The 50,258-nt window shown below is 59.9% G+C and carries 43 protein-coding genes and 6 pseudogenes; 19 read left to right on the forward strand and 30 right to left on the reverse strand.

Going from position 1 to position 50,258, the window contains the following annotated elements:
* A partial coding sequence (locus tag O7A70_RS30255) for a transposase domain-containing protein (RefSeq protein ID WP_143748234.1) occupies window positions 1-114 on the forward strand: 114 nt, incomplete at its 5' end.
* 610 nt (window positions 115-724) lie between these two features.
* Here O7A70_RS30255 and O7A70_RS30260 read toward each other — a convergent pair.
* From O7A70_RS30260 to O7A70_RS34300, 11 genes and pseudogenes are all read right to left on the reverse strand, one after another.
* Entirely contained in the window at window positions 725-1,321 is a 597-nt protein-coding gene (locus tag O7A70_RS30260; protein WP_337143613.1) for a tetratricopeptide repeat protein, read from the reverse strand.
* Window positions 1,322-1,393: 72 nt separating this feature from the next.
* Complete coding sequence (locus O7A70_RS30265; protein ID WP_337143614.1) at window positions 1,394-5,974, reverse strand: RHS repeat-associated core domain-containing protein; 4,581 nt, start codon at window positions 5,972-5,974, stop codon at window positions 1,394-1,396.
* Window positions 5,975-6,071: 97 nt separating this feature from the next.
* Window positions 6,072-6,338, reverse strand: a complete 267-nt coding sequence (locus O7A70_RS30270; protein ID WP_337143615.1) for an RHS repeat domain-containing protein — start codon at window positions 6,336-6,338, stop codon at window positions 6,072-6,074.
* Window positions 6,339-6,730: 392 nt separating this feature from the next.
* Complete coding sequence (locus O7A70_RS30275) at window positions 6,731-7,849, reverse strand: hypothetical protein (protein ID WP_337143616.1); 1,119 nt, start codon at window positions 7,847-7,849, stop codon at window positions 6,731-6,733.
* A 55-nt stretch (window positions 7,850-7,904) separates the two neighbouring features.
* Complete coding sequence (locus O7A70_RS30280) at window positions 7,905-8,771, reverse strand: hypothetical protein (RefSeq protein ID WP_337143617.1); 867 nt, start codon at window positions 8,769-8,771, stop codon at window positions 7,905-7,907.
* Window positions 8,772-9,227: 456 nt separating this feature from the next.
* Window positions 9,228-9,527, reverse strand: coding sequence for a group II intron maturase-specific domain-containing protein (locus O7A70_RS30285; RefSeq protein ID WP_337143618.1), 300 nt, complete (start codon window positions 9,525-9,527; stop codon window positions 9,228-9,230).
* A gap of 15 nt (window positions 9,528-9,542) precedes the next feature.
* On the reverse strand, window positions 9,543-9,899 hold the full coding sequence (locus O7A70_RS30290) for a hypothetical protein (protein ID WP_337143619.1): 357 nt from the start codon (window positions 9,897-9,899) through the stop codon (window positions 9,543-9,545).
* A 143-nt stretch (window positions 9,900-10,042) separates the two neighbouring features.
* Window positions 10,043-10,561, reverse strand: a complete 519-nt coding sequence (locus O7A70_RS30295; RefSeq protein ID WP_337143620.1) for an RES family NAD+ phosphorylase — start codon at window positions 10,559-10,561, stop codon at window positions 10,043-10,045.
* Complete coding sequence (locus tag O7A70_RS30300) at window positions 10,558-10,965, reverse strand: antitoxin Xre/MbcA/ParS toxin-binding domain-containing protein (protein WP_337143655.1); 408 nt, start codon at window positions 10,963-10,965, stop codon at window positions 10,558-10,560. Before O7A70_RS30300 ends, O7A70_RS30295 begins: the two co-directional genes overlap by 4 nt.
* Before the next feature lie 84 nt (window positions 10,966-11,049).
* Window positions 11,050-11,322, reverse strand: a pseudogene (gene repC / locus O7A70_RS30305) (replication initiation protein RepC); the annotation flags it as partial.
* A 268-nt stretch (window positions 11,323-11,590) separates the two neighbouring features.
* Window positions 11,591-11,912 (reverse strand): annotated as a pseudogene (locus O7A70_RS34300) (recombinase family protein).
* 176 nt (window positions 11,913-12,088) lie between these two features.
* Here O7A70_RS34300 and O7A70_RS30320 point away from each other — a divergent pair.
* Window positions 12,089-13,281: pseudogene (locus O7A70_RS30320) on the forward strand (DUF1173 domain-containing protein).
* Between the two features lie 384 nt (window positions 13,282-13,665).
* Here O7A70_RS30320 and O7A70_RS34305 read toward each other — a convergent pair.
* The 11 genes and pseudogenes from O7A70_RS34305 to ssuD form a co-directional block, all read right to left on the reverse strand.
* Window positions 13,666-14,153: pseudogene (locus O7A70_RS34305) on the reverse strand (pantoate--beta-alanine ligase).
* A complete protein-coding gene (gene msuE, locus O7A70_RS30335; protein WP_442921231.1) occupies window positions 14,053-14,685 on the reverse strand; it encodes an FMN reductase in 633 nt (210 codons plus the stop codon). Before msuE ends, O7A70_RS34305 begins: the two are co-directional and overlap by 101 nt.
* A 64-nt stretch (window positions 14,686-14,749) precedes the next feature.
* Window positions 14,750-15,997, reverse strand: coding sequence for an SfnB family sulfur acquisition oxidoreductase (locus O7A70_RS30340; protein ID WP_337143624.1), 1,248 nt, complete (start codon window positions 15,995-15,997; stop codon window positions 14,750-14,752).
* Window positions 15,998-16,021: 24 nt separating this feature from the next.
* On the reverse strand, window positions 16,022-16,813 hold the full coding sequence (locus O7A70_RS30345) for an ABC transporter ATP-binding protein (protein WP_337143625.1): 792 nt from the start codon (window positions 16,811-16,813) through the stop codon (window positions 16,022-16,024).
* Between the two features lie 61 nt (window positions 16,814-16,874).
* Window positions 16,875-18,212, reverse strand: a complete 1,338-nt coding sequence (locus tag O7A70_RS30350) for an ABC transporter substrate-binding protein (RefSeq protein ID WP_337143626.1) — start codon at window positions 18,210-18,212, stop codon at window positions 16,875-16,877.
* A 79-nt stretch (window positions 18,213-18,291) separates the two neighbouring features.
* Window positions 18,292-19,323 (reverse strand): branched-chain amino acid ABC transporter permease, encoded by a 1,032-nt coding sequence (locus tag O7A70_RS30355; RefSeq protein ID WP_337143627.1) that lies wholly within the window; start codon window positions 19,321-19,323, stop codon window positions 18,292-18,294.
* A 3-nt stretch (window positions 19,324-19,326) separates the two neighbouring features.
* Window positions 19,327-20,226, reverse strand: coding sequence for a branched-chain amino acid ABC transporter permease (locus tag O7A70_RS30360; RefSeq protein ID WP_442921232.1), 900 nt, complete (start codon window positions 20,224-20,226; stop codon window positions 19,327-19,329).
* On the reverse strand, window positions 20,223-21,167 hold the full coding sequence (locus tag O7A70_RS30365) for an ABC transporter ATP-binding protein (protein WP_337143628.1): 945 nt from the start codon (window positions 21,165-21,167) through the stop codon (window positions 20,223-20,225). The genes O7A70_RS30360 and O7A70_RS30365 overlap by 4 nt, the downstream gene beginning before the upstream one ends.
* A gap of 121 nt (window positions 21,168-21,288) precedes the next feature.
* On the reverse strand, window positions 21,289-22,389 hold the full coding sequence (gene sfnG / locus O7A70_RS30370; protein WP_337143629.1) for a dimethylsulfone monooxygenase SfnG: 1,101 nt from the start codon (window positions 22,387-22,389) through the stop codon (window positions 21,289-21,291).
* Between the two features lie 163 nt (window positions 22,390-22,552).
* Window positions 22,553-24,013, reverse strand: coding sequence for an FAD/NAD(P)-binding protein (locus tag O7A70_RS30375; protein WP_337143630.1), 1,461 nt, complete (start codon window positions 24,011-24,013; stop codon window positions 22,553-22,555).
* The gene (ssuD, locus tag O7A70_RS30380) at window positions 24,010-25,182 is read right to left on the reverse strand and encodes an FMNH2-dependent alkanesulfonate monooxygenase (protein WP_337143631.1); all 1,173 of its coding nucleotides are present in this window, start codon (window positions 25,180-25,182) and stop codon (window positions 24,010-24,012) included. Before ssuD ends, O7A70_RS30375 begins: the two co-directional genes overlap by 4 nt.
* Window positions 25,183-25,803: 621 nt before the next feature.
* Here ssuD and O7A70_RS30385 point away from each other — a divergent pair.
* Window positions 25,804-26,007: a hypothetical protein gene (locus O7A70_RS30385; protein ID WP_337143632.1), complete on the forward strand. Its 204-nt coding sequence runs from the start codon at window positions 25,804-25,806 to the stop codon at window positions 26,005-26,007.
* A 160-nt stretch (window positions 26,008-26,167) separates the two neighbouring features.
* Here the strand turns inward: O7A70_RS30385 and O7A70_RS30390 are convergent.
* Window positions 26,168-26,352: pseudogene (locus O7A70_RS30390) on the reverse strand (IS110 family transposase); the annotation flags it as partial.
* A gap of 243 nt (window positions 26,353-26,595) precedes the next feature.
* Here O7A70_RS30390 and O7A70_RS30395 point away from each other — a divergent pair.
* On the forward strand, window positions 26,596-27,378 hold the full coding sequence (locus tag O7A70_RS30395; RefSeq protein ID WP_337143633.1) for a Crp/Fnr family transcriptional regulator: 783 nt from the start codon (window positions 26,596-26,598) through the stop codon (window positions 27,376-27,378).
* 87 nt (window positions 27,379-27,465) lie between these two features.
* Window positions 27,466-27,711 (forward strand): hypothetical protein, encoded by a 246-nt coding sequence (locus O7A70_RS30400; RefSeq protein WP_337143634.1) that lies wholly within the window; start codon window positions 27,466-27,468, stop codon window positions 27,709-27,711.
* Window positions 27,712-28,156: 445 nt separating this feature from the next.
* Here the strand turns inward: O7A70_RS30400 and O7A70_RS30405 are convergent, their stop codons facing one another.
* Window positions 28,157-28,582 carry a phasin gene (locus O7A70_RS30405; protein WP_337143635.1) on the reverse strand — a complete coding sequence of 142 codons (426 nt, stop codon included), beginning with the start codon at window positions 28,580-28,582 and terminating at the stop codon, window positions 28,157-28,159.
* 453 nt (window positions 28,583-29,035) lie between these two features.
* Here O7A70_RS30405 and O7A70_RS30410 point away from each other — a divergent pair, with 453 nt between their 5' ends.
* The 5 genes from O7A70_RS30410 to O7A70_RS30430 all read left to right on the forward strand — a co-directional run bounded on the left by O7A70_RS30410 (window position 29,036) and on the right by O7A70_RS30430 (window position 31,895).
* A complete protein-coding gene (locus O7A70_RS30410; protein ID WP_337143636.1) occupies window positions 29,036-29,389 on the forward strand; it encodes a hypothetical protein in 354 nt (117 codons plus the stop codon).
* A gap of 268 nt (window positions 29,390-29,657) precedes the next feature.
* Entirely contained in the window at window positions 29,658-30,152 is a 495-nt protein-coding gene (locus O7A70_RS30415) for a hypothetical protein (RefSeq protein ID WP_337143637.1), read from the forward strand.
* Window positions 30,149-30,799, forward strand: a complete 651-nt coding sequence (locus O7A70_RS30420; RefSeq protein WP_337143638.1) for a DUF4037 domain-containing protein — start codon at window positions 30,149-30,151, stop codon at window positions 30,797-30,799. Before O7A70_RS30415 ends, O7A70_RS30420 begins: the two co-directional genes overlap by 4 nt.
* A gap of 173 nt (window positions 30,800-30,972) precedes the next feature.
* A complete protein-coding gene (locus O7A70_RS30425) occupies window positions 30,973-31,413 on the forward strand; it encodes a hypothetical protein (RefSeq protein WP_337143639.1) in 441 nt (146 codons plus the stop codon).
* A gap of 11 nt (window positions 31,414-31,424) precedes the next feature.
* Window positions 31,425-31,895, forward strand: coding sequence for a MucR family transcriptional regulator (locus O7A70_RS30430; RefSeq protein ID WP_337143640.1), 471 nt, complete (start codon window positions 31,425-31,427; stop codon window positions 31,893-31,895).
* 231 nt (window positions 31,896-32,126) lie between these two features.
* Here the strand turns inward: O7A70_RS30430 and O7A70_RS30435 are convergent, their stop codons facing one another.
* Window positions 32,127-32,339: a cold-shock protein gene (locus tag O7A70_RS30435; protein ID WP_337143641.1), complete on the reverse strand. Its 213-nt coding sequence runs from the start codon at window positions 32,337-32,339 to the stop codon at window positions 32,127-32,129.
* Between the two features lie 324 nt (window positions 32,340-32,663).
* Here O7A70_RS30435 and groES point away from each other — a divergent pair, with 324 nt between their 5' ends.
* Both groES and groL read left to right on the forward strand, forming a co-directional pair.
* Complete coding sequence (groES, locus tag O7A70_RS30440; RefSeq protein ID WP_337143642.1) at window positions 32,664-32,960, forward strand: co-chaperone GroES; 297 nt, start codon at window positions 32,664-32,666, stop codon at window positions 32,958-32,960.
* Between the two features lie 65 nt (window positions 32,961-33,025).
* Window positions 33,026-34,681, forward strand: coding sequence for a chaperonin GroEL (groL, locus tag O7A70_RS30445; RefSeq protein WP_337143643.1), 1,656 nt, complete (start codon window positions 33,026-33,028; stop codon window positions 34,679-34,681).
* A gap of 105 nt (window positions 34,682-34,786) precedes the next feature.
* On the opposite strand, the gene O7A70_RS30450 is transcribed toward groL, so the two are convergent.
* On the reverse strand, window positions 34,787-36,520 hold the full coding sequence (locus tag O7A70_RS30450; RefSeq protein ID WP_337143644.1) for a UvrD-helicase domain-containing protein: 1,734 nt from the start codon (window positions 36,518-36,520) through the stop codon (window positions 34,787-34,789).
* Window positions 36,513-38,597 carry an ATP-dependent nuclease gene (locus O7A70_RS30455; protein ID WP_337143645.1) on the reverse strand — a complete coding sequence of 695 codons (2,085 nt, stop codon included), beginning with the start codon at window positions 38,595-38,597 and terminating at the stop codon, window positions 36,513-36,515. Before O7A70_RS30455 ends, O7A70_RS30450 begins: the two co-directional genes overlap by 8 nt.
* 171 nt (window positions 38,598-38,768) lie before the next feature.
* On the opposite strand from O7A70_RS30455, the gene O7A70_RS30460 reads away from it, so the two are divergent.
* From O7A70_RS30460 to O7A70_RS30490, 7 genes and pseudogenes are all read left to right on the forward strand, one after another.
* Window positions 38,769-39,569, forward strand: coding sequence for a competence protein CoiA (locus O7A70_RS30460; RefSeq protein WP_337143646.1), 801 nt, complete (start codon window positions 38,769-38,771; stop codon window positions 39,567-39,569).
* 97 nt (window positions 39,570-39,666) lie between these two features.
* Window positions 39,667-40,134 (forward strand): MucR family transcriptional regulator, encoded by a 468-nt coding sequence (locus O7A70_RS30465; RefSeq protein ID WP_337143647.1) that lies wholly within the window; start codon window positions 39,667-39,669, stop codon window positions 40,132-40,134.
* A gap of 346 nt (window positions 40,135-40,480) precedes the next feature.
* Window positions 40,481-40,747: pseudogene (locus O7A70_RS30470) on the forward strand (IS3 family transposase); the annotation flags it as partial.
* Window positions 40,748-41,327: 580 nt separating this feature from the next.
* A complete protein-coding gene (locus O7A70_RS30475) occupies window positions 41,328-41,483 on the forward strand; it encodes a hypothetical protein (protein ID WP_337143648.1) in 156 nt (51 codons plus the stop codon).
* 119 nt (window positions 41,484-41,602) lie between these two features.
* Window positions 41,603-42,685, forward strand: a complete 1,083-nt coding sequence (locus tag O7A70_RS30480; RefSeq protein WP_337143649.1) for an HlyD family secretion protein — start codon at window positions 41,603-41,605, stop codon at window positions 42,683-42,685.
* Between the two features lie 29 nt (window positions 42,686-42,714).
* Complete coding sequence (locus O7A70_RS30485; protein ID WP_337143650.1) at window positions 42,715-44,868, forward strand: peptidase domain-containing ABC transporter; 2,154 nt, start codon at window positions 42,715-42,717, stop codon at window positions 44,866-44,868.
* 338 nt (window positions 44,869-45,206) lie between these two features.
* Window positions 45,207-45,485 (forward strand): DNA -binding domain-containing protein, encoded by a 279-nt coding sequence (locus O7A70_RS30490; protein ID WP_337143651.1) that lies wholly within the window; start codon window positions 45,207-45,209, stop codon window positions 45,483-45,485.
* A 451-nt stretch (window positions 45,486-45,936) separates the two neighbouring features.
* On the opposite strand, the gene O7A70_RS30495 is transcribed toward O7A70_RS30490, so the two are convergent.
* From O7A70_RS30495 to O7A70_RS30505, 3 genes are all read right to left on the reverse strand, one after another.
* Window positions 45,937-46,371 (reverse strand): pseudoazurin, encoded by a 435-nt coding sequence (locus O7A70_RS30495; protein WP_337143652.1) that lies wholly within the window; start codon window positions 46,369-46,371, stop codon window positions 45,937-45,939.
* The gene (locus O7A70_RS30500; protein ID WP_337143653.1) at window positions 46,368-46,535 is read right to left on the reverse strand and encodes a hypothetical protein; all 168 of its coding nucleotides are present in this window, start codon (window positions 46,533-46,535) and stop codon (window positions 46,368-46,370) included. Before O7A70_RS30500 ends, O7A70_RS30495 begins: the two co-directional genes overlap by 4 nt.
* An 888-nt stretch (window positions 46,536-47,423) precedes the next feature.
* Window positions 47,424-49,607 (reverse strand): S46 family peptidase, encoded by a 2,184-nt coding sequence (locus tag O7A70_RS30505; protein ID WP_337143654.1) that lies wholly within the window; start codon window positions 49,605-49,607, stop codon window positions 47,424-47,426.
* Window positions 49,608-50,258 lie beyond the last annotated feature (651 nt).

The raw sequence follows: 50,258 nt of genomic DNA on the forward strand, positions 1-50,258 counted from the left end.
TACGCCTACCTCGCCGACGTCATCACCCGCATCGTCGCAGGCCATCCGCAAAGCCAGCTCGACGACCTGCTGCCCTGGGCCTATGCCCCCGCGCCACTCAAGGCCGTGGCCTGAGAACAGCGGTTACGATGAAGCGATCGAAGTTCCCGATTGCGGAACCATCCTGCGCGGCCAATCACCCGGACCGCGGACTTTATTGCCAACGCGCGTTGGAACCGGCTGTCCAGGAACTGGTTGAGAGCGCCGCGACGGCCGGATGGACCAATGACGAGATAGCCTATGCACTCCTCGAAATCGCGCGCAGCTCAAGGGCGACGCAGCTGGTGAGGCGACCTATAGCGTCAAAATGGAAGATTTCAGCACCGGCGCCGGCGACGGAACGCGAGATCAGCCTTCCGAGTCCATCATAGCCCTGACTTTAGCAGGTCCACGCGGCGTTCGGCAACGAACCACGATCTGGTCCATGGTGCCGAAGGTGGGCGCGTCGGGATCGATGCGGCGTCGGGTAACAAAACAAGCTTCCGCCCAAATGTCGCAGGTTCGCAGGTCCTCGGACGTGCAGTGTAGGGCGAGCCACCTCCACGTTTCAGTACTTTCAGCACATGAAATCTCCGCCCCGGTTGGCTTGACGACCGACGGCTCCGCTCGTCCCCAGCGGCAAACCGGTCAGGACGATTTCTTGAGCAACTTACGCGAGACTCGATGCTGGCGGCGTGGCCAACCTCTATCTTATTCGGTCACTGCCTGGATCACTGACTGCGAGAGAGAATCCGGTTTTGACCGACCGCGCTAATAGCCAAAAACCGGGCAGTATTCGAGAGATGCCCAGACGACCCGTTATCATAAGCCCGGCAAGATGACGCTTTGCGTAGATATTCCCTAATGCATCTGCTGTCTCAAATAACAACCGTGCCTGCTCGATACTCTCGGCATCGCCCCGCTCGACGTACAATGATCCCAATCTGTCGAGCGCCGGGGGGAACTCTTTTAAAATCTCACTCCGAAATACATCCTCAGCTTTCTCTTTGTTATTCCTCAGCAAATATAACATTCCCAAACGGAATGCACCCTCTACCGACCCCGAAAGGCTGGCCTTGGAAAACCAGTCTTCAGCTTTTTCTAAATCAATGGCTGTGCCAGTACCCCTTTCAAACATATCCCCTAAGTAAATCATGCTCATGGCTGAATTACGTTTCGCGAGGTCCTCAAGCTCCCCCATTGCCTTAGCCGGATCACTCTGGATGAGGGCGTATGCCCGTCTCAGAGCGTCCAGGTCTGGTTCGCTTCGGAACTCATCGTCAGCATATGAGCCAGACTTCATCGTACACTCCCAACGTCACGCCTTACTGCATAGGTTCAATCGGTGGCAGGCTAAATTCTTCTTGATGCAAAATCAATCGTCGTCTGGTCGCTTATAGATTGATGCTGCTGGTGGGGGCGAAGGCGGCTGAAGATTCACCGGACGCGTGGGCTTTCCAGTCAAGACACACCAAACGACCGTGCAAGCCCATATGCATTGCTTAATAGCGCCGTCGCCGTTCGGATCCACAAAGTTCTGCGGATCACTATGCACGTATGAGTATAGTTGGATATCGCTTGTAGTCCATTGGCGTAAGCTGGCACCCAGAAGCTCAGTTTGAGCGAAATTGGCAGGCAGGGGAAACGCTTTTCGTTCGATCACGCCAGTGCCAAATTCACCAAGCGGGTCGCGCGAAAGCCAACGTCCAATAGTGGGATCATAGGCGCGAAAGAGGGTCAGATTCAATCTGCTTTCAATGTTGGTGAACATCCGCGCGTAACCGAAATCAGGCAATGGGCTTGTAACCTGCAGCGGATTTCCATACGGGTCGTAGTTGTAGGCAGGCGCACTGCCTAGACCGGCAAAAACGCGCCGCACCGAGCCAATCTGGTCACGACCATAGTAATAGGTCTGGGCGGGCGCGCCTGGCAGGTATTCGCCCTCTTCGTAATATTCTCTAATCGGCGAATTGCCGGCATTTCGCGCCTGGCAAACATTTTGCGCGCACCAAACATACGACGTGGTGGATGGACCGCCGCCGCCCGCGGGGGTGCTAGTGATTTTGGTCCGCCTATCCAGTCCATCGTACGTAAAGGCGGTCGCCTTTCCCACCTCACCCGGATAGCTAATGCCGATCAGGCGGTTTTCTGCGTCCCAGCTATATGTTCGTTGTCCGTCCGAAAGCAGATTGCCATTGGCGTCAAACGTGGAGGTCTGGCCCGACAAATTGGTCAACTGGTTCAGATTGTTGTAGCTTGCCGTTTGCGTCAGAGCGGCCGGATATACAGTGGCAGCGTCGCTCGTCTCAGTGATCGAGGAGATCTGGTTCTCGGGTGTCGTCGTATATTGGTACGTCGAATATTGGGATGCTGACATGCCGATATTGTTGATGGCAGCAAGTCGACGATCATCAGAGTTGGGCAGGTAAGACCAAGTGGTTGACAAGGTCGAGTTAGCGAGTTGACGGCTCGTGGCCTGCATGGTTTGGCCAAGATAGCTCAGCGTGAATGCCCCGAGATCGTTTGTGTGGCTAGTGATGCGGCTTATCGCATCATACCCAAAGGTCTCGGTGCCGGCGCCAGCTACACTGCGCGACGTTAGCCGCCCCACCTCGTCGTAGATGTAGGCAATGGCGCCACTCGGAATCGGACTGCTTTCCTGCTGAACCTGCAGAGCCCCTTGGACGAAAGGTGGGAAGTAACTATACTGAGTCGTTCCGGTACCGTCCGTCATCGACGCTAACCGCGGGAAATACGTATCGTAGGCGAAACTGACGTTAGGCGTCGCGTGCACTACGTTCATATAGCTGACGCCAATCAGCCTGTCGTCCTTGGCGTAGCTGTATTGTTTGGTCTGTCCCAGAGCGTCGAGGACAGATTTCAGCCGGCTAGTCGTGTTCTCGTAAGTGTAGGTAACGGTGCTGCTGTCCGCGTATGTCTTCAGCGACAGCCGACCCTGCAAGTCATAGGTCCACGCTGTAGTGTTGTTCTTGGGGTCCGTCAGGCTGGAGAGCAGGTCGAGCCCGTCATAGCCAAATAGTGTTTGAGCCCCCAGTGGGTCGGTCGCCTTTGTCTGGCGCCGATTGGCATCGTAGGCATAGCTCCATGTCCTACCTAGCCGGTCCTTGTAGGCGATCAAGTCAAGCTTATCGTAAGTGTAAAGATCTACCGTGCCGTCGGGATAGGTGACCTTTGTTAGCCGGTCGGCAGCATCATAGTCGTAGGTGGCGGCCCACCCTTCGGAATCGGTATAGGTACGGACGCGATTGAAACCATCGTAGGTGTAAGTTGCCGCGGTGGCATTGTTGGCATTGGTGATTGAGATCAGATTTGCCGACGCGTCGTAGTGGTAGGTCGTCGTATGACCCAATGGGTCTATTGACGAGGTCATCTCGCCGGCGGCGTTGTAGGTGTAGCGCCAAGTCTGACCTGCGGTGTCGGTGTAGAACACCGGACGATGCTGATTATTGTATGTGTACTGAGCGATCGCCGTCTGGACGCCTGCCTGGGTCTTCTGGCTGATGGCGGCCAGGTCGACCTGGTTGGCGTATGCGTAAGATGTGGTGCGACCAATCGGATCAGTGACTTGGCTCAGGTTGAAGAAACCACCTTCGTCGTAGGAAAACTTGCTGAGCTGCGTCGTGCCGTCATCGAGGACACGGCCGATCGCCGTTGGGCGACTGAAGGTTCCCCCATAGATGCTGCTTGTCTGTCCGGGGTAGTTGTACCAGATGCGGTTCTCGAGCGGGTATTTGACGCTCTCGATTGCAGTGCCCTTGATCGAGGTATTCGGCATGTGCACAAAATGCGTTATCCGGGCTTTGGTGTAGTCGCACCCGCCCGTTGGTGTGCACCCGGCGGCAACATAAGCGTCCTTGTCCCAATGGAAGCTATTCCGGTAGGTCAGATAATTGTTCGTCACCGCCATACCTTGCGGCACCGAAGCTGCCGTGACGGTATTGGGAATCGCGGAAGGTTCCACCCATTCTTCGCGTTCATGATATCCAAGCGGGTCTGTCACCTCGACAAAACGAGGCGGACTGCTGGTCCCGGGCGCCGTATAGGCAAAGGTCGTCGTGCCGTAAGGGGTCGTCAAAGAGTTGACGAGTGAATTGGCGTCATAGGTGAAGCTTGAAGTCAGGCCGATTATGTCGGTGATCGAGCTCAGGCGCCCATTGCCGTCATACGAGAGGGTCGCGGTGCGGCCGAACGGATCTGTGATGCTGGTGATCAGCAGGGGCGTGCCCGGCCGGCCGTAAGTGAACGTGGTGAGGCGTCCGACGGCATCAGTAAGCGAAATCAGTCGCTGCTGGCCATCGTAGTTCAGTGTTACCGCATTACCTTGCGGATCGACAACCTGGCTCAGGAAGATCCTGCGGGGGTATGCTGCAGCGCCATCGGACTGCGCGTAAATCTCGGCGCTACCGTCTCTCAGCTGACGCCGGTAAGTAATGGGCGTGCCGGACACACGCACCAGGATGGAGCCATCATCATCCTGCGCAGCAAACGATCCGGCGTTTGAATCGTATCCCAGGTAGTAGAAGGCGCCACCACCCTGCATATATCGAGATACGTTGGCGCCAGGGTTGGTCGGGTCGTCAGTGACATAAGCCAGCCAACTGATCGTCCACTTCGGACTCACATTAAAGAAGCTGAAGACGGATGGCTGGCTGCCCTCGCGCTGGTTGTAACTGATGCTAACTGTGGCCGAGGGACCGATCGGAGGCGTATAGCCTACAGGTGTGTCCGACAGCGTTACTGCGACGCTCGATTCCTCGATATTATAACCACACAGCGGACATGGCGGGTTCGGCGGCGGCGGCGGCGGCCCGACCCGTGGGGCTGGCGGAGGAGCTGGAGGAGGAGCTGGCGGAGGCGTAGGCCCGGGGCCAGGGTTCGCATTGTGACCGCCCGCACCCCCTTGGCGCGTGCCGTTCGTAGGGCCTTTACCCCAGATTGCGGATGCCTCTTCCGTATCCACCGCCCTCCAGCGGCTGTCTGCCGAGAGAGCGGAAGGAATGAGAAAGTAACCGCTGGCTTCGGCATCAAGTGCCGCTTGCGTGACCCAAAGATCAGAGCCGGAAAAGACCGAGTCCCTGATATGAAACCGCCCGTTGGCTTGGCCAACGATCGCTGCGAAATGACCAACCTTCCAATGCATGATGGAGGGAACGGGCACCTCCTGCCCCGGCTTGCGCAGGATCAGCCGATGAGCGAAACCCGTCTTGGTTGCGAGCCCGGCCACCTCTGTCAGGTTCGTCCCGCTAGGACCGGCCATGTACCATTGGAGCCCGTCGGCTTTTTGGAAACTGACGTTTGTGGCCAACAGCAGTTGCTGGAGGGCCAGCGGGCCACAAATGAACAAGTGCCGGGGGTCTTTCGCGGCCAGATCTAGCTCTTCGCGCGCGTTCTGGAATGCCTCCGTAGCCGAACCCGTAATTGGGCGCGGGCCGACCTCATTAAACAGCGCCGAGAGTTTGTCGTTCTGGCCCAGGTTTGCATAGAGTTGCGCAAGCTCGGCCACCGCACGGTCAACCAAGGCCCTGGCCTGCGGAGCCGTTGCCGACTTTCCCGACTCCCATGCCTGGCGCCAAGCTTCGATCGCGCGAGAGAAAAAACCATCATGCAGATAGGAGAGACCCAAATTGGTCCACAGTGCCGGTGCCCACCCGGAATGTGGGTTTTGGGACAGAAACGCCTCGAGGCTGCTGCGGTCGCCAGATTGGGTGCGCTGCTGATAAACTTCGAGGGCCTGCTTCAGGGCCTCGTCCTCCGCGGGACCGGTTGGCCCCATGGCGACGAGCGGCTCCTCGAAATGGGCGGTTGCGATGACGGCGGTGATCGGTTCGGAATTGGCAATGATCGCGGCCTGCGCTGGCGGGAACGGCCGGGGAAGAAACAGCACCAACGCTGCAAGCACGACAGCGGCTGGCGTCGACCACCTGAACGTCTTCATCGTTCCGTCTCCCGGAAATTCCCGCATGAACTGCCCTGTTCAGGCGCGCGATGCTCGGAGCTGATCACGGTTGCGCAAACCAGATCTGCGCCGACGACTACGGGGTCCATTTGAAGCAGCCCCAGGCGGCCGATCCCCAAACCGCAGTTTGCGTCGAATTGACCTGCGATGCTCGGTTGCCGTTCGCATCGTAGGTATAGGCGATGCAGAGCCCATTGTCGTAGAGGGCCGTGGTGACACGACCGAGGAGGTCATATCCATACTGGACGGTGCCGTTGGCGAGTGTCGGACTTGCCAGTCCAGCGACCGTGACTGCTGCCACCAACAACAGCAGCTTTCCGTTCTGGCTCTGTGGGATAAACATCGTGTTCCTCCGCCTTGCATTTAAGACGATGCCGCCTCACCAATGTGAGAGCGGAGCGCGTTGTATCACACCACCACCGCCAGGGACGGCTTGGACAACGACGCCAATACTGATCTTGGATGATTGGAAGGAGGCAATCTCCAGTACCACACTGGAGGACAATTTTGCCGATTGAAGTCCTGTCACCTCTGTTACTACCCCAGGTGACATCTTTGACGATTGAAGTCCCGTTACCTCTGTGACTACCCCAGGCGACATCTTTGACGACTGAACCGCTGCGCCCTCCGTCACCACTCCGGGCGAGAGTTTTGAGCTTTGAAAATCCGAACCAGCTATCGCGGCCGTCATCATCGATGCCAAGCCTGCCATCGCAAGCGCGAAGGAACGACCGATCATGGCTTTGTCATTTCCCCAACATTGAACCCAGCGGCCGTGAAGTCGGACACCGCCCAAGGGTTGCTCGTGGCCGGATTGATCGTCTGCATATAATTGGAGATGTTCGAGAAGGCTGGCAGTGGCGCGTAGTCGTCTGACGTATAGTCCGTCCCACCGATACGGGTTACAAAGTCAAAATGTTGCGGACCGCTGGTTCCAGCGAGCGCCCGGGCGCTCATCACCAGCGCAAGCACGTTATACGATCCCGCCGGGATCGAACTCTTGATCGTGCACTCGTGCGTCGTGTTGCTCGTTCCAGAGTACCCGTAGTTGGTGTCGTTGTTGACCGTGGCGTTCCAGATCGCGGAACAGACGTTCGTCCCTGAAAATCCAACGGTATTGCCGTTGGCTACTGTGTTGGCAGTGAACCGAGACATTGCCCGCGTATCCGTCGTCGCGATGATAACCTCGGACCAATCGCCGGCATAATTATTGCCACCGGCTGCGACCCTTGGCGAACCGAACTCGGCCTTGTTAAGGGTCGTGGCCCCATCGCCATTGGTCACGTTGCCAGTATAGTCACAGACTTGGATACCGTTGTTAAAAAGCGCAACTTCGCCAGAAGTCGAATAGTTAACGAAAAAATCAAATTGCCAGACACCCAAACCTGCTGCCGCCGGGCATGTTACCAGATCGGTGAATGCTCCTGACGCCGAACGCGACGATATCTTGACCTGTCCTAGAGCTCCTGTCCCTCGAACCACGAGTGCGGCGTTTCCATTGCTATCAAGCACCCGGAGCATTTGGTTGTTGGCTGACGTGTCAGCCACGCAGGCGCCGCCGTTGATGTAAAGAGTGCAGAATTGGGCGTGAACCCAAAGGGCCGAACTCGGCGTGAAGACAGGCGACCCGAACCGATTAACGGGTGGGTCTGATGCCTCACCCAGCACCTGGTAAGCCGATCTGGCCCATGCCGATCGAAATCGCCCGCTAGTGGTGTCGACGCCGCATGAGCCACCGACGGCACACACAAAATCAACATCCTCGCCGCCGGAAAACAAAAGTGTAGCTCCAGCCGTCTTCGGCAGCAGACTGAGACAAAGGACCAAGACCGTGTTGAATACCCACCGTCTCATGATGTTCTCCTACATTTGGTCCAGATTGAGAGTTGTAAGGGCACGCCCGACGCACCTACGCGCCGTCGCCGGTTATGATAAAGTCGGCCGCTGTGCCACCAACGTTAGTGTCAACAAAGAGCCCGAGAATTGCGTACTGCGAGTAGGTTTTAGTGAAGTTGTGGGCGGAATGCTGAGTGGCACCGGCGCCGGCAGTTATTGTGATCTGTCCACTTCCGCCCTGCTCCAGCGCAATGGCACAGCCGGCAGGCAGGCTGTTGAGCGTCGTGAGAGCGATAGCAGAGTTGCTGGTGAACAAGATCGTGGTCCCGCAATCGGTCGCCGCGAGCGTGTAGGACGTGCCGGTCTTGGTCGTGACAGTACCGACCACGGGTCCAAAGATCTGTGTACCGGACCAGTTGTTGCCCCCGTCGAGGAAGGGCAGCACGTGGCCCGACGTGCCGGTACTTGGACCATTCGACGCTGCTGTCAGCCGACCCTTTGCATCAACGGTAATGTTCGACAGCGAATAGGTGCCCGGCGCCACCGTCGTTGGCCCCAGATTAAGCACGTTGCTGGTCAGCAGCATGTCTGTGCCGAGCGATGTCCAAGTGTCCGGATTCGAGCCACCGCCGCCGGACGTGAACAAGTCGCCCGCGTTGCCCGCAATTGCTGGGAGATTGAAATTATAGTCCGTCGAGGCGCTCGGATTCTGCATCGTGATGATGCCACCGCCCGGGCCGCTGAACTGCCGCGTCGGACTTGGCACCTCGATAAATTCGCCGGTATTTAGGCAGGTTCTCAAAGCCTCATAATCAGCCATTACTTGCGTTGCGTCGCTGACCTGGCCGTTAGTGAAGGAATATGGCAGCGCTGGGCATTGCGCCTCGGCCGGATCCACTTCGATGGCAAGAAAACATACAACGCCGGCAAACAATATCATTACGGCATTCCATCGCATGGCGCCGGTCCTTATAAATTCAGGGGTGAAAGAACCTATTCTTAGGCGTATCAGAACGTATTTGTTCCGGCAATTACATTTTTTACTTTAGCAAATACGCATATGCAGTTTGAAGACTTATAAATTAAAACTGGCTGCGTAATCGAAGGGGCCACATGTAGAGTGAAGTATCTCCTCTTCCTGGCGCACTGCTTCAGCGCCACACTCACGGAAATGTGACCGACGGCCTTGGAGCCTGACCCGAAACTCGGTTAGGTGTGCGATGTGGGCTGCGCTTCGGCGCTGCATGAGGCGGATGGAGTCGATGAATGTCCATGCCTCAGCGCTGGCGATGGTCGACTCGAAGTCAATGATATACGCTTGCGGCCCTTGATCTGTAGAGTCGAGGAAGGGCGCGGTTGCGTTCCAGTGCGGAAGTGCTCCGTTTCCCCCCGCTCATCAAACCGGACGTGCGGAGCTACCCATCCGGCTTTCCGACTGGCTTCGTTGTAGGGCCCACGGGGCGGCGCTCCCTGCCCGCGACGATGACACAGCACGCCAAGTTTCTCGGAGATGTTCCTCTCGGGAGGCCTGGTTCGTGCCACGTCCTTGCAGCTTTTGCCGTTTGCGCAGGAAGTTGCAGACGCGGTCATGGACATGTCGGTCAACGGCTTCGTAGGCCAGCGCTCGGGTGCTGTGGCGGAAGTACGTCGACCAACCGAGCAGAACCCGGTTGAGCTCGCACCTCCGGCCACGCACTTTTGTTTCCCGGCCTCAGGAGGTCGCTGACTTTCGTCTTGACCGTTGCAAGCTCTTCTTGGACGGGCTTGCGCCCAGATACCGCCGCCCACCGTCGGGGAGGTAGTGTGGTCCCAACGAGTAGCCAAGGAAGTCGAAGCGCTCGTGTCGGGCACCCTTCACCGAGGTCTTGGCCTTGTTGAGTGTCAGCCCGAGTTTCGTCATCACCATCCGTGTCCACGCCAGCGCCTCGGCTGCACGACCGCGGCTGAGGATGACGAAGTCATCCGCATAGGAGATGACATGAGCACGGAACGCTTCGTCGCGTCCGGTGAGCCGCCACTGTTTCACGAAGCGGTTCGCATTGATGCCGCCACTAACTTCGCCAGCCAACAGACCACGGGCAGACGTGCGCGGGATGGGCGCGAACGAAAATGGGTGGACCCGACGCCACCGTCAATGTGGTGAACTCGGCTGCGGGCCTCTATGCGCGCGCGGGAAACCAGCATGGAGTTGACCGGTGGCGTTCGCTCTGGTTAGCGCCAGGACAGTTGATTGCGCGGCAGCCGGCCGCTGGGATCGATCACCTTGACCTGGCGAGGCGGATCCTCGCCCCAGGACCACAGCACCAAGTTCTGATCGGCCGCGTCAGCCCCCGGTGCGAAGCTCGGCACAAGGATTCCGGCCGCCCCCAGCTTGATGAGCCGTTCGTGAATAGTCCAGGACGGCGGGCGCTTGCCGTCGGCCAGAAAATCCATCCAGGCGCAAGCCATGTCGTCGAGGCGAATGCCGGCCGCCTCTTGGCCCTCCGCGTTCCTCAAATCAACGATGTCCTCGCAGTCGACGTCGTAGGAACAGAGCACGCAGGGATCGATCCGGTGGGCAAAACCCTGATTGGCCTCCTTCACCGCCGTCACGATGCTGAGTGCGAGGTAGAGGGTCGGAATACCCTTCGGATTAAAGCGCGCGCCGCGAATGGCTGCACCATCGCCTGAGATCGGCTTGAAGGCCCAGCGCGGATCATGCGCGCGGTAGCACGTCCCTTCAAACCTCAAGCAAAGCCACCGACGGCGAGATGGTCGAGATAGTCACGAACCGCGCCGGCCTTGCCTTCCTTGACCAGCGCTTCGGCCGTCCTGCTGCCAAAGGCCGGGATCGGCTGGGCCCGGTACCAGGCCATGGCCTGCTCCTTGCCGCCGGCCCATTCCGTCACCCGGCCGATGATTTCAAGCATTTCCTTGATGCGGGTCTGGGTCTTCGGCGTGCGGTTCCGCGCCGCCTTGTAAAGCGACTCCCGGGCCAGCCCGACCGTTTCAGCCAATTGGGTCTTGGACATCCCGAAGCTATCCGCTACCCGCTCGGTCGAGATCGCGCCGGATTTGTCCATGAACGTCAGGATCAACGTTTCATCACCCGGTCTTGCAGGGCCGCGGCCTGCCTTCTCTGATTTTTTTAACATCGCTCCCATTGCCTCACCCTTTGCCTCACTTGTAAGGCACGATATAGGACAATTGCCAGCGTTTGCAAGGCTGGGATGCAACATTCAGCCTGCCCTCGCCTCACTGGACCGCCCTTGCTCCCTCAACAGGCTCATCAAAACCGGCCCGACCGAAAACTCCCCTGCCCTCGCTTTTTCGGTCAGCGCCCGCAAATATCCGCCCGCCGAGTTGATGTGCTGTGAACGTTGCAGGATGCAGGCGACCACCACGGCAGCCGTCTCCTGGCCCATTGTGTGGCAGGCAGCCTCATAGGCCCTGCTAGACCCCAGGTAGCCGCGGGCCGTGGAGGAAATCGGCAACTGGCGATTTGAGGCTATGAAGGCGTGCCCTGCCTGCGCCGTGCTTTTCCAGCAGGATATCCACTTTATTCGTGCAATGCGGCACGATCGCCCACGATCGGTTCCATCTCGTATGGCGTCGCGTTGAAAGTACGCTAAACAACGCGAAAGGAGAACAATCGGGATTTTGGCTTAAGCTTGACGGCTGTCGCCCAATCTTCTGATCTCCCGACAGATTGTTGAGCGTCCGAGCCCAAGTTGCAGTGCGGCGGGTGATGTTTTTGCCTCGACCAGCTTGATAGCCGACTCAACCTTTTTGAGGTCGACCGGTTGTCGCCCATGCCGCTTGCCCTGGCCCGAGCCGCTGCGGCGCCCCTTTTGTACGCTGGGAGGTCAGGCGCGGCTCGAAATGAGCGATGGCGCCGAACACATGGAATACGAGTTCGCCGGCGGCTGAGGAGGTGTCAATCTTCTCCTCGGCTGAGAAGCGCAATCTGCCGCTCCCGGAGCATAGTCACCATTACCAGGAGTTCCGCCAGTGATCGGCCGAGCCGGTCGAGGCGCACGATGGCAAGCGTGTTGCCAGGGCGGGCATAGGCGAGAAGATCGGCGTGGCCCCGCCAATCCATCCTCGTTCCCGAGTTGACGTCGGTGAACACCCGTATTGCTCCGGCCTAGGAGATGAGTCAGGCCACCCTTGCCGGCGCATCCATCTGCCATCGAGAACAATCGCGGTTGCCACGATGCCGAAATCATGAATCAATACGGGTCCAGGGATGCGGCGGCACCTGGAGCGACGGAGGCGATGCGACGATTCAGAATTGCTGACCAGGTCATAGAAGAAGCGGCGTCTGACCTGCAGGTCGTCCTTGCAGATGCCTACCGGCGCAAGAACCGGCCACTTTGCCTATGCCAAGAGGCCGGCGTGGCGATGTATATTGCCGAAGTCGGCGAGCAATACATCGTCAAGCGTATGCCGTCGTCGGGTGGGGCCATGATCCGTCCTGCTCGTCCTACGAGCCGCCCGACGAGCTGTCTGGCCTCGGCATGCTGATGGGCAGCGCAATCCAAGTCGATCCCGAGAGTGGACTGGCATCGTTGAAGCTGGATTTCAGCTTGTCAAAGGTCGCTCGCCGGGCAAGACCTGTCGCGGGAGCGGGCAGTTCCGACAGCGTGACCGGCGACGCAAAGAAATTGTCCTTGCGCAGTCTGCTTCACTACCTTTGGCACGAAGCTGAGTTGACAGCCTGGACCTCGCGGTGGACCGGGAAGCGTCATTGGTGGAACATCCGATGGCACCTGATCGAAGCCGCCAAACAGATGACTGCGAAGGGCGGGATGTTGAGCGACGTCCTGTTCGTGCCGGAGCCGTTCCGGTCCGCCGACAAGGCCGGGATCGAGCAGCGACGTGCTGCGGCGCTCGCGCCTGCTCAGCCGCCGAAGACCGGTCCGAGGCAGCTGATGATCCTCGTTGGCGAGGTCAAGGAAATTGAGCCGGCGCGCAGCGGTCATAAGCTGATCATCAAGCACATGCCAGGGTTCGTATTTTTGGTCGATGATGGACTTTACCGCCGGCTTCAGTCTCGCTTCGAGACCGAACTCTTGCTTTGGAGCACCGATGGGGCGTCACACCTGATCGCGATCGCAACGTTCGCACTCACGCCGACCGGGCTCCCCGTGATTGAGGAACTGGCGCTGATGGTGGTGGCGGAAAACTGGGTGCCCTACGAGTCGGCTTACGAAAAGAAGCTGGTCGATGGACTGGCCAGGGTGCAGACGCGCAGCGTAAAGGGCCTGCGCTACAATTTGCCGGCAGATCGGCCGGCAGCTGCCGCCCTGACACAGGGGCAGCCGCGATCGACCGCGCTCTACATCGTCCCGCCAATTGCCGATTCATCCTACCTGGATGCGCTTGAGGAGTTGATCGCATCGCGACCCGAAATCGATGCGTGGTTGTGGAGGGTGGCGGATGGAGACATGCCGCCCCTGCCCACATGATTTTAGGGCTGGAGGCTTTGGCCGAAACAAAAGCCAATGAGCGAAAGCCCACTCGGCCGGGGCCAAGTGGGCTTGTCTGGCGGAACGCAGCACCTATCCGGCCGTGAAGGTCGCATAGCCATGGTAAAGATTAGATTAGCGAGGTCGAATTTTCGAACGAGCTTCGCTGGTTTCTCAGGATCGGTTTACCTTCCGTTCCATACATTACATTTGTTCATGTGTTTAGGTTCGGGCGCAGCTTTGCAGTTGCGGAAGCTGTTCCGCCCGCGGCGAGGTTTTGGAGCCTCACGATGACCATCTCCTGGCATGCTGCAGGAGTCGATCTCCCCCAGGCCTTCCTTAGGATCGTCGGCAGTTCCCGTGTTCCTACCACGTCCTCTCGATTCAGGCAGCAGCTTGATGCAACACTTCAGGACGCGGCAGCGCCACCTGGAGATTGTCGATTAGCCGCGTTTCGCCAAGCCAGGCAGCGACGAGCAGCCGCGCTGGTCGATCGAATGTGAGTATTGAGGCAAGGTCACTGTCCGCGCGCAGCATGGGATACTCGACCTTGGAGAAGCCGGCGGCGAGGATTGCCTCTCGGCCGACAGTCAGCGCACGCTGTACAGATTCTCCTGAACTCAGCCGCTCAGCAGTTTGGCCCAGGGTTTCCGCCAGCCGAGGCGCCCGTTGCGCTCAGCCATAGGCAGGCGCGCGTTGCGCGACGACATTGCCAGGCCATCAGCTTCTCGGACCGTCGGGCCAGCGATGATCTTGATTGGGATATCGAGGTCACGGATAAGCTGACGCACGACGTGAAGTTGCTGAAAATCCTTTTCGCCGAAAGGATCGGCCCCCGTCAGCGGAAGAAGTTTCGTGATCACCGTCGCCACGGTTGGCCAGCACGAAGCCGACTTCATCGACCGCCTGCGCCGCTCGCTTCAGGATCGCCTCGGAGCGCAGCACGCCGTCGGTGAAATCCTTGTCGGTGGCGTAGACGGCGGTGGGCAGCGCAAAGGCCTCGAAGAAGCCGAACAGCGGCCGCAGCTGGTGCTCGACGATCAGGGCGTGGCGCTCGCCGCCGCCGGTCGCGGTCAACAGGACGGGCTTGCCTCGCAACGCGCCTGGATCGATCAGGTCCAAGAAATGCTTGAACAGCCCGGTGTAGCTGCCCTTGTAGGTCGGCGAACCCACCACCAGCACATCAGCGGCAAGGATTTCCTCCAGGATTGCGCGCGCCTGGTTATCGAGGTCGCGGGCCCATTTCGCCGCGCCCAGCGATGGACCGAGGTCTTCCACATCGTAGGTGCTCGCCGACAGGCCGTGACGGGCAGCAATGTCCCTGACGACGAAATCGACGAAGGCGCGCGTCTTCGACGGCCGGGTGATGTTGCCGGAAAAGCCGACGACTGTTGGATTTGACATGGCAGTGGGCCTCTTGGATGGACGAAGTCTTGATGTGGCGAGCCGCCCGCGCGCCGGTGGGAATTCAGCTCCAGGCGTGCAGCGGCGGATTTTCGCCGTTGAGGAAATATTTGCCGAGGATCGAATATTTCCAGCGCACCGGATCGTGCAGCGTGTGGGTGCGGGCATTGCGCCAGTGCCGGTCTAGATTGTGCTCGGCGAGCGTCGAGCGCGTGCCGGCCAGTTCGAACAGTTTGTTGGTCGCGGCGATGGCGATCTCGGTCGAAAGGATCTTTGCTTCCGCCGTGACAACCTGGGCGTGCGCAACGGTCTCGGCGGTCGGCTCGGCGACTGCACGGTCTATGGCCAGACCGGCCTTTTCGAGCAGCGCCTGCGCCGCGTGCAGGCGCAGCGTCAGGTCACCGATCGCCTGGATGGTGTAGGGATCGTCCCAGGCGTTGTCGACGCCGCTGTCGACCCAAGCGCGGCTCCTGGTCTTGACGAAGTGCACCGTCTCGTCGATGGCCGCCTGGGCGATGCCGGTATCCACCGCCACCTGGATGATCTGGAAGATGGCGCCGTCGGCGGTCGGCTTGTCATAGCCCTTGTAGCCCGGCACCAAATGCGTCTTCGGCACCTTGACGTTGTCGATGATGACGGTGCCGGAGAGTGTCGTGCGCTGGCCGAAGCTCGACCAGTCGTCGATGACGGTCAGGCCCGGTGCGCCACGGTCGGCGATCGCGTACCACGCACGGCCCTGATCATCGAGCGCGACGATCGGCACCAGATGGGCAAGCAGGGCGCCTGAGGAATAGAATTTACGGCCGTTGACGACGACGTGGTCGCCGGCATCGGTGAAGCGGGTCTCGAAATCGGCGGCGCGCTTGGAGCCGAATTCGGAAAAGGCGTTACCGAACCGCGTGCCTTTCAGCGCTTCACCGAACAGCAGCTTCTGCTGTTCGGCATCCGAAACGGTGCGGATGGCGGCGATTACACCGAGATGGTTCTGCGCGACCTGGCCGATCGAGGAATCGGCCGCCGAGATGATCTCGATCACCTTGGCCAGCGTCGCGTAGGACAGTTCCGGTCCGCCATATGCCTTGGGCACGTTGATCGACCACAGGCCGCTTTGCGAAAAGGTGTCGAGTTCGGCGACCGGCCAGATCCGCTCGCGGTCGCGCCTGGAGGAACCCTTGACGAATTCGGCGGCGAGCGCGTGGGCAATGGCAATCGCTTCCGCGGCATCCCTGATGATGTATGCCGGGGCTGACGGTCTTGCGACCGGCGGCACGGCGGCGGAAGCATGGTCTGTCTTGACGGTTGAGACGGTCATTTCAAAGCTCCTTCAATCTTCGGTTCAGGCAACGGCATGGAGATAAGATGGCTTGGCGGCGGGCGGCGGCTGCTGGCCGAGATAGAACGCCCTGATATCCTCGCGCTGGCGAAGATCGGCAGCCGCGCCGGACAGGACGGAGACGCCGTTCTCGAGTACAGCGGCATGGTCGGCATAGCGAAGTGCTACCGCCGAGTTCTGCTCGGCCACCAGAATGGACAGGCCGGTCTCGCGATTGAGTTTCCTCAGCGTCTGAAAGATGTCCTGCACGATGAGCGGGGCCAGCCCCATCGACGGTTCGTCGAGAACCAGCAAGCGCGGCCGCGACATCAGCGCCCGGCCTATTGCCGTCATCTGCTGTTCGCCGCCGGAGGTCAGGCCGGACAATGTCCGGCGTTTTTCTCTCAGCCGGGGAAAATAGGAATAGACGCGTTCGAGGTCTGCGTTGATCTCGGCACGGCGGCCGCCGCGGCCGATGCCACCGGTGACCAGGTTTTCCTCGACAGTGAGGCTCTTGAAGCAGTGACGGCCTTCCAGCACGGGAACCAGCCCGGCGCGTACGAGATCGCCGGGTTTGCGGCGCGAGACATCGCCGCCGTCATAGCGGATGGTGCCGGCGCTGACCTGGCCGCGCTCTGCCGGCAGCAGATTGGAGACGGCTTTCAACGTGGTGGTCTTGCCGGCGCCGTTGGCACCGAGCAGCGCCAGCATCTCACCACGCCTGATCGCGAAGCTGACGCCATTTAGCGCCGTGATGGCGTTGACATAGGTGGCATGGACCGTGTCCACGGCAAGGATGACGTCATTGTCCGACATGGGCTTTTCTCTGGTGGAAGCCCGGGTGCCGCGGAGACCTGTCCTTGGCGCCCGGCATTGATCAGTTGGTGGTCACGGCGTTGGCATCGTCGGCGGTGCGCAGCTTGATGCCTTTCTCGGCGGCATAGGCCTCGGCCGACTTCTCGATGATCGGCCGCAGCAGCGCCCAATCCGGCGCGATCCAGTCGGACACGACGTTCCACTTCTTGCCGTCCCATTGCTGGAAGGTCACGTAGCCCTCGCCCTCGTGGTTGTCCCAGCTGACATTGATCGAGTGGAACAGGTCCTTGGCGCCGAGCGCCTCGACCTTGGCGGGATCGAGCTTGAGGTGTTCGAAGCCCCAGCGGACCTCGTCTCCGGTCAAAGTGCGATGGCCGAACTTCTCCTGCGCGACGCGGATCGCCTCGACATTCAGGATGCCGTTGACGATGCCGAGATTGTGGTAGACCGAGCCGATGCGCGACTTGTCTTCCAGGTTGCCCTTGCCGGCGCCGTAGACGGTCTTCACGATCTCCTGCACCACCGGATAGGTGTTGCCCGAGGCCTGGGTGGTGATGGCGGTGTAACCCTTGGCGGCATCGCCGGCGGGGATGACGTCCTCTTCCGAATTCGACCAGACATTGCCGACGATGTGGTCGACGGGATAGCCGACCTTGACCGCCGTCTTCAGCGCCACCGGGTTCATCACGCCCCAGCCACGCAGGACGACGAAATCAGGCTTGGCGCGGCGGATGGTCAGCCACTGCGACTGCTGTTCGTTGCCGGGATGCGGTACCTCGATCTGCTGGACGGTGAAGCCGTATTTCTGCGCCAGCAATTCATAGATCGGGATGGTCTCCTTACCGTAGGGCGAGCCGTGATAGAGCACGACGATCTTCTTGCCCTTCAGCTTGTCGATGCCGCCTTCCTTGGAGGCGATGTAGTTCACGATGCCTGACGTCTCGCTGTAGGGGTTGAGCAGCAGCGGGAAGACGTAAGGGAAGACGCGCCCATCGGTGGAGTCGGTGCGGCCATGATTGACGGTGATCAGCGGCACCTTGTCGGCGGTGATGCGGTCGATCATGGCATAGGCGATGCCGACCGAGAGCGGGTTCCAGGCGGCCGCACCCGCATGGCTCTTCTGGCGCTCGTAACATTCGACGCCGCGCTCGACCTCGTACTGGGTCTCGCACTCGTCCCACGTCAGCTTGACGCCGTTGACGCCGCCGTCGCGGATGTTGATGAGGTTGAGATAGTCGATGAAGCCGCCGAAAAAGCCGGTGCCGCCGGCCGCATAAGCCCCGACGCGGTAGCTCTGCAGTGGAAAATACTGTTCGTCGGCTTGGGCTGATGGCAAGGCCACCGACATGATCATCGCCGCGGACAAAGCCGCCGCCTTGATTGTGCTGAGGAAAGTCATGGCTAGGGTACTCCCGGTGCGGGCCATCCTGAGTGCGGCCTCTGGTTCATTTGCGGATACGATTTTCGACTGTGAGAGCTCAGGTCGACTGCCAGGCGAGCCGCCTTCGGACCCTATCCCACAAGGCAACCAGCCCGTCGGGTTCGAGGATCAGAAACAGGATGATGAGCGCGCCGAGCACGATGCGCTGGCTCATGTCGAGCACGCCCGAATCGAAGACATCGCCAAGCAGGAAGCCGCCGAGGCGCGATAAGCCAAGCGGAAAGACGACGATGAGCGCGGCGCCAAAGAATGCGCCACGGATCGAGGCGAGGCCGCCGATGATGATGAACAGGATCTGGAACGAGCGGTCGAGGTCGAAGCCATCCGGCTCGACAGTTCGCAGATACGCGAAAGCCCAGATGACACCGGCGACGCCAATGATGAAGGACGAGACGGCAAAGGCCAGCAGCTTGGTCTTCAGGACCCGAATGCCGATGATGCGGGCGGCAGTCTCATTGTCGCGGATGGCGATGAAGTTGCGCCCGGTCTGCGAGGAGACCAGCCGATATGCGAGGAAGGTGAGGATGCTGACGATGGTCAGCGCGAAGAGATAACGGCCGACCGGGCCGTCGAGTGCGAAGCCGGCTATCGACAGCCTCGGCGCGTCGATGACGCCGGATGCCGAATTGTCTGAGAACCAGCTGAACTTGGTCAGCGCCCATTGCACGAAGAACTGCGCGGCAAGCGTCGAAACCGCGAGATAGAAACCTTTCAGCCGCAGGCTGGGCAGGCCGAACACGACACCGATCGCCGCGGCGACAAAGCCGGCAAGTATGAGGCTGCCGATCAACGGCAGGCCCTCGACACGCAGGTTGAAATTATAGGCGGCGAAGGCGCCAGCCGCCATGAAGGCGGCGCTGCCCAGCGAGACCTGGCCGGCATAGCCGGTCAGGATGTTGAGCCCGACGCCGGCAAGGCTGAGTGCCAGGAACGGCAGCAGGATGGCCTCGAACAGGTAGCTCGACCCGATCATCGGCACGACGCCATAGGCGAAGGCAAGCAACAGGACGGGCGCGATCCATTTCGGCAGCACCGGCGCGGCGGAGAAGTCGCTTGTAATCGCGGCCATGGCTCAGACCCTCTGGACGAGCTTCTGGCCGAACAGGCCGGAAGGACGGATCAGGAGGAAAATGAGCGCGACGACATAGGCGAACCAGCTTTCGATGCCGCCGCCGAAATAATCGCCGATATAGACTTCGGCGAGCTTCTCGCTGGCGCCGATCAGGAGCCCGCCGACAATGGCGCCAAGGATGGCATCGAAGCCGCCCAGCACCAGCACCGGCAGCGCCTTGAGCACCACCACGGACAGCGAGAACTGCACACCAAGGCGTGCACCCCACAGCAGCCCCGCGACGAGCGCTACAAGGCCGGCCGCCGCCCAGACGGTCGCCCAGATCAGCGGCAGCCTGAGGCCGACCGCGAGTGCGGCGAACTGATCGTCGGCGACCGCGCGGAAGGAGAGGCCGATGCGCGTGTAGCGGAAGAACAGCGACAAAAGGAGAACCATGCCGGCGGCAACCGCCGCTGCAAAAATGTCGAACTGGCTGATCAGCACGCCACCGACTTCCAGCGGCACATCCTCGATGCCGAGATCGAGGCCGTGGACCTGCGTGCCCCAGATCAATTGGGCGGCGCCCTCGATGATGTAGGACAGGCCGAGTGTCGCCATGAACAGCGTGATCGGTGGCTTGTTGGTCAGCGGCCGCAGCACCGTGCGCTCAATGGCGATGCCGATCGCCACCATGATGGCGAAGGTGGCCACCAATGCCAGCGCGAAGGGAACACCGCGCTCGACCAGGCTGACGAAGGTGAGCGCCGCGAACAGCAGCAGTGCGCCTTGCGCAAAATTGAGCACGCCCGAGGTCTTGTAGATCAGCACGAAGCCGATCGCGACCAGCGAATACATGACGCCGGAGAGCAGGCCGCCGACGAGCACCTCGATGAAGAACTGGTAGTCGAAATCGGCGATCATATGCCCGCCCTTCCTTCATTGCGAGAGAGGGCCTCATTGTCCGAGGCGACGCCGAGATAGGCATCGATGACGCGCTGGTCGTTGCGGACCTCGTCGGGCGTGCCGTCGGCGATCTTGCGGCCGTAGTCGAGGACGGCAATGCGGTCCGACAGACCCATGACGACGCCGACATCATGCTCGATCAGGACGACGGTGGTGGCAAAGCGGTCGCGCGCTGCGCGAATGAGGGAAGCCATTTCGGTTTTCTCACCTGATGTCATGCCGGCCATCGGCTCGTCGAGCAAAAGCAAGCGCGGTTCCGCGACCAGCGCACGGGCGAGTTCGACCCGCTTCTGCAGCCCGTAGGGCAGCGTGCCGGCAAGGCGATCACGAACGGCGGTGAGATCGAGAAATTCGAGGATCTGGGCGGCGCGGCTCAACGCATCGCGCCGCTCGCCGCGCGAGCGGCCGATGCCGAGCACCTGGCCGGCGAAGTTGGAACGGACCTTGTAGGCGAGCCCGGCGGCGACATTGTCGAGGACGCTGAGGCCCTTGAACAAAGCAAGGTTCTGGAAGGTCCTGGCGACGCCGAGATGCGCCAGCCGCTGCGTCGGCACTTGGGTATAGTCGATGCCGGCGAGCCGGACATGGCCGCGATCCGGCCGGTAGACCCCGCTGATGACATTGATCAGCGAACTCTTGCCGGCGCCGTTCGGGCCGATGATGGCGCGGATCTCGCCTGATCGAACCGACAGGTCGATGTCGGCCAGCGCGACGACACCGCCGAACGACAGGCTGATGGTCTGGAGTGAAAGCAGCGGAGATGTGGCAGCCGCAGTGCCTCCTGCCGGCACGGCATCGCCTTCGGGCCGCTGCAGCGCCGAGGGCAGGCCGCGCGCAAAAACTTCCGGCGCGTAGACCGAGGCCTCCATCGCTCCTAAGGCATAGCTGGGCAACGGCATTCCAATCGTCCTCGATTTCGCCCGCGGGCGCACGAATTCTCGATGCCGCCGAAAAGATCGAGCGCGCTTGAAAACCTTTTCGGGTGCTGGCCGGATTACCCGGCCAGCCTTGGGGAGATGACTATTCCGCGGCCAGTGACGCTGCCTGTTCGGCGTTTTCCAGCTCGCGAACGAGCGGGATGACATGCTTGCCGAAATACTCGACCTCTTCCTGGAAATGCAGGAAGCCGAGCAGGATGAGATCGGCGCCGGCGCGCTTCAGGTCGACGATGCGCTCGGCGACCTGCCTCGGCGTGCCGATCAGGTTCGAACGAAAACCGTCATTGTATTGGACGAGATCGTCGAAGGACGATTTCGCCCAATTGCCCTCGCCTTCCGGCGAGGCCTTGCCGGCATTCTTGACCTCGTGGCCGAAGGCGTTGACCGCCTCCGGATTGGCCTTGGCGATGATTTCAGCGAGCACCGCCTTGGCTTCATCCTCGGTCTCGCGGACGATGGCGAAGGCATTGACGCCGACCTTGACGGAATGATCGTTGGCCTGTGCCTTGGTCTTGAGATCATCGACCTGTTTGGCGATTTCGGCCGGCGTGTTGCCGTTGGTGAAATACCAGTCGGAGACACGCGAAGCCATGTCGCGCGCCGCGCGCGACGAGCCGCCCTGGAAGATTTCGGGCAGCTGCGGTGGTTTCGGCTTCAGCGAGTACTCGTTGAAGCGGTAGAAATCGCCGCGGAAGGTGAAGCTGTCTTCCGTCCAGATTCCGCGCAGCGCGCGGATGAATTCCTCCGAGCGGCGATAGCGCTCGTCATGGTCGAGCCAATGTTCGCCGATGGCGTGGAACTCGCCACGGAACCAGCCGGAGACGAGGTTGATGGCAACACGGCCATTGGTCAGATAGCTGATGGTGGCAAGCTGCTTGGCCGCCAGCGCCGGATTCCAGGGGCCGGGCAGGATCGCCGCGATCACCTTCAGCGTCGTGGTGGCGGCCAGCAGGTCATGGCTGAACGCCACTGATTCATGCTGTTCGTCGGCGCCGTAGCCGGCGGTGAAACGGATCTGGCTCAGCGCGTAGTCGAAGCCGGCCTTCTCGGCGATCTGCGCCAGCTTGCGGTTGTATTCGGCCGAATGGCTGGTGCGTTGCTCGATGTCGGAGATCACCAGGCCGCCCGAAACATTGGGGACCCAGTAGGCGAATTTGACCGCGTCGGTTCCTGCATGTGCCATGAACTGTCTCCCATTCAGACTGTTGATCGGTCCAGCCGCAGCCGGATATCATCAATATTTATTATGTTTATTGAAATGATATACAAAGAAGGATTTTCCGTTTTCGAAGCGCTTCCGGGACGGAAATACCAATTTTGCCCCGGCCGAGTCGGGCTTGTGGTTATCAGCGCGCGAGCGCGACGCTCCCGGCATTGGCGCCAACCGCTCCGCCCGAGGGGAGCGTGTCGAGCAGCCCGGCGATCTCGGCCGCGACCATTCGGGCATGGCGAGCCACCTCCGGCAGTCCCATGAGTTCGCCAAAGGTGCCTCGCGCCAACGGACCGGCGACGAAAAGCCCGGCAACCGGCTTGCCATCGCTGCCGATGGCGCGGCTATCGAGACTGGTCTCGATACCGAGCCCGTATGCGTCGCCCCCGATCAGCCCGGCCTCAGTCAGAGAACGCAGCGCCGGATTTGACTGGAGCGCCTGTCCATGAGCCGGCCCCGTCGTGTTGATGACGGCGTCGAAGCTTGCCGTCTCGATCCGCGTCTGTCCGCGCCGTTGGAAGCTGATCGCGAGGCTCTCGCCCTCATCATTCGACGCGACGAGCCTGGCGGCGATGGTGTCGAAGGTGCCGGCAATCTGACGGCGGTCCAGCACGCAAGCGACCTGCGGTGCGATCCTGAAGCGATGGACATCCCAGAACACACGCAGTTGGCGGACCAGCCTTGCCCGTTCCGGCGGCGCAAGGGCGGCCCACAGGAGCGGCCCTTGCAGGCGCAATTGGTCGAAGACCGACTGCCAGTTGACGTTGGCCTTGCGCGCGGACGCCAGTGTCGCGCGAATATTGCGAAGCAGGCCAAGCGCTGATGTCGCCGGCGATGAGGCAAAATCGCCGAAGGGCTCGCCCCTCACATCAGGATGACCGCGCGAGCGCAGCCCGCGGCGCGACAGCGCCAGGATGCGACCGCGGTGGCCGCGGCGATCGAGCTCGGCCACCATGTCGGCAGAGGTCAGCCCGGAGCCGATGATCAGGACCGAGGCGCCCGGCCCGATCCCGGCAAGTGCCGACGATGCGTAGGGATCGGCGATGAAGCCAGGTGCTTCAGCCAAGGAGGCAAGTGCTGCCGGGATTGCCGGCAGAGGATGCGTCGCGGCGAGCACGACGATGTCGGCCTCGACAGGTCCGGCAGAGGTCTGCACGGTCCAGCCCGCGCCCTTGGTTTCTCTCACTACCTGCGAGGCCTGAGCCTCAACGTGACGGATGGCGCCCGAAGCCAGCCACGGCGCCAAATGCTCGGCGACGTAGCGGCCGAAGACGCGGCGGCGCGGAAACACGTCGCCGTTCTTCCACAAAGCATCCGGGTCCCGTTCGAGTTCGCCGCTGCCGGCTAACCAACGCGCAAAATGCTGCGAGTCATCGGGAGCCATACTCATTCTGACCGCCGGGACGTTGACCCGATGCGACGGTTCTTCGCTGGAATAGGCAAGGCCGCCGCCAAGCGCTGGACGCGGCTCGATCACTGAGATCGACAGGCGCTCCGGCCGATTTGCCCGCGCAAGATGCCAGGCGACCGCCGCACCTGAAAAACCGCCACCGATGATGGCGACGCGCAATCGGCGGGCCAGAGGCAGCGCTTTCACGAGGCGCTGGCGAGCGATTTTGGGCGATGGTCGCCGGCGATGGTTTCGCCAAACGGGCCGGTGTTGACGGAGGAGCCTACGGTCTTGACCGGATGGTCGGTCGGCAGTTTCGGCAGCACCAGTTCGCCGAAGCGGTAGGCTTCTTCCAGATGCGGGTAACCCGACAGGATGAAGGTGTCGATGCCGAGGCGCCGGTATTCGTCGATGCGCTCGGCAACCGTCTCCGGATCGCCGACCAACGCCGTTCCCGCGCCACCACGCACCAGGCCGACACCGGCCCAGAGATTGGGCGCGATCTCCAGCTTGTCACGGCGGCCGCCATGCAATGCGCTCATGCGCGCCTGGCCGACAGAATCCATGCGGCCGAACACTTTCTGCGCCGAAGCGATCGTCGCGTCGTCGAGCCGGCTGATCAGGCTGTCGGCGGCGGCCCAGGCCTGTTCGGTCGTCTCGCGGGCGATGACATGCAGGCGAATGCCGAAGGAGAGCTTGCGGCCGGCCTTCTCGGCCAGCTCGCGCACGGCGTCGAGCTTGCGTTCGACATCGGCCGGGGGTTCGCCCCAGGTCAGATATTTGTCGATTTCCTGCGCCGCCACTTGCGATCCGGCATCGGACGAGCCGCCGAAATAGAGCGGCGGATAGGGCGTCTGCACAGGCGGAAACAGCAGACGGCCGTCCTCGATCCTGAAATGCTTGCCCTGGTGCTCGACGGTCTCGCCGCTCAGCACGCGCTTGTAGATCCGCAGGAATTCCTGCGTCACCTCATAGCGCTCGGCATGCGAGAGAAAGATGCCGTCGCCCTTGTTCTCCAGCGGATCGCCGCCGGTGACGACATTGATCAGAAGGCGGCCGTTGGAGATGCGATCGAGCGTGGCGGTCATGCGCGCGGCGAGCGTCGGCGACTGCAGGCCGGGCCGCACGGCGACGAGGAAGCGTAGCCGCGCGGTTAGCGGCGCCAGTGCCGAGGCAATCACCCAGGAATCCTCGCAGGCCCGACCGGTCGGCAACAGCACGCCATAATAGCCCAGCGTGTCGGCGGCCTTCGCCACTTGCGTCAGATAGGGCAGGTCGACGGCCCTGCCGCCTTCGGTCGTGCCGAGATAGCGGCTGTCGCCATGCGTCGGCAGGAACCAGAGAACCTTGATGCGATCGGGGACGTCGTGGGTCATGTGTCGTCTCGTGCGTCGGTGACAATCGTCGGCGAGAACCGCCGCGGCTGCGGGCAGCGTTTGGCGAGGTGACCATCATCGCTGTCCCCTGCAGCAAAATCGCCAACAAGGTTGCCTACTATACCAATTCTGTAGAATTAGTTTTCCAAGCTCTCGGGTTGCCGGTGGGATTTTTTATCTCACGGTCATAGGATGGACGCGCAGTCATCCGAGGCATCGGTCAGATTTCCACCGTGGCGTACCGATGCATGTCAACCAGAGATGCCACCGCCGCCGGCGCCCATGTCTCGCTCCTCGCGATAGCAGAGGTGGGCCAGCGTCAGCCGCAGCGCAGGATTCGTGCTTCGAGCGCGCAGCAACGAAGGCTCGACGCGCGACAGGCGGATGGACCTCGCCTCGCAAGACCCGCAAACAGCGTCCATGGCCGTCCCACTTTTCTTGGTCTGACGGCGAAAATCCCGCAGCAAAATAGTGGCCGCGTCATTAACATCGCATGCGATCCGGTCCCTGCATTGGTGGTCTTCGCGGCCCTCACAATTAGGCGTGTTGCCGCCTAAGCCTGCTTGAACTCGGCACGGCACTGCGCGATGGTCAAAGCCGGCCTAGGGACGCGAGCTACCAATGAACCCGACGAAGAAGGCCCCACCTTTCGTGCCGACCGAAATTCACGTCGGCACTGTCGAGGATGAGAAGGGCGCGCTCGGCATCTTGTCTATCAAGACAACGAAGGGCCTGTTGGAAATCGTTCTGGATAGTCACACGGCCGACGCCATCCTTGATGCCATCGGCGCGATCCGACCAAAGCTCGATGATGGCGGCCATTAGACGTCCACTGGACGTTCTCGTACATCCAATGCTAAAGTAGTAGGTGGGGCAGAAGCATCAGGAGCACTGCCCGGTAGTGTCGCCAGGGCGGCGTGCAGTGCGTTCATCGTCTCAGGTCATTGTCATCGCGCACTATGGCGACAAGGCTGATAATTCCGACTAGACCGGTCGCTCTGACAATGCCCAGCTCGGCAAGATTCGCTCTCAAGGCATTGATTGTTTGAGTGCGCTGACGGATGAGCAAATCGCGTGCCTTGAGCACCATTCCAGCAGCCTGTTCGTCCTGTGTTTTTACCGGAACATAGCGCATGGTCGACCGCGTACTGCCTCGCAGATAGCTTCGGCGGAGAATACCGAACCCAGGTTGCGGAGGTCTGCCGCTGGCTTTTGGAAACCATCGGCGACGGAGACTGGCAACGCCATTTCACCGCCTTCGCTCAAGACGCCTACGACGCATTGGACTACAGGGCCGAAGACGAATGGCTCGCGACCCGATGAGGGTCTGGATCGGACGGTCGTCGGCTACCCAAGGCAGTTCCTTGCCGCGCGACGCGTCGGCAAGGCTTTGCCAACCGCACATTTGAGCCTATGCTCAACCATCGGCCGCCGTTTATCCGGATGCAGCCGACAGTGAGAGATACGCGCTCTTGCCCGTTTGGGAGAAGGGCTATGCCTCAATCCGCTTTTCGCAACCATGTTTTGAAAACCCTCGCGCCGGAGGATTTCGCGCGTTTGCGGCCGTCGATGCATCACATCGAACTCGCCATCAAAGCCCGGCTGGAGATCGCGTATCAGCCGATCGAGCACGTCTATTTTCCCGAGACGGGCATCGTATCGGTGGTCGCCGCCATGACCGGAGGACGGCAAAGCGAAGTCGGCCTGATCGGCTATGACGGCATGACGGGGGTTGCGGTCGTTCTCGGCCAGGACAGGTCTCCCAATGAAACCTATATCCAGGTCGCCAGCGACGGCTGGCGACTGCCGGCTGAACATCTTCGCATTGCGATTGCCAGAAGCCAGACCCTTCAGCCGTCACTGCTTCGCTACGCCCACGCATTCCTGGTCCAGTCGTCGCGAACGGCGCTGGTCAACGGCCATTCGAACATCGAGGAACGGCTGGCCCGCAGGTTACTGATGCTCAACGACCGCGCAGAAGGAGATGTCATCTACCTGACGCATGAACTTCTGGCGACCATGCTCGGCACCCGTCGCCCCGGCGTTACCATCGCCATCCAAATGCTCGAATATCGGGGGCTGGTTCATACCAAGCGTGGCGAGATCACGATCGTCGACCGACCTGGAATGATAAAACTCACGGACGGTGCCTATGGCGAAGAGGAGCAACGTGACTTCGGCATAGGCACTGACTGACTGACTGTCTGGATTCGGACATAGGCTTGATGGCGGTTGAATTCCTGCCGTAAACCATATTGGTCAGGGTTCAGGGAGGAATTCTAGATGACCAACGCTTTTCATTCCATCACGGTTGAAAGAGCCGCCGAAGCCTACGTCCTTTCCAGGGGAAGGGCACGCTTTCTCTCCATCGCACAGGCAATCCGCGCCATCCGAACGCTCATGCCCGCTTGCAGGGCCACCGACCGCGAGTTGGAGGAGATGTTGGCGACTGCATCCATCGTTCACGGCGTGCCCGTAGCCTTTGACGCAAAAACAGCCGATGGCATAGTGCCGCAACTCCATTCGTAGGCCGAAAATGCCCGAACTCGCGCGGACGCCGACGTCATCGGAGGTTCGCCAAGCGATTGTCCGCTACCTGATCGACAACGTCGACAGGCCGTGTATTTCGATATCCGAGGCCAATCACGCCGTGAGGAGAGTGCTTCTGCCGTGTGAACTCACGGATTGGGAACTTAGCGATCTCATTGCGCGAAGCGCTATAGACGCTGGATTTGCGATCGAATTCTCCGCGGCGGATTCTTGATACACCCGTTGTGGCATGTGTCGTCGGTAGTTTCGCGCCTAGTCCAGGGATGTCTTATAATGCAGTGATCGCTGCTTAAGGCCGGTGGAAGTGCAGGTTGTTTTTCGGTAACGAGCGTGACACTGACGTGACGCATGTCCACGGCATCGTGCTCCGAAAAATGGAGGACACCGGTATGCCGACCTGCACCTATTGTGGCTCCTGAACAAATCAGGCGGCCTTGAGATCCTTCTGCGCCTTCTCGAAGGCATCCTTGACCGGCTTCGAAACCTCAGTCACCGCCTTGGCAGCGAGTGCCTGGAAGTCATTGGCTTGTTCGATACCCATTTCGACGCGCTTGCGCAGGAAGGTCGTCTGCAGCTCAAAAACTTCTGACGGCGACTTTGCACGGACCAGAGCCTCGAGGTGCGAAAAGTCAGCTTCGGCATTGGCGCGCAATGCGGCGACAAACTTCATCGACAACTCATTGCCGGCGGACTTCGCGGTTTCGGTGGCCGACCTGAGCGCCTTCTGGGCGTCTTCGGCGCCCGATTCAAGTTTTGCGAGAGCCTCTTTGGATTGCTCGAAGCCCTTTTCGGCGACTGCCGAAAATTCGCTGGTTTCGGTTGTGCTGGACTTGTCTGTGGTCTTGGACATTGCCTTAGCCTTCCGATGAAGATGGTTCCTGCCCGCCTTCAGCATATTGAGGTTGATCTGTGACAGCTGTATGTGCACTGCGCCATTTTTTTTCCGGAGCTGTTATAGCTCGACGCCGGCACTATCCGTGGCCTTGGGCGTACGAGTACCGGTTTCTGAGCGCATCAGCTTGGCGCCTGCTCGCTCGAACCTGTGGCCGTTCGGCGCGGCCTCGATGGCCGAGCGCGACGAAGCAAACGCCAGTCGACCGCAGCCGACGCACCTGATTCCGGCAGATCAACTCAATCTGGGGTTGCTTCGTCTGCGGGCCTGGTTGTATAACTATGTCCAGCAAGGGAGTGGAGCATGCGCCCAAGGGCTGGCATTTCAAGTTTGACAATTCACCCCGTGAAAAACAAGGCACAAATTAGGCTTGCCTGTGACCGATGCCACCAGCCCTCTTCGATAATGGTCGTGACAAAGCGCCACGAGTATGTCTGTCCACGCTGCCTGGACACCGGTTCTGATGAGGCAGGGCGTGGTGACCAGGTGATGCTCGACGTTGGTAGCGTTCGCAACGAGAAGGATGGCGTAGTCAAAATCATGTGCAAGGGTCAGATCGCCGACTTCGTGCGCGACCTGAAAGCAATTGGCTGTGAAATCACGGCCATTGGACATCGCGGCTATGTATTTGGTGATGCGGACCTGCACAGTGAGTCCGCGAAGGAAAAGGCATACGCTATTGCCGATTCCTACGGCGAGCGTAGCCATCTAAGGCGCGATATCGTCGAATATCTTCGGTCGATCGGCAGGGTGCATCGACTGTGACACTGCGATCTAAAGGCTTGGCTTGGTCACGATGGGCGATCTCACTCAAGGTGGTTGCGCCGCAGGTCGCTATCGAGGGGATTGACCAACGCTCGCGCGCAGGCTCATGACGAGCTGCATTACCCACCTGTAAGCGCTGCTGGGCGCTCTTAGACGATAAAGCGTCAAGTCGCCTGAAACTGGTCATCACGCGGATGGCAGCAGTCGCTGCGTCGCGGCCGGGAGGCGGGTGATTTGAATCTGATCGGGCCGTGACGGCAATTACAACATGCGTTTTATACCCAACGACAGGGATGGTCCGTTGACACAAGGAATTGGCATTGGTCTCTCCCAGCGGTTCTATCGAACTCTGGTTGCCCCGATCATCCAAGAACATTTTCCCGATTTATCTCACGCCGCATGCCGGATCGGCTTAGGCTCGGAAGTCCTCGGCTATGATACCGAAATGTCAGCGGATCATGACTATGGTCCCTGCCTGCAGATATTTTTACCTGAAGCGGAGTTTTCGGCCACTGCCGATAGGATGATGCAGATATTCGATCACATGTTACCAGACCGCTTCGAAGGCTGGACGGTTAGATACCCGACCAATGTTCGCCCTCCCGGGGTCGATGCGCGAGAGCCAGGGATGCTGGCTCTGACCACGGCGTCGATATCTATACGGTGGGGGCATGGTGTGATCTTTTTCTTGGCCGCCAATTTGCAACGGACCTCTCGTCGCGCGATTGGCTATCGTATTCGGAACAGCTGTTCCTGTCGGTGACCGCCGGTGCCGTCTTTCGGGATGATGTAGGCGAGCTGACTGCGCTCAGGGACAGGCTTGCCTACTTCCCGCGTGACGTCTGGCTTTACAAGCTCGCAGCACAATGGGGGCGCATCGCGGAAGAGCGCGCTTATGTCGGGCGGGCGGGCGACGCCGGCGATGAGATTGGCTCCCGCGTCGTCGGCGCCCGCATGGTCGGAAACCTCATGCGGCTCGCCATGCTGATCGAGCGCCGCTATGCACCATATCCCAAGTGGTTCGGCACGGCCTTTTCCAGGTTGGTCTGCGCGCCGCAGCTATCGCCGATCCTTGCGGAAATCTTGGCTGCACCGACTTGGCAGGATCGGGAGGCCGGACTTCTGCGTGCCTGCCAGTTCATGGCGGAGTTGCAGATAGCAAAGGGAGTCCCTGGTGCAACCGCGCCGGTCCTGGGAGCCCTTCACAATCGGCCGTTTCAGTTCGTGGACTCACTGAAGATTTTCGCCTCTCTGCGTAATGCGATCGAGGACGAAGAGTTGCGGCAGCTACCGGAATTCGGGGGAGCAGATCAGTTCCTCAGCAGCAACTTTGTCCTTGCGGTGCCTAATTTCTCGCAAGCCGCAGCAACGGCATTGTTCGATACGAAGCCCAGAAGAGAAGCCGACTGAAAGTGAGGCGCCGCATGGCGGCATAAGCCGTCTCCAGGCGCTCGCGATTTCCTCGACCACCTCCCCCGGCGCGCGAGCGATGAAGTCCGGGTTGTCGAGCTCTGCGGACAGCTTTGCGGATCTCAGCCTCGAGGCCGCTGACCTGCCTCGCCAGCCGCACTCGCTCCGCCTCGATGTCGACGAACTCAGCCACCAACGAGGCGAATGCCGCGCCGGCCGCGGCAAATGGGACCGCCCCTTTTCCTGCAGTATCAGCGAAGCGCAGCTCCGAAATCCGCAGCAACCGGCAAATTCGCGGTGCGCTGGCTTCCAACGATCGGCGCTGGATTGCGCTCGCGGCCGCCACCAGAGCGGCGGACGGGTGGACGGTGGCACATCTGGCGCACCGAGCGGCCTTCCGAAACGGCTCCGATGATCAGGTCGATCTCGGCATCGGCGGCTTTATCGATCAGGCCCGCAATTGTTGGGCAAGACGTTCTCGGGATGACCTGGCTGCGAGCGCCACGAGCGGATTGCGGGATGAGCATCGCCATAGCGCGCCCGAGGCAATTATTGCTTTCGGCGGCGGGCATGACTATTGGGTGGAACTTCGCCGACTGCTGATCATGCAATAAGGAGCGTCCCCGTGACAGAAGAAGCCGACAACACCACGACTGCTGGCCTCATCGAACTCACCGCCGATGTGGTCGCGGCGTATGTCTCGAACAATCCGGTTCCGGTCGCTGAACTCCCGGCGCTGATCGGGCAGGTGCATGCAGCATTGAAGGGCACGGCCGGTGGCGTCGCGTCTGCAAAGCCGGAAGCTCTCAATCCTGCCGTGCCGATCAAGAAATCGGTCACGCAGGACTTCATCATCTGCCTGGAAGACGGGAAGAAGTTCAAATCGCTGAAACGCCATCTGTCGACCGACTACGGCCTGACGCCGGACGAATACCGCGCCAAATGGGGTCTGCCGGCCGACTATCCGATGGTCGCGCCAAACTACGCAGCCGCACGTTCGGCATTGGCCAAGAGCATGGGTCTCGGCCGCAAACCCAAGGAACCGGAAAAGCCAGCGCCGGCGCAGCGGACCCGCAAGAACGCCACAGCTCATTGATCGCCGATCCGTCGTTCTGGCTCAGGGCGGCTGCCTCATACTCGACGCCAACATGAAAGGCGGGAGAAGTCCCGCCTTTCCGTGTAACCATTCTTGTTCTACCGGAATTCTGGAAGGCGCACAGCCATCCGCTGCGGCCATCCGGTTGAGCCAGGTTGCAGTGCACTTGTCGAGCGGCCGTCGGTACATCTGAGACTTGCGCAGCCCCGACGTTGTTTCGGGGGCGCGAAGTCAGCCTGCTTTGCTGAGATTGGCGGCCGACGACTTGCCGGTGCGGCGGTCCTGTTCGATCTCATAATTGATCTTCTGGCCATCGGCGAGGGTCGAAAGCCCCGCACGCTCGACGGCGGAAATGTGGACAAATACGTCCGGACCGCCGCCATCAGGCTGGATGAAGCCGAAGCCCTTGCTGCTGTTGAACCGCTTTACGGTCCCCGTCGCCATACTGTATTCCTTCATAACAGTTGCAGCGTAGCTTGACCGTAAGCCAAGCCGTTCATTAGAGACTTGGAGATAGGCGCAGGAAAAGCGAAAAATCGCAAGTCCTGAGTCGATCGGTCGACATATCTACGCTTGCAAAACATCGGCTCAGTGGTGCCGCACCGACCGCATCCATCAACCTCGGCGTGCTCCATTACGCCGTCCGTCGCGCCTTGACTTGCGACCGTCGACGGCCTATCCAGCCATTGTTAGCACTCTGCCTAGGTGAGTGCTAATCGCGCTCCCGGCAACGGGGAATCGTCCACATCCGCACCAGGGAAATCCAAAATGGCAAACTCAAAGTTCCGCCCGCTTCATGACCGCGTGGTCGTTCGCCGGGTCGAATCCGAATCCAAGACCGCCGGCGGGATCATCATCCCGGACACGGCAAAGGAAAAGCCGCAGGAAGGCGAGATCATCGCCATCGGCTCCGGCGCTCGTGACGAAGCTGGCAAGCTGGTTCCGCTGGACGTCAAGGCCGGCGACCGCATCCTGTTCGGCAAGTGGTCGGGCACCGAAGTCAAGCTCAATGGCGAAGACCTTCTGATCATGAAGGAATCCGACATCATGGGCATCATCGGCTGATCATCGGCCTCACCTTCAACTTGAATTTTTCGGGCTCTATCCGAGCCCCTGCCAGGAGCTAAAACATGGCTGCCAAAGACGTAAAATTCTCCCGTGACGCCCGCGAGCGCATGCTGCGCGGCGTCAACATCCTCGCCGACGCGGTGAAGGTCACGCTCGGCCCCAAGGGCCGCAACGTCGTCATCGACAAGTCGTTCGGCGCCCCGCGCATCACCAAGGACGGCGTCACCGTCGCCAAGGAAATCGAGCTTGAAGACAAGTTCGAGAACATGGGCGCGCAGATGGTCCGCGAAGTCGCTTCGAAGACCAACGACATCGCCGGCGACGGCACCACGACCGCGACCGTTCTGGCGCAGTCGATCGTCCAGGAAGGCCACAAGGCGGTTGCCGCCGGCATGAACCCGATGGACCTGAAGCGCGGCATCGATCTGGCCGTCACCGAAGTGGTCGCCGCTCTCGGCAAGGCCGCCAAGAAGATCAAGACCTCCGAGGAAGTCGCCCAGGTCGGCACCATCGCCGGCAATGGCGACGAGTCGGTCGGCAAGATGATCGCGGAAGCGATGCAGAAGGTCGGCAACGAAGGCGTCATCACGGTCGAGGAAGCCAAGACCGCCGAGACCGAACTCGAAGTCGTCGAAGGCATGCAGTTCGACCGCGGCTACCTCTCGCCCTACTTCGTCACCAACGCCGACAAGATGGTTGCGGAGCTCGAGGACGTCTACATCCTCCTGCACGAGAAGAAGCTCTCCAACCTGCAGGCCATGCTGCCGGTCCTCGAAGCCGTCGTGCAGACCTCGAAGCCGCTGCTCATCATCTCGGAAGACGTCGAAGGCGAGGCCCTGGCCACGCTGGTCGTCAACAAGCTGCGTGGCGGCCTGAAGATCGCCGCCGTCAAGGCGCCGGGCTTCGGTGATCGCCGCAAGGCCATGCTGGAAGACATCGCCATCCTCACCGGTGGCCAGGTCATCTCGGAAGACCTCGGCATCAAGCTCGAGAATGTCGGCCTCGACATGCTCGGCCGCGCCAAGAAGGTGTCGATCTCCAAGGAGAACACCACCATCGTCGACGGCGCCGGCCCGAAGGCAGAGATCCAGGGCCGCGTTGCTCAGATCAAGCAGCAGATCGAGGAGACCACCTCGGACTACGACAAGGAGAAGCTGCAGGAACGTCTGGCGAAGCTCGCCGGCGGCGTTGCCGTGATCCGCGTCGGCGGTGCGACGGAAGTCGAAGTCAAGGAAAAGAAGGACCGCGTCGATGACGCCCTCAACGCGACCCGCGCGGCCGTGGAAGAAGGCATCGTTGCAGGCGGTGGCGTTGCCCTGCTGCGCGCTTCGGCCAACCTCAACGCCACCGGCGCCAACTCAGATCAAGCTGCCGGCATCAACATCGTGCGTCGTGCACTGCAGGCTCCGGCCCGTCAGATCGCTGCCAACGCTGGTGCGGAAGCATCGATCGTTGCTGGCAAGATCCTGGACAATGCGAGTGCGACATATGGCTACAACGCCCAGACCGGCGACTATGGCGACATGATCGCCATGGGCATCGTCGATCCGGTCAAGGTCGTGCGCGCGGCTCTCCAGGACGCGGCCTCGGTCGCCGGCCTGCTGGTCACCACCGAAGCCATGATCGCCGAAGCTCCCAAGAAGGACTCGGCTGGCGGCGGCATGCCTGGCGGCATGGGCGGCGGCGGCATGGGCGGTATGGGTGGTATGGACTTTTAAGAAGTCCGACCCATTGCAGATACGGAGAGGGCGGCAGCGATGCCGCCCTTTCCTTTTGCGTTTTGTCGACGGTTATGTGTCGCACAAGTTCACGCTGGGCTTCCTTCAGAATGCCAACGCCTCGATTGAAGGGGGACCGAACCACGCTCGAAGCTTGGCCAGGGCGTCTTGCGATAACTCTTGGGTGAATAGCAGCGCCAGGCGACGCTTTGGTCTTGAGCAGGCAACGTAGAACAAATTTCGATTCCTCTCGAACGCTGCTCGCTTATTAACAGGGATCGCAGCAGCCCCGGCTAACTCCAGCATTTCGCCGAAATTGTACTGATTCCAGCCACGACCGAGGACAACCAGCACGTTCTCGAACTCAGCGCCTTTGACGCCATGCTTTGTTTCGAATGGCGAATGCCCGTCGAGATATTTCCGCAGCGCTTTGACCTCCGCATACGCAACCGGGCGAAGCTTTTGTAGCTCGGATATTGGCCGTGGCATCTCCACGCTCGGATCCACCTCGAAGGCAGACAGATGGTGCTGCATCTCCTCAACACGATCCGGAAGGCGGGGCCGCTGCGACGCGATCAAGTGATCCACAACATCGCCAACGGACCCGTTGTCCCTAAGACTCATGAGCGTATCGAAAGAGGTGCTCCAAGCCGCCTTATCCGCCTGGCGCTTCAGCAACGGCACCGTTCCGCCTAGCGCCTCAAACATGGCACCATACCGCTTTGCCGCATAGGCATCGGCAGCGGGTTCAAGCACGTCAACGAGGAACGCGATCAGCCGGTTTTCCTTCTTGAGATACGAGTCATTGTACTGAAACGCCTCAGCCAAGTTCGAATAGCCTTGCTCGCTCGCCAGAACCCGATGGGTCAGCATGAGGATTTTGGTTTGGCCGGGTGCAAGATCCCAACCGTCGTCAACCATCTTGGCTTTCGTAGCTTCGAGAGCTTGGTGGGCCACTTCAGCGGGCAGATCACCGCTCCAGTGTTGACCTCCTTGCCGTTGCCCTAGCCAGCCGTTCGTATGGAAGATGCGGACCCGGCCCGGTTCAGCCGGATCTTTGACAAACTGCGGCAATTCCGGACGCATCCGATTGAGACATTCGACAACCGCATTCACCGAGCGAAAATTTGCCTTCTTGCCGATCGGGGTGACGGCGCCGTCATTGAGCTCGCCACATCCATTGCCGTAAATCTTCTGCCAGTGGTCCCCGAAGAACCCGAAAAGCGGTGAATTTGGCTGTCCCAGGAAGCGCAGCTTGAGGGCCTCGACCCAGGCTTTGTCAGTATCCTGGTATTCATCAATCAAAATGATGGGAAAGCGTTCGGTCATGATTTTCCGAAACTTCTGATTTTCCATCAGCGAGATGGTGAGCGGGATCACGTCGTCATGATGAAGCGACAGTACGTGCTCGCGCACCGCGCGGTGGCCGAGGCTGTATTCGACATCCCGAGCGCCTACCCCGCCGGCCTCGAGCAGCTTTTCCTGCCAGATCGGCATCTGCTCTATCAATGCCTTGAGCTGCTTCTGAAAACCTTTGATTAGCAACCAGCAAAACGCGTGATTGGTATCGCAGTAGATAATCGGATGCCGATCAGTCCTCGCCTCGATTTCCTCCCTGGCGACGTTGGTGAAGGTGATGCAGGCGATTTGCTGTCCACGCCGGGAAAAATCCCGCTCATGCCGGTTTGTCAGGTATTTGAGCGCCTTGACCAACGAGTAGGTCTTCCCGGCTCCGGCACCCGCCTCGAGGCGAAAACTCCGGCCGGCCTGAATGCACGCGAAGACCTCTTCGAGCGCGATGCGGCTTGCCTCCTCGGCAGGGGATTCGAGATTAACCAAAGGCGCCCCCTTCCGGCGCAGGTCCGGCCGGCGCCGGCGCCACGGCGGCTGCAGCGGCTACGATTGCCAGTGCCGGGTCGACGGGAGGCACGTAGTCGACTGCCAGCCAGCGAATGCCGTCAGCGAGATACTTCGGCGTTACCCAGCCTGTGATTTTGATGGCGTATTTCAACGCGAATTCCGATTTCTTTAGCCCTGTGGCCAAATCCCGTGCTGCCAATTCCTGCGCTTGCGGCGTCCCCGCCCCCAGCGCGAAAAGGTCCTGATTAGCCAGCATGAAGGCGTCTTCAAACGTTCGACCGCAGGGACCGCCGGCACCCTCTGGGACTTGATAGGCGATGCGCCCGCGTCCATCAGTCTTGTCGTCGTCGGATTTTGCCATCACTCCGGCCAAGGTATAGGGATCATCGGCACTGAACCACGCTTTCACACAGGCATTGCTAGAAGCAGTTCCAAGATGGACGGCACACGCAGTGCCGCCCGGGGCTAAGACTGAATCCAGATCCGTGATGATCAGATAATGGAGTTCAAGGAAATCGAGCAGGTTGAAGAACAGATGCGCGTAGGCCCCGCCTACCTCCATGATGGTTAGATATTGGCTCGAGAGCTTAATTGCAGGCTCCAAGGCCTCCACCTTTCCGACGATAACGGGCAGCATGAGCCTTTCGCTGAGGCCTTCGACGAGGACGGCCTTATCGGCGAAAAACAGATCGCAGCGCGTGAGGGTAAGGTATTGATGTAAAAACTGCCTGTCGGCGGCCGGCGTGCTCCCGAGGCCCTCGCGCAGATCTTTGATCTTGGTCTGTCGAATACCGGCATCGGCGCCTGGCACATCGGCACCAAGAAAATAACGGATACTCTCGAACCCCGCCGCGTTTGCGATGTGCGACGAGTGGGTGGATACTACAAACTGGACGGGCCAAGGGACGGCGCCCTCCCCTGCGCCCGCCAAGTGCGTGGCAATCTTGCCCAACTGTTTGATGAAGACCTCCTGCATCTGAGGATGCAGATGGGCCTCAGGCTCCTCGATAAAAACGAGGTGAATGCCCGGCGTCTTCGGCTCTGCCTTAAAGACTTTGTGGAACTCGACGATCCTGAGCAAAATGAAAATCAGATTGCGTACTCCAAGTCCGTTGTAGGACTCGGGTAGCGTCACCCCACCGTACCCGGCGTATCGAACTCTCGTGAAGCTCGATAAGAGTTTGCGGATATCGAGGACCGTCTCTGTTTGGAGTTCCTGACCTCCCAAACCTGGGTAGCCAAAGCTGGTCAAGGTCGGCATGAGGCTTTGCAGTTGGTGTCCGAAATTGCCATCGATTTGGGTCTGAATGCCTTGTACTACGCTGGCAAGGGTCTCTGCGATAACCCTATCCGCAGCATCTGCGGTTGGGGACGACGCCGTGACGAAGAGGCCTTCCAATATCTTGGCGAGGACGTCCGTTTCTCTCGAGGTTACATCATCCAGACCGCGTTGTGCGTTGATAAAGCCGGTTCTGACCAGGCTGCGCAGTGCCGCCGACGGCAATTGTCTGTAGTTTGTCGGATCATTCGGGTCTTCCGCGTGGATTCTAAGCCCAAAGTTGCCGGGAATCCTTTCCCGCAGCCCCACCAGGAACTCCTTGCGGGATGCGTCGTCCAGCGAGCCATCGGGAAGCCCGTCGAAGAGAGCGTCTATTCCACCGTCCTTCAGCTCGTAGCGAAGCACGATCAACGCCTCGCTGACCGTCGGATCGAGATCCACGACGAATGGCGCCAACGGACCAAGTTCCGGAGTGTTGGGATCGTACGTACAATGCAGACGCAATTCGATGGCTGGGAGGAGAGCGCGGATCTCGTCTTCCTGCTGGCCGGAGAGATAGGCGTGGACGGCAGCGCAGAACCTGCGGTAACTGGCGCTGGAGAAGTCCTCAAGCTGGAAGTTCACGGGGCCGTCATCGAGAAACCGGCGCATGATCTCGGAAAGCGAAGTTTTACCGCTGTTGTTGCGTCCCACGATTACTGTTTCGGACGCCTCCAAAATGAGACTTACGTCAGAGAGCAGTCTAAAATTCTTGATTGCGACCTTTTGAATGCGCATAGCTACCCCAAGTTTTACGTTTTCCAGCCCGCAAAACGAATGGCTTAATTGAAGTGAGACCGCAAGACACTCTGCTGCTAATGGAACCGGTTAATTTGAACGGACGGGCATCGCAGCCGCGTGGAGCGGCGCGCCTCATGCCTGAAGCAGGTCGACTATGCAGGCACGAGCATGCAGTACGCCTTAGTTGCCGATGTTCGCCGCGAAGCTTTCCCCGGCGGTAAGGGCACCTGCCCGACCTGCAGATCTGGGATGATCTCAAAATGCGGCCCACGGGTGCTGCATCACTGGGCTCATTTCGGCCGCCGCAACTGTGATCCTTGGTGGGAAAACGAAACACAGTGGCATCGTGACTGGAAAAGTCTATTTCCCGAGGAGTGCCGGGAGGTTTCTCATGTTGCTCCAGACGGCGAAATCCATCGCGCCGACATCAAGACACCGACCGGCATCACTATCGAGGTCCAGCACTCCGCCATGACCGATGCTGAACGCATCTCCCGCGAAACCTTCTACGGCAATCTTGTGTGGGTCATCGACGGACGGGCGTTCCGGCATAACTTCGATATTTATCATCTACTGCCGGATCCTGTTTCGGAGGTCGCACAGGACGTCGTTTGGTCCAAGGCGCAGCGCCACATGAATGGCGCAAACGCCGGGCTGTTCTTCCGCTGGAGCGAATATCTGCTGGAGCGCCCTGGCGCGACGAAAGCCGAGGTCAAATCCGGCTACATCTATTCCATCAGGGAAATCGAAGACGAGGTGCACCGCGCCTATCGCGGGCATCATCAATTTGGCTGGGTGAGGCCACGGCGAACCTGGCTTGATGCGGCTTGCCCGGTCTACATCGACTTCGGGGACGACTTGCTAGTAAGCTGGAAACCTACGACCAGTCTGGTTTGCCCTGCATTCGCCGTGTTGCCAAACGGAAGTTCGTGCATGACGTTATGGTCGAGACCCATGCCCAAACTATAGCGACACGATTTTATCCGCTGCCGCCCAATTCGGTTTGATCAGGCCAAACTATGGCCTTCCGCGTTAGTTGCACATCCTGAGATTGAAGGATATGAGCATGTTGGTTCAATTGAGGAATGTGACGATGTCCGAAGGCCCTTCCAATAACCTGATCGAGCTTACTGCGGATATCGTTTCCGCTTATGTCCAGAAGAATGCGGTACCAGTGACTGGATTGCCGGATTTGATTGCCAGCGTAAATTCAGCGCTGTCTAATATTGACCAGACGAGACCAACAGAGGCCCCCGCCCCTACGCCGGCAGTTAACCCAAAGCGATCTGTATTTCCGGATTATATCATCAGCCTTGAAGACGGTCAGAAATACAAGTCTCTCAAGCGCCATCTGGCGACCAGGCACGGGATGACGCCGGTTGAATATCGAGCAAAATGGGGATTGGCGAAGGATTACCCGATGGTCGCGCCGAATTACTCGGCGGCCCGATCGGCACTGGCAAAATCGCTAGGTTTGGGAAGGAAGCCAACTGCGGCCAAGAAGCCTGCTGCGAAACGCAAGGCAAAGGCCTGAAGTGTCGTCGCGTTGCCGTTGTCCTGCATTGGTGGGGGAATAGACAGCAACCGCTAAATGCAGATTTTGCAGGTTCCCAGTCAAGCCGCGGCACAAATACTCCCGCGCAGTGCTCGGACATGTTTCCGGGCCAGCATAGGAGAACCTGCGATGGCCGCTACGAAGAGATCCATGATTCCTGCTTTCGTCGACGAGGCGGGTTAAGGCCCACCAACGAGCGCAGGTAAGCCACGATGACGGGCAGCAAGTGATCTGCCACTGAGTCTTCCCCCATCTGGAATTACATTCCGGCCCTTGATCGAACATCGGGCAGGTGCGAAGGCGGGTGATCTGGCCAGCAAGCACGAAGGCCCTGGAAGACAAGGACGCGAAGCTGAAAAAGCCTGCTTGGCCACCAGACACTCGAAGTCTCGGCGCTCCGCGAGCTCCTTTCAAGAAGTGGTAGGGCCCGCTACTAGGCGCGAAGCCGTCGCGCGTCTGTAGGCCGTCACCACGGGTCTGTTGGAGGTTGGGGCTGTTTGTTCGCCGGTGCGGATCGCAAGATGATCCGCTACCGGTCGCGTCGGCCGCCGGAGATAGAACTGCGCGGCGTCTGCGCGACCTCGCCGATGAGCCGTGTCTGAAATGTTTCTGCCTATCTTTCGGCGAGGTCGGGGTGAATTGCTCATCGCCCCTCGATGAGGCCAGCCTCCCCACCGCCGCACCCGCTATCGAAGCCTCAAGATGCTCGCCCTTTGCCCTTCATTGTTCGGGCGACAGTACCCTCCCGACGTGCTTTGTGTTGACCGCTACTGTCGGGTTTTGTCGAGACCGCGACAATGATGTTCGATCCGGCGCGCTGACGCACTCTCAGTGAAACCATTGCATAACCTGCAAAATAGGCTTTCTGAGGCGCTTCCCGCTCGGTTGGCATCGTTCTTGAATATCTCTCCTGTGCGTTGCCGCGGTCACCGACGCGCGTCACCGACCGATCTTCTCATTCGAAAGGAACCAACAATGACGACCGATATGTCAACCTATGGTGTGACCGAGTTGGCACCTGAAGAAGCGACTGCAATTTCGGGCGGAAACCCTTGGGCAATAGGTTTCGGCGTTGCTGGATTTATTGTCGTGGGAGCTCTAGCCCTATGGTCAGGCTGGAAGCACCGGCACCACTGAATAGCAGTCATTGACTGCGAGGAAAGGATACAACGATGAACGAACGTATGCCATATTACGGTGTCACCGAATTATCTCCCGACGAAGCAGCTGCAATTTCGGGAGGTTTCGTGTGGGTAGTGGTTGCTACGATATTGGGTATTACGGCGGCTATAGCGAATTGGGTGTATGACTCAAGCCAGCAACATTAGAACATAAGTGCCGGAGCTAAATTATGCTTCGTCCTGAACATAGCCCGGCAATTCCCCTCTCGCCCGAAACAGCCTGCTACACCGCAGAGAGCATTCTCTCCCGAAGATCAGGACGATCTTTGGCCATTTATAAGATGCTTGTGCTCTCTGCGGTGGCGACATTGGTGTCGCTGCCGCTCATCACTGTCACGGTCTCCGTTCAAAGTGCGGGTACCATTCGCCCCGTCATCGAGAAGACACCCCTGATCGCGCCCGTTTCTGGACGGATTTCGCGTGTCCTTGCCGATGACAACGATCAGGTTGCCCATGGGCAAGAGATCCTGGCTCTTGATGATCATGTGGTCGAGGAGAAGCTCGCGACGCTCACAGGCGAGATCCATGCCAAGAGCGATCTTGCCCGTGATCTCGCAACCCTGATTTCCTCCGGCGCACAGCCCGACATCCCTCTCGGCCTGCTGACCGAGCTCGCAACGGCCGAGCGGCTGCATTTTCTCAACCTTCTGCAAGAGAACCAACATGCTCGCAGTAACGCCGCGACGGAACTCGATCGCGCTCGGCGACTGGTTTCCGTTAACGCGGCGCCCGCAAAGACGGCGAGCGACAAGGCTTTCGCCCTCAAGAGCCTTGACATCCAGGGCGAGATTCTTGCCCGGCGCCAATCCGCGGAATGGAACCAACGGCTCTTCGATACCAATCTCCGCCTCAAGGAACTCAGAGCCAGCTTGCATCAGCTCGAGGATGAACGGGAGCTAAGCCACATTCGCGCCCCTGTGTCAGGCGCTCTGGAGCAATTTTCCGGCCTCACGCCGGACAGCTACGTCCAAGCGGGGCAAACCGTTGCTTGGGTCTCGCCGGACGGCGACCTCGTAGCGGAAATCTACATCCTCCCCAACGAGATCGGCTTGGTGCGGCCGGGCCAGTCGGTGCGGCTCCAGGTAGATGCCTTCAACTACAATCAATGGGGTGTCATCGACGCGACAGTGCTCGACGTGGCACAGGACTTCACCCTTCACGACAAGATTCCGGTTTTCAAAGTCCGCTGCTCGCTGTCTCGCGGCTACCTCGTTCTCAAAAGCGGAGTTATCGGTCACCTCAAGAAAGGCATGACCGTGCGGGCCCGCTTCCTCATGGCCGACCGCACTCTCCTGCAACTCCTCTACAATGGTGCCGATGATTGGCTCAATCCGGTCCTGACGCATTAGTTCCTCCTCCACTTAAGCAGCGAGCCGCCATGCGCAACATCACCAAGTTCAAGCAGCGCGACATCACTGATTGCGGGGCCGCCTGCCTTGCCTTCGTTGCAGCCTTCTATGGTTACAATCTGCCACTGTCGCGCATCCGCCAGTATGCCTCGACCGACCGTTCCGGCACCACGGTGTCAGGCCTCACGCAAGCGGCTCAAAAGTTGGGGTTCATCGCCAAGGGGGTAAAAGGTGGCTTCGACAGCCTGTACAAGATCCCGAAGCCGGCTATTGCGCACGTCATCATAAAGGAGGTCCAGCACCACTTCGTCGTAATTCAGGCCATCGATGCCAAGTGGGTCAGCGTCATGGATCCAGCCTACGGCGAAATCCGCAAGTTGTCCAATGAGGAATTCAAGCTGCAATGGACTGGAGTCCTGGTGCTGGTGGCCCCGGCAGACACCTTCAACCGCCGTGACGAGACGACATCACCACTCTCCCGATTCGCCCGTTTGCTTTCGCCACACAGGCAGGTGATGGCGCAGGCACTCATCGGCGCACTGGTGACGACGATCCTCAGCCTCTCAACCGCCATCTACGTCCAGAAGATCGTCGATAATGTGATCCCTGCGGCCAACCGCAACCTGCTCAACCTCATGAGCGTGGCCATGCTGCTGATCCTGGTGACACAGATCCTGATGAATTTCCTCAGAAACCGGCTCATCCTGCAAACGGGCCAGAAGATCGATGTCCACTTGATCCTCGGCTACTACACTCACATCGTCAGCTTGCCACAGAAATTCTTCGACAGCATGCGTTTGGGGGAGATCGTCTCACGCATGAACGACGCGGTGAAGATCCGGAGCCTGCTGAACGACATCTCGATCAACATGTTCGTCGACGCGATAGTGACAGTGTGCTCGCTGGGATTGATGTTCATCTACTCGTGGAAAATCGCCTTGGTCGTGGCGACCTCCATCCCACTGTACCTCTTAGTTTATTGGGCTATTAATCGGCTGAATAGGAAGCACCAGCGCACCATCATGGAGGATGCCGCCGACCTGGAGGTGCAATTGGTGGAATCACTGGGAGCTGTCTCCACGATCAAGACCTCCGGCATTGAGAGCTTCGCCAACTTCAAGGTGGAGACCCGCTTCATCAAGATGCTGCACTCGGTCTACAGCTCCGGCCTCATCTCGATCTTCGCAGACAATGCCTCGACTTTCCTCTCGACCCTGTTCACCATTTTGCTGATGTGGTTCGGTGCGACGCTTGCCCTCGATCAGACCGTCACGCCCGGCGAATTACTGTCCTCCTATACCTTACTCGGCTATATCACGCGGCCGATCGCGAACCTGATCCAAACCAACCGGATCGTTCAGGATGCTTTTATTGCGGCGGATCGCCTGTTCGAGATCTTCGACCTTGAGCCGGCAAGTGGCGGCGGCATTGATGCCACTAAGGTCGACCTTGGCGATATTCGCCTGGAGAACGTCACGTTCCGCCATGGCGCGCAGCCGGAGCTTTTTCAAAATCTCAGCGTCACCTTCCGCCGGGGCGAGATGACGGCCGTCGTGGGGGAAAGCGGTTCGGGCAAGAGCACACTTGCGGCGCTGCTGCAAAATGTCTACCCGCTTGAGGGTGGATGCATCCAGATTGGCCCACATGCCCTTCAGGACTTCTCGACCCTATCCTTGCGTAAGGTAGTCGCTGCGGTACCGCAATCGATCGACATGTTCTCGGGCTCGGTGATCGAGAACGTCGCCCTTGGCGAGTTCGAGCCAGACGTCGAGAAGATCGTGAAGATCTGCGATCGAATAGGCCTGCTAGCGACGATCCAGCGCTGGCCCGGTGGCTTTCAGGCTCATCTGGGCCAAGGCGGCGTACGCCTGTCCGGCGGCGAGAAGCAGCGTCTAGCCTTGGCTAGGGCGCTGTACCGGGATCCGCAGATTCTTATCCTCGATGAGGCGACCTCCTCTCTCGACTCGGTCGCCGAGGCGTTTGTCCTAAAGGCCGTTGAGGATCTGCGTCGGGCCGGCAAGACCATCGTCGTCATCTCTCATCGACTCAGCACCGTTTCCGGGGCCGACAAGATCGTAGTATTGGACAAGGGGCGAGCCGTCGCGGAGGGAAGGCATGCCGATCTGCTGGCGACAAATGGCGCCTATACTCGTTTGTGGCGGGCGCAAGTCGCGTCCAGCTGACAGGGCCCAGGTTAAGTTATCATCGCAGAAGCTTCCTGGACCCTACGCTAAGCTAAGCCGGTACGAGGAAGAGCGTCAAATCGCGCAACACGAAGCGCTGGATGCCGCTGACGGTGAATTGATACAAGCACTCGGATCCCCGCGTCGAGGTACAAAGAGCAAGCCCTCCCTGGAGGATCGCTGCTGCAATTGAACGCCAGACGGAGACAAGATTGGGTGGGGTGAGGTGCTCCTCTGCCCGGTCCTAACGCCCAATCTGGGGTTGTCTTGGCTACAGGGGTAGTTGTACTATTTTTGCCAGAGCCATCACCCGCCCAGTAAGCTCGTGCGAGATCACCATGCTGAAGCCACTGCTCGATCCCGATGTCGCCGACGAGGCGCCGATCTCTTCCGTCCTCACAGGCTACGATGAGGAGCGACTGCTCACCTATATTCGCCTTCTCGACGCCGCAGCCGAGGATGCCGACTGGCGCGAGGTGGCCAGGATCGTCTTGCACATTGATCCTAACAAGGAGCCGGAGCGAGCATTCAGGGCATGGGAAACGCACCTTGCACGCGCCCGATGGATGACCACGAATGGCTATCGGTACCTTCTTGCGGGCGGTGCGCCGCACTGATCCTCGAGGCGGCGGACGAATTACGGAACCTTAAATCGTTTGGTCACTACGCGGAGGCCCGGCGACAGATTCTCACATGGCCGCGGCAGACATGTCTCACCCCGCCCGGCCTTGGCTTCAATTGCGTCGGGACGGAGCAGGCTTCAAACGCAAGGCTGCCGAGTCATTGCGGCTGCGCGATCAGTCGCTCAGAGACGGCGACGCGGATTGAACCTCGCCGACAGCCCGGTACGCAGCAAGGTGTGGCTAACAATCGAAAAGCTGCCTGAATTTGCGCTCCCGCCACATCTGGAGTCAGCAGAGATCACGCAATCAGGCGCCATAGCCTGTCACGCTCGAACTGATCCCCAATTTCATAACTAAGGCGCGATCGAAAGTCTCCGCCTTTCCGACCAGCAGGTGGCGGGTTTTCAGATCTCGGTTCGATCCCGCCATCGCGGACTTCATGGGATCAGCCAGCGATCCCGGCGCGCGCGAAGATTTCGGCGAAGCGCTTCTTCGCTCGCGGCGGCGCATCGACGTTGCGGAGGGCGTCACTGGTCGCGGCTTCGCCCACCTTGACGACCATCACCATGCCCATACCGTAATGCGCGGAGCACTTGATGCCGTAGTAGCCAGGCTGGCCGAAGCGTACCGTGATCTCCTCGTTGATCTTGCCGTCGAACCCGGCATAGCCCTCCGGAACCATGCCTTTGATCGAGGCGGCGTTGTGGCTCTTATTGGCGGCTACGAAGTGGAGTTCGTCCCCGGGCTTGAGCTGGACATAGTCGGGTTCGAAGACCATCGAGCCGTGCTCGCCACGATTGAGCATCTTGATCTCGATCGTTTCCGCAAAGGCGGCCGAGGACAACGATAGCGAGAATGCGAGTATGGCGTTTCGAATCATGGATTGGGCTCCGTGTTGGGTGGAAGGGAATGGTAGCGCGGCCGGGCGAACCGGACGGTGCAGATGCCGTCATCATACTGTTCGACACAGGCCTTGATCTTGAAGACGTCCCTCAGCAGATCGGCCGTGAGTATCCGGTTGGGCGCCTGGTCGCCATCGAGCATCCGCCGTTCATCACCGCAATCCGATTACAGAACATCGCCGCGTTATTGACTGTTCCAGATGCTCGAACGCGAACTAACCTTTGAAGAGGCTTGGTCTGAGGCCAAAGCCGTAAGAAGGAAACCTGCTGCTGCAAGGGCGCGTGTCATGGACATTCTCGTCTATGGGGGATGGAACTGTCGTTTCACCCGAACTGAAATGGCTACCTGCAGACACCAAATGCCTCTATTGGCATGTAATGTCCGTCACAGCTGTATGAGCAAGAGCCATGCCAGAGGCGCAGCAGTCAGTTCTTATTGAATTCCTTCCCGTCTCGCGGTGAGCGGGTAATGTCAGGTTTGTCGAATTCCTGCAAAATGGACGGATCGAATACCTCCGGGGCACAGGCAGTGCCCGTCATCAGCGGAAACCAGGCAAAGGTCCCTTTGCTTCGAACGCCGACAATTCGCCGTGCTCCAAGGGTCGGACTCCAAGGGCACGTGTCCGGGTGAAGATCAAATGGAAGTACGGGACCGGCAGCTTTGTCTTCGCCACTGGAACGGGCGATGACATTGCGGTCGGCATTTGTCGACATCAGAGCGGCGACCGAAGCCTCTCACGACACGCCAGGCAGCTGTGCCGGTCGTTGGCAAGGCCGGCGGCCGTGTGGATCTCATAAGCCATGCGAATAGCCGGCTTCTTTCGTCGATTTGAGCTGCATCCTGCCGCGCCTTACCAGCGATGCTCGTCTGCCATCGACCCCGCTTGGGCATCCTCTGAAGAACACTTCCGAATGTCAGGTTACTCGTTGCGGCAGATGAGGTATTTCCACTGACCAGGATGCATCCTGCGACTGCAAGTATCGTCACCGCCCCGAGGCTGCAAAACTGGCGGCCATTTTTTCTACCCACTCAAGGGTTAGACGCCGACTGCACTCCCATTTCCTTGAGCAACCTACCCGCGCCGTCGATCTTGTCCATTGTCCAGAGCATGAAACGGCTATCGACATGGATGCTGCGATTGCGTTCAGCGGCATAGGCCCAGTCCGAGATCACGCCATCGAGCGTGCCATCAAAAACGAGACCAACGAACTCACCGCGCCGGTTCAGAGTGGCCGAGCCACTATTGCCATTGGTGATATCGACCGAGGACATGAGGTCGACCGGCAACGTGCCCAGCTCCGGCGCGACATATTGGCCATAATTCTTGGCTCGGATGGCCGCGACGACGGCGTCCGGTGCAGCGAATTCGCCCTTATCTGTGTGCTTGGCCAGAAGTCCCTCGGCGGTGGTGAAGGGCGTCCAGATCTGGCCGTCTCGCGTTTGCCCTGTCACCTTGCCCCAGCTGAGGCGCAGCGACCCATTCGCGTCGGGATAGACGGGCCGGCCGATCGCATTCCGATAGGCAAGCAGGCCCTTCATATAGGCCGCACGCGCCGCCTGCGTGCGGCCGGCGCGGTCCTTCATCGCGTGCTCCGCAGCCATATCTCCTGGGTACAGCGCGACCGCCAGCTTGATAAACGGATCGGCCGACGCCTCAAAGGTGACGGCCGGCTTGTCGAGCCAGCCGAGCCGCATAGCCGTGTCGGCGAGTTTGGTCTCCGCATAAAGTCGGTCAGGGCCGATTTGGGCCAGAGTGGTTTCGAACGCAATATCGCGGTCCTTCGCATCCAACCGGCGATATTCCTCGAGCGCAGCCTCGAACAATTTGCGATCGACGGCGGCTAGATACCGGCGTTCGACCTGCGTCAGTCGATCGATGATTTCATTGCGATCACGATCCTGAAAGCCGCTTTCGCGCTCGGCGTCGGACTTCTGCTGCTCCTTTGCCCAGCGATAGAGTGTGCGCGCGGATGAGAGCATCTGCGCACGGTCTAGAAGCGCCTGCCGCAGCCGGCTGAGGGAGGCGCGGCCGTTCTCGGCCACCACGCCATCCAGCTCGCGGATCCCCGCGCCAAAGCGCGTCTGCCGCGTAGCGTCGTCAGCGACCCAGTCGCGATAAGCTTGCTCCTCGGTAGCCTTGCGAGCGTTGAGCCCAATGGCATCGGCGCCAGCGAGATCGCCCGCCAGCTTCTTCTCGTAGTTTTCCGCGCCTTTCAGGATGGATGCGTAACGGATCTGCGCGTCGCGGTTGCCGGCCGTGGCGTGCTTGATTTGGGCCGCATAATCCGAGAGCAGACGCTGGATCAGGGGTTCGTGCGCGAAGTTAAACCCCACTTCCTCGGCGGAACGCAACCGGCCGGTGGCGCCGGGAAAGCCGGCGACCATCACGAAATCGCCTTCCTTGAGGCCCTCGCGTGCGATACGCAGCCAGCTCTTCGGCGTGTATGGCACATTGTCTTGCCCATAGGCCCGGGAGGAGCCATCAGGAGCGACATAAGCGCGATAAAAGCCGAAATCGCCTGTGTGGCGCGGCCACATCCAATTGTCCGTTTCACCGCCGAAGTTGCCGATCCCGCGCGCCGGTGCATAGACGAGGCGCACATCCCGGATTTCGAGCTTCTGCTGGAGATAGTAGGACGCGCCGCCATAGTAAGCTCCGACGTCGCAGCGGCGATCGGGCTGTTCTTCGCAGGCGGCGATCAGCGCCTTGCGGTTCGCGTCGAGCCTCTCATAGCGCGCAAATCCGTTCAGCTTGGCCGAGACGCCCTTGAGCATGTCGGCGGTCACCTCCCGTAGGTCCTCGATGACATAGATGTGACTGCCGGGTTCGGCGGGCAATTCTTCACCCAGGCTCTTCGCCAGAAAACCGTCGGCGAGATAATCGCGACCTTCTTTACTGTTGTACTGGATGGATCCCATCGCGCAGTGATGATTGGTCGCGACCAGCCCTTCGGGACTGACGAAAGAGCCGGAGCATCCGTCCAGCGAAACGATCGCGTTGAGCGGGGCGGCGTCCAAGCGCAACTGGGCGGGATCGAGCTGGAGCCCATCCGCGCGCATAGCCGTACCGACTTCCGCAATCTGGCTCGGCATCCACATGCCTTCATTCGCCGACGCAGCGGTTGCCGTGGAGAGCAAGGCGACGGCACTTATCTGGGCCAAACATTTCATCTTCGAGTTCATGCTGATGTCGCTCCCATCTCGATTGCTCATTTTTGTCCTCTCCAGGCTGGATCGATGCCCAGCACGAGACGCTCACACGTCGCGTCGATCGTACGAGAGCGATGCAATATGCTCGGCTTCTCCTGCCGAGTTCGCCCTTGAACATTGCTATCCGGACGATCCCGCCTTATCGACTGAGGTCGCCGCGTCCGCTGTATTTTCCTGCCCAAATAGCTGATGATAGTCTGGGCCTTCATTTCGGATGCGTCGCTTTCCCCATTTCAAGCTTCGTCAACGCGAAGCCTGCGCGCAGTACGCGGCGTATACTGGGGTGGCTGGCGTCCGCCAGCGCCTGCGCGACCGACAGCTGACGCTAATACCCCGCGGTTCTTCATGCGCTTACTTCCCTCGACCTTGTGCAACGTCCAACGCACGAATCGTGCCAAAAGAAGAAGTCTTCAAATGCAACGTGGTAGACTGCCGCAGCTATGTCAGACTTCCGACATTCGTTGTGTTAAAGGGATTCACCGAGGCTGTAATCAGCCCGTTCTTTTGCCATGCGCACGCCGAAGACCCGGTAGTGTGCTGAGAGTTCTGCAAATTCGCTGAGAGTGGGCGGTCATGGCAGGCTGGTGATGTTCAACGTCACCTGATTCCCGCGAAGGAACGCCACCATGACCAAGACAGAGGGTAAATCCGCCA

The sequence above is a fragment of the Mesorhizobium sp. Cs1299R1N1 genome, from assembly GCF_037179655.1.
Classification (GTDB): Bacteria; Pseudomonadota; Alphaproteobacteria; order Rhizobiales; family Rhizobiaceae; genus Mesorhizobium; species Mesorhizobium salmacidum.

What these genes read in the sequence shown, in the direction of transcription:
- O7A70_RS30260 (WP_337143613.1), bottom strand. Translation starts at nt 1,321, where the DNA reads ATGAAGTCTGGCTCATATGCTGACGATGAGTTCCGAAGCGAACCAGAC.
- O7A70_RS30265 (WP_337143614.1), bottom strand. Translation starts at nt 5,974, where the DNA reads ATGAAGACGTTCAGGTGGTCGACGCCAGCCGCTGTCGTGCTTGCAGCG.
- O7A70_RS30270 (WP_337143615.1), bottom strand. Translation starts at nt 6,338, where the DNA reads ATGTTTATCCCACAGAGCCAGAACGGAAAGCTGCTGTTGTTGGTGGCA.
- O7A70_RS30275 (WP_337143616.1), bottom strand. Translation starts at nt 7,849, where the DNA reads ATGAGACGGTGGGTATTCAACACGGTCTTGGTCCTTTGTCTCAGTCTG.
- O7A70_RS30280 (WP_337143617.1), bottom strand. Translation starts at nt 8,771, where the DNA reads ATGATATTGTTTGCCGGCGTTGTATGTTTTCTTGCCATCGAAGTGGAT.
- O7A70_RS30300 (WP_337143655.1), bottom strand. Translation starts at nt 10,965, where the DNA reads ATGTTAAAAAAATCAGAGAAGGCAGGCCGCGGCCCTGCAAGACCGGGT.
- msuE (WP_442921231.1), bottom strand. Translation starts at nt 14,685, where the DNA reads ATGTCAAATCCAACAGTCGTCGGCTTTTCCGGCAACATCACCCGGCCG.
- O7A70_RS30340 (WP_337143624.1), bottom strand. Translation starts at nt 15,997, where the DNA reads ATGACCGTCTCAACCGTCAAGACAGACCATGCTTCCGCCGCCGTGCCG.
- O7A70_RS30345 (WP_337143625.1), bottom strand. Translation starts at nt 16,813, where the DNA reads ATGTCGGACAATGACGTCATCCTTGCCGTGGACACGGTCCATGCCACC.
- O7A70_RS30350 (WP_337143626.1), bottom strand. Translation starts at nt 18,212, where the DNA reads ATGACTTTCCTCAGCACAATCAAGGCGGCGGCTTTGTCCGCGGCGATG.
- O7A70_RS30355 (WP_337143627.1), bottom strand. Translation starts at nt 19,323, where the DNA reads ATGGCCGCGATTACAAGCGACTTCTCCGCCGCGCCGGTGCTGCCGAAA.
- O7A70_RS30360 (WP_442921232.1), bottom strand. Translation starts at nt 20,226, where the DNA reads ATGATCGCCGATTTCGACTACCAGTTCTTCATCGAGGTGCTCGTCGGC.
- O7A70_RS30365 (WP_337143628.1), bottom strand. Translation starts at nt 21,167, where the DNA reads ATGCCGTTGCCCAGCTATGCCTTAGGAGCGATGGAGGCCTCGGTCTAC.
- sfnG (WP_337143629.1), bottom strand. Translation starts at nt 22,389, where the DNA reads ATGGCACATGCAGGAACCGACGCGGTCAAATTCGCCTACTGGGTCCCC.
- ssuD (WP_337143631.1), bottom strand. Translation starts at nt 25,182, where the DNA reads ATGACCCACGACGTCCCCGATCGCATCAAGGTTCTCTGGTTCCTGCCG.
- O7A70_RS30385 (WP_337143632.1), top strand. Translation starts at nt 25,804, where the DNA reads ATGAACCCGACGAAGAAGGCCCCACCTTTCGTGCCGACCGAAATTCAC.
- O7A70_RS30395 (WP_337143633.1), top strand. Translation starts at nt 26,596, where the DNA reads ATGCTCAACCATCGGCCGCCGTTTATCCGGATGCAGCCGACAGTGAGA.
- O7A70_RS30400 (WP_337143634.1), top strand. Translation starts at nt 27,466, where the DNA reads ATGACCAACGCTTTTCATTCCATCACGGTTGAAAGAGCCGCCGAAGCC.
- O7A70_RS30405 (WP_337143635.1), bottom strand. Translation starts at nt 28,582, where the DNA reads ATGTCCAAGACCACAGACAAGTCCAGCACAACCGAAACCAGCGAATTT.
- O7A70_RS30415 (WP_337143637.1), top strand. Translation starts at nt 29,658, where the DNA reads ATGCGTTTTATACCCAACGACAGGGATGGTCCGTTGACACAAGGAATT.
- O7A70_RS30425 (WP_337143639.1), top strand. Translation starts at nt 30,973, where the DNA reads ATGTCGACGAACTCAGCCACCAACGAGGCGAATGCCGCGCCGGCCGCG.
- O7A70_RS30435 (WP_337143641.1), bottom strand. Translation starts at nt 32,339, where the DNA reads ATGGCGACGGGGACCGTAAAGCGGTTCAACAGCAGCAAGGGCTTCGGC.
- groES (WP_337143642.1), top strand. Translation starts at nt 32,664, where the DNA reads ATGGCAAACTCAAAGTTCCGCCCGCTTCATGACCGCGTGGTCGTTCGC.
- groL (WP_337143643.1), top strand. Translation starts at nt 33,026, where the DNA reads ATGGCTGCCAAAGACGTAAAATTCTCCCGTGACGCCCGCGAGCGCATG.
- O7A70_RS30455 (WP_337143645.1), bottom strand. Translation starts at nt 38,597, where the DNA reads ATGCGCATTCAAAAGGTCGCAATCAAGAATTTTAGACTGCTCTCTGAC.
- O7A70_RS30460 (WP_337143646.1), top strand. Translation starts at nt 38,769, where the DNA reads ATGCAGTACGCCTTAGTTGCCGATGTTCGCCGCGAAGCTTTCCCCGGC.
- O7A70_RS30465 (WP_337143647.1), top strand. Translation starts at nt 39,667, where the DNA reads ATGTTGGTTCAATTGAGGAATGTGACGATGTCCGAAGGCCCTTCCAAT.
- O7A70_RS30475 (WP_337143648.1), top strand. Translation starts at nt 41,328, where the DNA reads ATGAACGAACGTATGCCATATTACGGTGTCACCGAATTATCTCCCGAC.
- O7A70_RS30485 (WP_337143650.1), top strand. Translation starts at nt 42,715, where the DNA reads ATGCGCAACATCACCAAGTTCAAGCAGCGCGACATCACTGATTGCGGG.
- O7A70_RS30490 (WP_337143651.1), top strand. Translation starts at nt 45,207, where the DNA reads ATGCTGAAGCCACTGCTCGATCCCGATGTCGCCGACGAGGCGCCGATC.
- O7A70_RS30495 (WP_337143652.1), bottom strand. Translation starts at nt 46,371, where the DNA reads ATGATTCGAAACGCCATACTCGCATTCTCGCTATCGTTGTCCTCGGCC.
- O7A70_RS30500 (WP_337143653.1), bottom strand. Translation starts at nt 46,535, where the DNA reads ATGCTCGATGGCGACCAGGCGCCCAACCGGATACTCACGGCCGATCTG.
- O7A70_RS30505 (WP_337143654.1), bottom strand. Translation starts at nt 49,607, where the DNA reads ATGAGCAATCGAGATGGGAGCGACATCAGCATGAACTCGAAGATGAAA.